At 72.6% G+C, this 57,671-nt stretch carries 49 protein-coding genes, 1 pseudogene and 1 riboswitch (1 of these 51 running past the window's edge); of the genes and pseudogenes, 25 read left to right on the forward strand and 25 right to left on the reverse strand.

Features of this window, described 5'->3' with window-relative positions; all coding sequences use genetic code 11:
• Positions 1–323: 323 nt before the first annotated feature.
• Together FHS29_RS29350 and FHS29_RS29355 are read right to left on the reverse strand one after the other, a co-directional pair.
• Positions 324–872: a hemerythrin domain-containing protein gene (locus FHS29_RS29350; protein WP_184696183.1), complete on the reverse strand. Its 549-nt coding sequence runs from the start codon at positions 870–872 to the stop codon at positions 324–326.
• A 33-nt stretch (positions 873–905) separates the two neighbouring features.
• On the reverse strand, positions 906–2,291 hold the full coding sequence (locus tag FHS29_RS29355) for an FGGY family carbohydrate kinase (RefSeq protein ID WP_312865153.1): 1,386 nt from the start codon (positions 2,289–2,291) through the stop codon (positions 906–908).
• A gap of 304 nt (positions 2,292–2,595) precedes the next feature.
• On the opposite strand from FHS29_RS29355, the gene FHS29_RS29360 reads away from it, so the two are divergent.
• From FHS29_RS29360 to FHS29_RS29370, 3 genes are all read left to right on the forward strand, one after another.
• The gene (locus FHS29_RS29360; RefSeq protein WP_184696185.1) at positions 2,596–5,832 is read left to right on the forward strand and encodes an AfsR/SARP family transcriptional regulator; all 3,237 of its coding nucleotides are present in this window, start codon (positions 2,596–2,598) and stop codon (positions 5,830–5,832) included.
• Between the two features lie 82 nt (positions 5,833–5,914).
• Positions 5,915–8,611: an nSTAND1 domain-containing NTPase gene (locus tag FHS29_RS29365; protein WP_246440990.1), complete on the forward strand. Its 2,697-nt coding sequence runs from the start codon at positions 5,915–5,917 to the stop codon at positions 8,609–8,611.
• Positions 8,612–8,696: 85 nt separating this feature from the next.
• On the forward strand, positions 8,697–9,116 hold the full coding sequence (locus FHS29_RS29370) for a LapA family protein (protein ID WP_376774482.1): 420 nt from the start codon (positions 8,697–8,699) through the stop codon (positions 9,114–9,116).
• Between the two features lie 106 nt (positions 9,117–9,222).
• On the opposite strand, the gene FHS29_RS29375 is transcribed toward FHS29_RS29370, so the two are convergent.
• Both FHS29_RS29375 and cobN read right to left on the reverse strand, forming a co-directional pair.
• Positions 9,223–10,254 (reverse strand): LacI family DNA-binding transcriptional regulator, encoded by a 1,032-nt coding sequence (locus tag FHS29_RS29375; RefSeq protein ID WP_184696190.1) that lies wholly within the window; start codon positions 10,252–10,254, stop codon positions 9,223–9,225.
• Between the two features lie 240 nt (positions 10,255–10,494).
• A complete protein-coding gene (gene cobN / locus FHS29_RS29380) occupies positions 10,495–14,073 on the reverse strand; it encodes a cobaltochelatase subunit CobN (protein ID WP_184696192.1) in 3,579 nt (1,192 codons plus the stop codon).
• 55 nt (positions 14,074–14,128) lie between these two features.
• Positions 14,129–14,198, reverse strand: a riboswitch (cobalamin riboswitch).
• A gap of 52 nt (positions 14,199–14,250) precedes the next feature.
• On the opposite strand from cobN, the gene FHS29_RS29385 reads away from it, so the two are divergent.
• Genes FHS29_RS29385 through FHS29_RS29395 form a run of 3 tightly spaced genes read left to right on the forward strand, consistent with a single transcriptional unit; the run spans position 14,251 to position 17,347 of the window.
• Entirely contained in the window at positions 14,251–15,261 is a 1,011-nt protein-coding gene (locus FHS29_RS29385; protein ID WP_184696194.1) for a ferredoxin-like domain-containing protein, read from the forward strand.
• The gene (locus tag FHS29_RS29390) at positions 15,258–15,884 is read left to right on the forward strand and encodes a precorrin-8X methylmutase (RefSeq protein ID WP_184696196.1); all 627 of its coding nucleotides are present in this window, start codon (positions 15,258–15,260) and stop codon (positions 15,882–15,884) included. Before FHS29_RS29385 ends, FHS29_RS29390 begins: the two co-directional genes overlap by 4 nt.
• A complete protein-coding gene (locus FHS29_RS29395) occupies positions 15,881–17,347 on the forward strand; it encodes a precorrin-2 C(20)-methyltransferase (RefSeq protein WP_184696198.1) in 1,467 nt (488 codons plus the stop codon). Before FHS29_RS29390 ends, FHS29_RS29395 begins: the two co-directional genes overlap by 4 nt.
• Here the strand turns inward: FHS29_RS29395 and FHS29_RS29400 are convergent.
• Positions 17,322–18,035, reverse strand: a complete 714-nt coding sequence (locus FHS29_RS29400) for a cobalt-precorrin-6A reductase (protein WP_184696200.1) — start codon at positions 18,033–18,035, stop codon at positions 17,322–17,324. The two genes, FHS29_RS29395 and FHS29_RS29400, sit on opposite strands and share 26 nt — an antisense overlap.
• 26 nt (positions 18,036–18,061) lie before the next feature.
• Here FHS29_RS29400 and FHS29_RS29405 point away from each other — a divergent pair, with 26 nt between their 5' ends.
• Positions 18,062–19,108: a cobalt-precorrin-5B (C(1))-methyltransferase gene (locus FHS29_RS29405; protein ID WP_221456869.1), complete on the forward strand. Its 1,047-nt coding sequence runs from the start codon at positions 18,062–18,064 to the stop codon at positions 19,106–19,108.
• Positions 19,109–19,110: 2 nt separating this feature from the next.
• Here FHS29_RS29405 and cobM read toward each other — a convergent pair whose 3' ends face one another.
• Genes cobM through FHS29_RS29420 form a run of 3 tightly spaced genes read right to left on the reverse strand, consistent with a single transcriptional unit; the run spans position 19,111 to position 21,565 of the window.
• On the reverse strand, positions 19,111–19,854 hold the full coding sequence (gene cobM, locus FHS29_RS29410; protein WP_184696204.1) for a precorrin-4 C(11)-methyltransferase: 744 nt from the start codon (positions 19,852–19,854) through the stop codon (positions 19,111–19,113).
• Positions 19,851–21,176: a precorrin-6y C5,15-methyltransferase (decarboxylating) subunit CbiE gene (gene cbiE, locus FHS29_RS29415; protein ID WP_184696206.1), complete on the reverse strand. Its 1,326-nt coding sequence runs from the start codon at positions 21,174–21,176 to the stop codon at positions 19,851–19,853. The genes cobM and cbiE overlap by 4 nt, the downstream gene beginning before the upstream one ends.
• Positions 21,173–21,565, reverse strand: a complete 393-nt coding sequence (locus tag FHS29_RS29420) for a pyridoxamine 5'-phosphate oxidase family protein (protein ID WP_184696208.1) — start codon at positions 21,563–21,565, stop codon at positions 21,173–21,175. The genes cbiE and FHS29_RS29420 overlap by 4 nt, the downstream gene beginning before the upstream one ends.
• Before the next feature lie 168 nt (positions 21,566–21,733).
• On the opposite strand from FHS29_RS29420, the gene FHS29_RS29425 reads away from it, so the two are divergent.
• On the forward strand, positions 21,734–22,549 hold the full coding sequence (locus FHS29_RS29425; protein ID WP_184696210.1) for a tRNA ligase subunit PheS family protein: 816 nt from the start codon (positions 21,734–21,736) through the stop codon (positions 22,547–22,549).
• On the opposite strand, the gene FHS29_RS29430 is transcribed toward FHS29_RS29425, so the two are convergent.
• Positions 22,543–22,971, reverse strand: coding sequence for a TIGR03667 family PPOX class F420-dependent oxidoreductase (locus FHS29_RS29430; protein WP_184696212.1), 429 nt, complete (start codon positions 22,969–22,971; stop codon positions 22,543–22,545). The two genes, FHS29_RS29425 and FHS29_RS29430, sit on opposite strands and share 7 nt — an antisense overlap.
• A gap of 190 nt (positions 22,972–23,161) precedes the next feature.
• A pseudogene (locus tag FHS29_RS29435) lies at positions 23,162–24,325 on the reverse strand (aminotransferase class V-fold PLP-dependent enzyme); the annotation flags it as partial.
• Between the two features lie 148 nt (positions 24,326–24,473).
• On the opposite strand from FHS29_RS29435, the gene trxA reads away from it, so the two are divergent.
• Positions 24,474–24,848, forward strand: coding sequence for a thioredoxin (gene trxA / locus FHS29_RS29440; protein WP_184696215.1), 375 nt, complete (start codon positions 24,474–24,476; stop codon positions 24,846–24,848).
• 102 nt (positions 24,849–24,950) lie between these two features.
• Here the strand turns inward: trxA and FHS29_RS29445 are convergent, their stop codons facing one another.
• From FHS29_RS29445 to FHS29_RS29455, 3 genes are all read right to left on the reverse strand, one after another.
• On the reverse strand, positions 24,951–25,367 hold the full coding sequence (locus FHS29_RS29445; RefSeq protein WP_184696217.1) for a VOC family protein: 417 nt from the start codon (positions 25,365–25,367) through the stop codon (positions 24,951–24,953).
• Positions 25,368–25,377: 10 nt separating this feature from the next.
• Entirely contained in the window at positions 25,378–25,797 is a 420-nt protein-coding gene (locus tag FHS29_RS29450) for a helix-turn-helix transcriptional regulator (protein WP_184696219.1), read from the reverse strand.
• Positions 25,798–26,005: 208 nt separating this feature from the next.
• On the reverse strand, positions 26,006–27,037 hold the full coding sequence (locus tag FHS29_RS29455) for a sigma-70 family RNA polymerase sigma factor (protein WP_184696221.1): 1,032 nt from the start codon (positions 27,035–27,037) through the stop codon (positions 26,006–26,008).
• A gap of 71 nt (positions 27,038–27,108) precedes the next feature.
• On the opposite strand from FHS29_RS29455, the gene FHS29_RS29460 reads away from it, so the two are divergent.
• From FHS29_RS29460 to FHS29_RS29475, 4 genes are all read left to right on the forward strand, one after another.
• The gene (locus FHS29_RS29460; protein ID WP_184696223.1) at positions 27,109–27,948 is read left to right on the forward strand and encodes an alpha/beta fold hydrolase; all 840 of its coding nucleotides are present in this window, start codon (positions 27,109–27,111) and stop codon (positions 27,946–27,948) included.
• Between the two features lie 289 nt (positions 27,949–28,237).
• The gene (locus FHS29_RS29465; protein WP_184696225.1) at positions 28,238–28,630 is read left to right on the forward strand and encodes a phage holin family protein; all 393 of its coding nucleotides are present in this window, start codon (positions 28,238–28,240) and stop codon (positions 28,628–28,630) included.
• Positions 28,627–29,040: a DUF3618 domain-containing protein gene (locus FHS29_RS29470; RefSeq protein ID WP_184696227.1), complete on the forward strand. Its 414-nt coding sequence runs from the start codon at positions 28,627–28,629 to the stop codon at positions 29,038–29,040. Before FHS29_RS29465 ends, FHS29_RS29470 begins: the two co-directional genes overlap by 4 nt.
• Positions 29,037–29,318 carry a DUF4235 domain-containing protein gene (locus FHS29_RS29475; RefSeq protein ID WP_312865154.1) on the forward strand — a complete coding sequence of 94 codons (282 nt, stop codon included), beginning with the start codon at positions 29,037–29,039 and terminating at the stop codon, positions 29,316–29,318. Before FHS29_RS29470 ends, FHS29_RS29475 begins: the two co-directional genes overlap by 4 nt.
• Positions 29,319–29,420: 102 nt before the next feature.
• Here FHS29_RS29475 and FHS29_RS29480 read toward each other — a convergent pair whose 3' ends face one another.
• The 5 genes from FHS29_RS29480 to FHS29_RS29500 all read right to left on the reverse strand — a co-directional run bounded on the left by FHS29_RS29480 (position 29,421) and on the right by FHS29_RS29500 (position 33,877).
• A complete protein-coding gene (locus FHS29_RS29480; RefSeq protein ID WP_184696229.1) occupies positions 29,421–30,176 on the reverse strand; it encodes an enoyl-CoA hydratase/isomerase family protein in 756 nt (251 codons plus the stop codon).
• Positions 30,177–30,222: 46 nt separating this feature from the next.
• Positions 30,223–30,840 (reverse strand): phosphatase PAP2 family protein, encoded by a 618-nt coding sequence (locus FHS29_RS29485; protein ID WP_184696231.1) that lies wholly within the window; start codon positions 30,838–30,840, stop codon positions 30,223–30,225.
• An 89-nt stretch (positions 30,841–30,929) separates the two neighbouring features.
• Entirely contained in the window at positions 30,930–31,865 is a 936-nt protein-coding gene (locus FHS29_RS29490) for a hypothetical protein (RefSeq protein ID WP_184696233.1), read from the reverse strand.
• 224 nt (positions 31,866–32,089) lie between these two features.
• Positions 32,090–32,890, reverse strand: a complete 801-nt coding sequence (locus tag FHS29_RS29495) for an esterase/lipase family protein (protein ID WP_184696235.1) — start codon at positions 32,888–32,890, stop codon at positions 32,090–32,092.
• Between the two features lie 156 nt (positions 32,891–33,046).
• Entirely contained in the window at positions 33,047–33,877 is an 831-nt protein-coding gene (locus tag FHS29_RS29500) for an alpha/beta fold hydrolase (protein WP_184696237.1), read from the reverse strand.
• A 59-nt stretch (positions 33,878–33,936) separates the two neighbouring features.
• Between FHS29_RS29500 and FHS29_RS29505 the strand changes: the two genes are divergently transcribed.
• Entirely contained in the window at positions 33,937–34,710 is a 774-nt protein-coding gene (locus FHS29_RS29505; RefSeq protein WP_184696239.1) for a helix-turn-helix transcriptional regulator, read from the forward strand.
• 199 nt (positions 34,711–34,909) lie between these two features.
• On the opposite strand, the gene FHS29_RS29510 is transcribed toward FHS29_RS29505, so the two are convergent.
• Positions 34,910–35,710 (reverse strand): LLM class flavin-dependent oxidoreductase, encoded by an 801-nt coding sequence (locus FHS29_RS29510; RefSeq protein WP_184696241.1) that lies wholly within the window; start codon positions 35,708–35,710, stop codon positions 34,910–34,912.
• Between the two features lie 195 nt (positions 35,711–35,905).
• Between FHS29_RS29510 and FHS29_RS29515 the strand changes: the two genes are divergently transcribed.
• The 6 genes from FHS29_RS29515 (at position 35,906) to FHS29_RS29540 (ending at position 42,323) form a co-directional block, all read left to right on the forward strand.
• Positions 35,906–37,048 (forward strand): ROK family transcriptional regulator, encoded by a 1,143-nt coding sequence (locus tag FHS29_RS29515; protein ID WP_184696243.1) that lies wholly within the window; start codon positions 35,906–35,908, stop codon positions 37,046–37,048.
• 156 nt (positions 37,049–37,204) lie between these two features.
• A complete protein-coding gene (locus tag FHS29_RS29520; protein ID WP_184696245.1) occupies positions 37,205–38,128 on the forward strand; it encodes a TauD/TfdA dioxygenase family protein in 924 nt (307 codons plus the stop codon).
• Between the two features lie 259 nt (positions 38,129–38,387).
• Positions 38,388–39,446 carry an ABC transporter substrate-binding protein gene (locus tag FHS29_RS29525; protein ID WP_184696247.1) on the forward strand — a complete coding sequence of 353 codons (1,059 nt, stop codon included), beginning with the start codon at positions 38,388–38,390 and terminating at the stop codon, positions 39,444–39,446.
• The gene (locus FHS29_RS29530; RefSeq protein ID WP_184696249.1) at positions 39,443–40,291 is read left to right on the forward strand and encodes an ABC transporter permease; all 849 of its coding nucleotides are present in this window, start codon (positions 39,443–39,445) and stop codon (positions 40,289–40,291) included. Before FHS29_RS29525 ends, FHS29_RS29530 begins: the two co-directional genes overlap by 4 nt.
• Positions 40,267–40,995, forward strand: coding sequence for an ABC transporter ATP-binding protein (locus FHS29_RS29535; protein ID WP_184696250.1), 729 nt, complete (start codon positions 40,267–40,269; stop codon positions 40,993–40,995). The genes FHS29_RS29530 and FHS29_RS29535 overlap by 25 nt, the downstream gene beginning before the upstream one ends.
• Positions 40,992–42,323 (forward strand): LLM class flavin-dependent oxidoreductase, encoded by a 1,332-nt coding sequence (locus FHS29_RS29540; RefSeq protein WP_184696252.1) that lies wholly within the window; start codon positions 40,992–40,994, stop codon positions 42,321–42,323. Before FHS29_RS29535 ends, FHS29_RS29540 begins: the two co-directional genes overlap by 4 nt.
• Positions 42,324–42,372: 49 nt before the next feature.
• Here FHS29_RS29540 and FHS29_RS29545 read toward each other — a convergent pair whose 3' ends face one another.
• Entirely contained in the window at positions 42,373–44,451 is a 2,079-nt protein-coding gene (locus tag FHS29_RS29545; protein WP_184696254.1) for a hypothetical protein, read from the reverse strand.
• Between the two features lie 155 nt (positions 44,452–44,606).
• On the opposite strand from FHS29_RS29545, the gene FHS29_RS29550 reads away from it, so the two are divergent.
• Genes FHS29_RS29550 through FHS29_RS29560 form a run of 3 tightly spaced genes read left to right on the forward strand, consistent with a single transcriptional unit; the run spans position 44,607 to position 49,718 of the window.
• On the forward strand, positions 44,607–46,928 hold the full coding sequence (locus FHS29_RS29550; protein ID WP_184696256.1) for a Tex family protein: 2,322 nt from the start codon (positions 44,607–44,609) through the stop codon (positions 46,926–46,928).
• 15 nt (positions 46,929–46,943) lie between these two features.
• On the forward strand, positions 46,944–48,137 hold the full coding sequence (locus tag FHS29_RS29555) for an NAD-dependent epimerase/dehydratase family protein (RefSeq protein ID WP_184696257.1): 1,194 nt from the start codon (positions 46,944–46,946) through the stop codon (positions 48,135–48,137).
• Entirely contained in the window at positions 48,138–49,718 is a 1,581-nt protein-coding gene (locus FHS29_RS29560) for a phytoene desaturase family protein (protein WP_184696259.1), read from the forward strand.
• 207 nt (positions 49,719–49,925) lie between these two features.
• Here the strand turns inward: FHS29_RS29560 and FHS29_RS29565 are convergent, their stop codons facing one another.
• On the reverse strand, positions 49,926–50,369 hold the full coding sequence (locus FHS29_RS29565) for an SRPBCC family protein (protein WP_184696261.1): 444 nt from the start codon (positions 50,367–50,369) through the stop codon (positions 49,926–49,928).
• 321 nt (positions 50,370–50,690) lie between these two features.
• On the opposite strand from FHS29_RS29565, the gene FHS29_RS29570 reads away from it, so the two are divergent.
• Entirely contained in the window at positions 50,691–53,507 is a 2,817-nt protein-coding gene (locus FHS29_RS29570; protein WP_184696263.1) for an ATP-binding protein, read from the forward strand.
• A 96-nt stretch (positions 53,508–53,603) separates the two neighbouring features.
• Here the strand turns inward: FHS29_RS29570 and FHS29_RS29575 are convergent, their stop codons facing one another.
• Together FHS29_RS29575 and FHS29_RS38300 are read right to left on the reverse strand one after the other, a co-directional pair.
• A complete protein-coding gene (locus FHS29_RS29575) occupies positions 53,604–54,119 on the reverse strand; it encodes a LuxR C-terminal-related transcriptional regulator (protein ID WP_246440993.1) in 516 nt (171 codons plus the stop codon).
• A 354-nt stretch (positions 54,120–54,473) separates the two neighbouring features.
• A complete protein-coding gene (locus FHS29_RS38300) occupies positions 54,474–54,716 on the reverse strand; it encodes a hypothetical protein (protein ID WP_312865155.1) in 243 nt (80 codons plus the stop codon).
• 76 nt (positions 54,717–54,792) lie between these two features.
• Here FHS29_RS38300 and FHS29_RS29585 point away from each other — a divergent pair, with 76 nt between their 5' ends.
• Positions 54,793–55,578 carry an enoyl-CoA hydratase/isomerase family protein gene (locus FHS29_RS29585; RefSeq protein ID WP_184696267.1) on the forward strand — a complete coding sequence of 262 codons (786 nt, stop codon included), beginning with the start codon at positions 54,793–54,795 and terminating at the stop codon, positions 55,576–55,578.
• Positions 55,579–55,671: 93 nt separating this feature from the next.
• Here FHS29_RS29585 and FHS29_RS29590 read toward each other — a convergent pair whose 3' ends face one another.
• Both FHS29_RS29590 and FHS29_RS38305 read right to left on the reverse strand, forming a co-directional pair.
• On the reverse strand, positions 55,672–57,204 hold the full coding sequence (locus FHS29_RS29590) for a serine/threonine-protein kinase (RefSeq protein WP_312865156.1): 1,533 nt from the start codon (positions 57,202–57,204) through the stop codon (positions 55,672–55,674).
• A gap of 244 nt (positions 57,205–57,448) precedes the next feature.
• Positions 57,449–57,671, reverse strand: the final stretch of a protein-coding gene (locus FHS29_RS38305; RefSeq protein WP_376774483.1) for a glycosyltransferase. Its footprint extends 1,796 nt past the window's final position; the window shows 223 of its 2,019 coding nt (coding positions 1,797–2,019); its start codon lies off the right edge, out of view; its stop codon occupies positions 57,449–57,451.

Here is a 57,671-nt window from a genome sequence, read left to right on the forward strand (position 1 = left end):
AACGCCACGCCCTCAACTACTGCGGCTTCCTCACCCTCGCTGCGGCGCTGACCTGCTTCAAGCGACTCGCCAACTCACCACGTGAGACACCGTCTTAGGACCGGAGTGGTGTGGTCCGTTTTCGTAGTGTTCCCGGCTTGAGCCCAGACCTGCGAGCGCAAAGAGCGCTTTGAGTCCGTGGGCACTCTTCTGCCGTCAAGCTGCGTAGACCATGTTCAAAAGCATTCAAGCATTCAGATCATGGCGGCTTGGCGGTCCTGGTGGCTTGGCGGTCTTGGAGGCCAGGGCCAACGTGCAGTTCAGCACCACCGCGCGCAAGGCGGTTACCTCCCCAGGGCCGAACGGATCAGGTCGCGTGCCCGGTCCATGATCGCCACGGGCGGCCCCAGCAGCATGTTCGCGGCGGGTGACTCGATGCCCGGGTGGGGACGGGTCGGGGCGATGGCCTCCGCCGCTCGGACCGCCTTCGCCAGCACCCGCAGGCGGTCGCCGTCGTACTCGGCCCGCAGGCGGGGGAACTCCTCCTGCTCCTCGTGGCGGGCATGGGCGAGGACGTCGTCCCGGAGCTGGCGCAGCAGCGTGTCGAAGCCCTCCGCGTCGGGACCGATCTGGTCGAGCGTGGACAACAGCTCCTTGGCCCGGCGTTCCTCGGCCACCCGCGCGTCCACGATCGCGTCACCGCCCTCGCCGTGCCGCGCGGCCGGGTGGACCACTTCCTCCTCGGCGGTCTCGTGCACCGCGAGGAGTCGTACGAGACGCCGGAACGCGTTGGTCCGCTCCGCCCCGTGGGCGGTCTCCACCTCGTCGAACAGTTCGCGGATCTCCCCGTGCTGGCGCACCAGCAGCGCAATCACGTCCTCTTCGTCAACCATGCGCCGTGGGTTACCCGCACCCGGCCGGCTGAATCACCCTTCCCGGGTGACGGTCAACTCCCGCGCGGCGGCGTAGCGCTCGCGCACCCACGGCGTCGGGTCGGCCTCGAACGAGGTGGAAGCCAGCTCGGACCAGTGTGGCGGCGCGTCGGATCCTCCGGCCGCCCACGCTGCCTGCCGCGCCGCGCCGTCCGCCACGTATTCGCTGGTCGCGGGCACCACGACCGGGCAGCCGAACACGGCCGGCGCCAGTTCCCGGACGGCCGCCGACCGCGCGCCGCCACCGATGAGCAGCACGCGCCGCACGGGGGTGCCCAGGGCGGCCAGTGCGTCGATCGCGTCGGCCAGGCTGCACAGCAGACCCTCGACCGCCGCACGGGCCAGGTGGGCTGGGGTCGCGGTGTCCAGGCGCAGGCCGTGCAGCGCACCGGTCGAGTCCGGCTTGTTCGGCGTGCGCTCCCCCTCCAGGTACGGGACCAGCACCAGGCCGTCCGCACCGGCCGGGGCGCTCAGGGCCAACCGGGACAGTTCTGCCAGGTCGACGCCCAGCATCGCCGCCGTCGCGTCGAGCACGCGGGACGCGTTCAGCGTGCACACCAGCGGCAGGTGGCCGCCTTCCGCGTCGGCGAAGCCGTTCACGGTGCCGGTGCGGTCCGCGACGGGCCGTGCCGAGCGGGCGAACGCCGTGCCGGACGTGCCGATCGACACCACCACGTCCCCGGGTCGCGCCTGCACGCCCAGCGCAGCGGCGGCGTTGTCCCCGGCGCCCGCACCGAACCGGCCGGTCAGGTCGGCCGGCCCGAGCACCGACGGCAGCACCGGAACGCGACCCATCGCGAGCTCCACCAGGTCCGGCCGGTAACCCCCGGTGGACGGCGACCAGTAGCCGGTGCCGCTGGCATCGCTGCGGTCCGTGGTCAGCTGGTCCGGACCCGTCGCGCCGGACAGCCGCCACGTCAGCCAGTCGTGCGGCAGGCACACGGCGGCCGTCCGGCGGGCGTTGTCCGGCTCGTGGCGCGCCAACCAGCGCAGTTTGGCGACGGTGAGCGCGGCGACCGGCACGCTGCCGACCGCCTCCGCCCACTTCGCCGGTCCGCCGAGTTCACCGACGAGGTCCGCCGCGGCGCCCGCCGACCGGGTGTCGTTCCACAGCAGCGCAGGGCGGACCACGGAACCCCCGGCATCCAGGCACACCATGCCGTGTTGTTGCGCAGCAACGGACACCGCCGCCACGTCGGCCAACCCGCCCGCGTCGGCGATCGCCGTCCGGAGAGCGCTCCACCACGCCTCCGGGTCGACCTCCGTGCCCGCCGGGTGCGCCGCCCGGCCTTCCCGCACCAGGGCGCCGGAGTCGGCGTCACGCACCACGACCTTGCAGGACTGGGTGGACGAGTCGACGCCCGCGACCAGGATCGTCACCGGGAGCTCGCCAGGTGTTCCAGCGCCGGCCGCACGTGGCCGCAACCTCGTTCCGCGGCAACCGGAACGCCCGGCTCGTCATGCCCCATGACGTCCACGGTAGACCCCGCTCCCGGACGCCGTACCCGCGAACCGGAGCCGATCAGAGCAGGTTCGCGGCGGCACGATCAGGCGCGACACACCCGGACGTCCACAGCCGAGGGGGCGGTGCCCCCTGGTCACCGCCCCCACGACCCAGCATCCTGATCACCGGTACACAGGCCGGTACACACCGCCGTGTACCGACTTCACTACGCTGGGTTCCGTGCGTTTCGGGGTCTTAGGTCCGTTGGAGGTCCGCGACCGGCAAGGCCGGTTGTTGCTGCCGGCACGCCGGAAGGAACGGGTCCTGCTCGCGGTGCTCCTCCTCCGCGACGCGCCCACCTCCACCGACGCCCTGACCGACGCGCTGTGGGACGAACTGCCCCGCTCCGCCGCCGCCAACCTCAAGACCTACCTGTCCGACCTGCGCCGTCTGCTCCGCCCAGACGTCGCCGTCGAGACCCGGCCGGACGGCTACGCGATCGACGTCGCCCGTGCCGACCTGGACGCCACGCACTTCGAGGACCTGGTCGCCGAAGGCCGGGAAGCGTTGCGGGACAAGCGGTTCGACGTGGCCACCGAACGGTTCACCAGGGCGCTCGGGCTGTGGCGCGGACCGGTGCTGGACGGGTTGCCGGTGCCCGCGATCGTCCGCCCGAGGGTGACCGTGCTGGAGGAGCTGCGGCTGGCGGTGCTGGAGGACAACATCGACGCCCGCCTCGCGCTCGGCCAGGAGGTCGCGGGCGAGTTGCAGGGTCTTACCGGCGAGTACCCGTTGCGGGAACGCCTGTGGGGTCAGCTGATGCTCGCGCTCTACCGCGGCGGGCGCCAGGCCGAGGCCCTGGCCGCCTACCAGCGGCTGCGCGAGGCGCTGGACACCCAGCTGGGCATCGAGCCGTCCCCCGGCATCCGCCGGCTGCACGTGGAGATCCTGCGCGCCGACCAGGCCCTGGACCGCACGCCCACCGCACCCGTCGCCGTCGTCCCGCGCCAACTCCCGGCCGTGGTCCGGTCGTTCACCGGGCGGCAGCGAACCCTGGCCGTACTGGACCGGCACGCCGCGAAGGCCCGAGCCGACCGCTCCGGCACGACCGTCGTCGTCTCCGGCACGGCGGGCGTGGGCAAGACCGCGCTGGTCGTGCGCTGGGCCGACGGGGCGCGGGACCGCTTCCCCGACGGCCAGCTCTACGCCGACCTGCGCGGCTACGACGCCCTGCCGCCCCGCCGTCCGCTGGAGGTGCTGTCCCGCTTCCTGCACGCCCTGGGCATCGCCCCCGAGCGCGTCCCGCCGGACCTGGAGGAGGCGGTCGCCCTCTACCGCAGCACGCTGGCCGACCGGACCGCGCTGGTGGTGCTGGACAACGCCGCCACCGCCGACCAGGTCCGCCCGCTGCTGCCCGGCGGCTCGGGCTGCCTGGTCGTGGTCACCAGCCGCGACCGCCTGATCGGCCTGGTGGCCAAGGACGGCGCGGCCCGGATCGCGCTCGACGTGCTCACGCCGGCCGAGTCGGCGCAGCTGCTGGCCACGCTGCTGGGCGAGGACCGGGTCTCCGCCGAGCCCGAGGCGACCGCCGAACTGGCCGCGCTCTGCGCACACCTGCCGCTGGCCATCCGGATCACCGCCGCGCGGTTCGGCGAGTCGGGCATCGCCGACCACGTGGCGGAACTGCGCCGAGGCAACCGGCTCACCGCCCTGCAGGCCGACGAGGACACCGCCGTCCGGGCCGCGTTCGCCCTGTCGTACTCGGCGCTGCCCGCACCCGCCCGCCGGCTGTTCCGCCTGCTGGGCTGCGTCCCCGGCCAGGACTTCACCGCCGACGCGGCGGCCGCGCTGTCGGCCGGCACCCTCCCGGGCACCACGGAACTGCTCACCACCCTCACCGACGCCCATCTGCTGCACCGCGACGGCGACCGCTACACGACCCACGACCTGCTCCGCCTCTACGCCCGCGAACGCGCCCAGGCCGAGGACACCGAAGACCGCCGCAACGAGGCGAGCCGTCGCCTGTACGACTGGTACACCGCCCACGCCGAAGCGGCGGCGGCCGTCCTCTACCCGGACATGGCCCGCCTGCCCCGGCCGGCACCGCGACCGCTGTTCGAGAACGAGGCGCAGGCGTCGGCCTGGCTGGACGCCGAACGCGCGAACCTGGTGGCCGCCGTGCTGCACGCCGCCGCCACCACCGCGACCACCGAAGCCCCCGTCCGCACCACCGGGGACGCCGCCGAACGCACCACCGCGAACACCACCGGGAGCACCACCGAGGTCCCCGCCGAAGATCCCGGCATCGGACCGCACGCCTGGCTGCTGGCCGACGCGCTGCGCGGCTACTTCTGGCTGCGCATGGCCACCGTCGACTGGCTGACCGTCGCCCGAGCCGCCCGCCGTGCCGCCGCGGGCGACCCGGCCGCGGCGGCGTCCGCCGAACTGAGCCTGGCCAACCTGCACTTCCTGCGCAGCGAGCACGCCAAGGCCATCGAGCACTCGACCGACGCGCTGCACCTGGCCGAACAGGGCGGCTGGCCCGCGGGCCAGGCTTCCGCGCACAACAACCTGGGCGGCATCCACCGCCAGTCCGGCCACCTCGCCGAGGCCGCCGAGCACTTCGCCCGGTCCCTGGAGATCGACCGCCGGCACGGCCTGCCCGCCGGTCAGATGGCGAGCCTGAACAACCTCGCCATCGTCGCGTGGCAGCTGGGCCGGCTGGCCGACTCCACCGAGTACTTCACCCAGGCCCTCCAGCTCCGCCGGGAAGCCCAAGCGCCGCAAGGCATCGCGCTCGCGCTGGGCAACCTCGGCGAGCTGTGGCACACCCGCGGCGAACCGGACAGGGCGCTGGAGCACCTCACCGAAGCCCTGGTCATCCACCGCGAGATCGGCGCGCGGGTGGCCGAAGCGGGCAACCTCACCACGCTGGCCGCCGTGCACAACGACCTGGGCGACCTGCCGACCGCCTACGAGCACGCCCGCACGTCGCTGATGCTGGCCAGGGACACCGGCGAACGCCGCATCGAGGCCGGCGCGCTGCACGTGCTGGGCGACATCCACCGCCGCGCGGGCCAGCCGGCCGACGCCCGGGACTGCTACCGCCAGGCCGTGGCGCTGGCCAGGGAAGCCGAGGACGACTTCCTGGAGGCCGAGGCGCTGATCGGCTACGGCGAGCCGGCGGAAGCCCTGGCCATCGCCCGCGGGGCGGGCTACCGGGTGGTGGAGGGCAGGGCGCTGACCGCGCTGGCCCGGGCCGCGCTCGCCGCGGGCCGCACCGCCGAGGCCGTGGCGCACGCCCGTGCGGCGCTGGAGATCCACCGGGCGACCGGGCACCGACCGGGTGAGGCGCACACCCTGCTCCTGCTCGGTCGGGCGGAACCCGAGCGGGCCGGGGCACACTGGCGGATGGCCCTGGACCTGTTCACCCGGATGCGCGCACCCGAAGCCGACACGGTTCGGGGTCGGGTCTGAAAGCCTGGACGACGCCCCGGACGCTGCGGAGAATCGGGGAAACTGGTCAGGGGGTGAGCCGGTGCCGCGTGGAGAGCGACCGTTGGACGTCGGTGACAGTCCGCTGCTGAAGTTCGCGGCCGACCTGAGGTCGTTGCGGGACAAGGCGGGCGGCTACAGCTACCGGCAGCTCGGAGCCCGTGCGCACTACTCGGCGACCACGCTGTCGGACGCGGCGGGCGGGCGGAAGCTGCCCAGCCTCGCCGTGACGCTGGCCTACGTGCGCGCCTGCGACGGCGACGTGGGCGAGTGGGAGGACCGCTGGCACCAGGTCGCCGCCGAGGTGCTGCCCCCGCCCGCGCCGAACCCGGCCGAGGGCCACCCGCCCTACGCGGGGCTGGCCCCGTACGGCACCGAGGACGCCGAGTGGTTCTTCGGCCGTGACCGCATCCTGGAGGACCTGGAGGCCCGGATCGCCGACCGCCGGTTCGTGGCCGTGTTCGGCGCGTCCGGCGCGGGCAAGTCGTCCCTGCTGCGCGCCGGGCTGGTGCCCCGCCTGCCGGGCCCGACGGTGCTCACCACGCCCGGCGAGCTGGACGTGCTGCCGGACAAGCTCGACCTCGGCCAGGACCTGATCATCGTCGACCAGTTCGAGGAGGTCTTCACCCTCTGCCCGGACCCCGACCGGCGCGCCGAGTTCGTGGACGCCCTGCTCACCGCCCGCTGCCGGGTCGTGCTGGGCGTCCGCGCCGACTTCTACGGCCACTGCGCGCAGTACCCGAAGCTGGTCGACGCGCTCACCGACGGCCAGCTGCTGCTCGGTCCGATGGGGCCCGAGGAACTCCGCCAGGTGATCATGCAGCCCGCCGTCAAGGCGTCCTGCACGGTGGAGACGGCACTGGTCAGCCGGCTGATCGCGGACGCGACCGGCCAGGCGGGGGTGCTGCCGCTGATGTCGCACGCGCTGCTGGAGACCTGGCGCCGGCGGCGCGGCACCACCCTCACGCTCGCGGGCTACGAGGCCGCCGGCGGCATCCAGCACGCCATCGCGCAGACCGCCGAACGCACCTTCACGTCCCTGGAGAAGCACCAGCGGGCGCTGGCCCGCCAGGTGTTCCTGCGCCTCACCGCCCTGGGCGACGGCACCGAGGACACCAAGCGCCGGCTGCCCAGGGCCGAGCTGGACGCCGACGTGGACGTGGACGTCGTGCTGGACCGGCTGGCGCACGCCCGGCTGCTCACGCTCGACCGCGACACGGTGGAGATCGCCCACGAGGCGCTGATCCGGTCGTGGCCGAGGCTGCGCAACTGGCTGGCCACCGACCGGGACGGCCTGCGCACCATGCGCCAGCTGGCCGAGGCCGCCACCACCTGGGACTCGCTGGGGCGCGACCCGGACACCCTGTACCGGGGCACCCGGCTGGACACGGCCGTCGAGTGGACCCAGCGCGACTGCGTGAGCCCGAGCGCCATGGAACGCGAGTTCCTGGCCGACAGCCTCGCCGCGCGGGACCGGGAACGCCGGCTGGCCCACCGCCACACCCGCCGGCTGCGCCAACTCGTCGCGCTGCTGATGGTGCTCCTCATCCTCGCGGTGGGCGCGGTCGTGCTGGCCATCGGGGCGCAGAAGCAGGCGGCCTGGGAGCGCAACCTGTCGGCGGCCAGGTACGCGGTCAACGAGGCGGAGAACGTCCGCGACGACAACCCGAACCTGGCCAACCAGATGCTGATCGCGGCCTACCGCCTCAGCGGCGCCGACGACCTGCGCGACCGGGTGCTCAGCGCCCACGCGGCCACCAGCCTGGACATGGTCAGCCTCTCGGTGCTGCCGTCCGGCCCGGCGCTGAGCCCGGACGGCACCCAGCTGCCCATCGGCCGCGTCCGGGACATCGCCGACGACCGGGTCAACAAACGGCTCGGCGGCATCCTCACCCCGCGCAACACCGTGACGTCGTTCGTCGTGACGCCGTCCGAACGCGCCTACGCGACCACGGCGGAGAGCCCGGACGCCCGGATCTGGGACGTGACGAACGTGCGGAAGCCGGTGGTCGCGCACACCTTCACCGGTCCGGTCACCCGGGTGGCGTTCGCCCCGAACGGCGGCCGGCTCCTGGTGACCGTCGAAGGCGCGTCGGAGCTCAAGCTCTGGGACACGACCAACCCCTACGAGCCGGTGCTGCTCGGCGTGCTGACCGGCCACCCGCGCTGGATCGCCGACATCGCGTTCAGCCCGGACGGCAAGGTGCTGGCCACCATCGACAACCAGAGCACGGTCCGCCTGTGGAGCCTGGAGAACCCGGCGAAACCCCGGTACACCGGCGAGCTGGACGACGGCGAGGACGTCTCGACCGTCGCCCTGCACTCCGACGGCCGCACCATCGCGGTGGCCGGCGCGAAGGGCTCGATCCGCCTCTGGGACCTCTCCGACCGGAAGGCACCGGTCAGGCTCGCCACGGTGGAAGGCCACTCGGACAAGGTGCGGGCCCTGGGCTTCAGCGCCGACGGCAAGGCCCTGGCGAGCGCGGGCATGGACGACACCGTCCGGATGTGGGACCTGGCCGACCAGCGCCGCCCGGTGCAGCGCGCCCGGATCAGCGGGCCCACCGACGGCGTCTACGGCATCGGCTTCGGCGACCAGCGGAACCTGGTGACCTCGAACAGCGACGGCACCACGCGCTCCTGGGAGTTCGACGTGGAGACCGCGATAGCCTCGATGTGCAAGCACGTGGACGAGCCGATGTCCCGGGACGAGTGGCGCCGCAACTTCGAGGGCATCGACTACCGCCCGCCGTGCGGTTGACATCCGCCGGGCGTCGGCGATTTCGCTCCCGATCCGGTACGTCACCAGAGTGGCGGGTTCACCCTGGCGGGCTGATAATCACGGCGTGACCACTCCCCGTGACGAGGACCGCACCGACGCGATCCCGGCCGCCCCGATCCCGGACGGTCCGCCCCCGGTCGGCAACCTGCCGACCACCCCCGAGCCCACCCCGGCCACCAGGCCCGCCGACACCCCCGTGCCCACCGGGACCGGGCGGTCCACCCACACCCGCAAGCCGCGGCCCACCCGGATCAGCGGCACGTGGGTGGCGGTGCTGGCCTCGATCGTGGTGCTGATCATCCTGCTGGTCTTCATCCTGCAGAACCTCACCGGCGCGACGATCCACTTCCTCGGCATCGCCACCACGCTGCCGCTGGGCGTGGCGATGCTGTTCGCCGCGATCGGCGGTGCGGTGGTGGTGGCGCTGGTGGGCGCGGCCAGGATCCTCCAGCTCCGCCGCCAGGCCAAGCGCGGGCAGCACTGACTCCGGTGCACCGAACGCGGTGCACCGACCGGCCCGCACCGACCGCAGTGCACCTACCGGCCAGCGCCGTCCCGTACCGCGCGCGGTACCGGGTGGCGGGACCGGGTCAGGCGCTGGCGCGGGTGACCATCGCGGTGGGCAGCAGGAGGAACGGCGGGAGGTCCTCCTCGCCGGCCAGTTCCGCCATCAGCCGCCAGGTCATGGTGCGGCCCAACTGCTCCACGTCCTGGCGGACCGTGGTCAGCGGCGGCACGGCCGTGGAGGCGATCACCAGGTCGTCGAACCCGACCACCGCCACGTCCTCGGGCACCCGCTTCCCGCGCGCGTGCAGGGTTTGCAGCGCCCCCATGGCCATGATGTCGGCGCCGACGAACACCGCGTCCAACGACGGGTCGCGGGTCAGCAGCTCCTCCATCGCCACCGCGCCGCTCTCCGGCGTGAAGTCGCCGTAGGCCACCAGGTCCATGTCCATCCGGGCTTGGCTCAGAACCCGTTTCCAGCCGGACAAGCGGTCCATGCCCACCGCCATGTCGCGCGGGCCGGCGATGGTGGCGATCCGCTTGCGGCCCCGGGAGACCAGGTAGCGGGCGGCTTCCATGGCCCCGTCGAAGTTGTCCGAGTCCACATAGGGCACGCCGCCCGCGCCCAGCGGCCGGCCGCCCACGACCGTCGGCAGACCCGCGTCGGCCAGCGTCCGGGGCAGCGGGTCCTGTCCGTGCAGGCTGATCACCAGGACGCCGTCCACGTGGCCGCCGCACAGGTAGTTCACCAGGTCCTGCTCGTCGCCGTCCTTGCTCATCATGAGCACCAGCTGGACCCGCTTGCCGGCCAGCTCCGCGTGCACACCGCGCAGGACGCCCGCGAAGAACGGGTCCGCGAGCACCCGGCTGCCCGGCTCGGAGACCACCAGGGCGATGCAGTTCGCCCGGCTGCCCGCCAGCGTCCGGGCGGCCTGGTTGGGGCTGTAGCCGAGGCGCGCGATGGCCTGGTGGACCGCCGCACGAGCCTTCGAGCTGACGTACGGCTCGCCGTTGACCACCCTGGACACCGTCGACTTGGACACCCCGGCGGCGCGGGCGACCTCCTCCAGCCGGGCGTTCGGTCGGCGCGACCGGGGCGGGTCGACGGCATCGGTCACGGGACGACCGCCGCTGCGCGCGCGTTGCCGCAGGCAACCCCGGAGTACCACATGGCACTCATCCTAGGTGTCCTCACCTGCGTGTTGTAGTCGCCATGCACGATCCCGAACCGGGCGCGGACAGTCTCCCGGCACGCGGCGCGGGACCTGGTCCGGCACTCCGGCTCCCGGTCCATGTCGGTGCGGGGCAGGCCCCCGGCCCGGGAGCGTCAGGTGCTCCGCACCGACCACGGCGCGACGTCAGCGACCGTCCTCCAGGTCGCCTTCGGTCTGCAGGTACACCGCGCGCAACGCCTCCAGCGTCTCGGCCTCCGGGTGCTCCCAGAGCCCCCGGTCCGCCGCCTCCAGCAGCCGCTCCGAGATCCCGTGCAGCGCCCACGGGTTCGACTCGGCCAGGAACTTCCGGTTCTCCGGGTCCAGCACGTAGCTCGCGGTCAGCTGCTCGTACATCCAGTCGGCGACCACACCGGTCGTCGCGTCGTAGCCGAACAGGTAGTCGACCGTCGCGGCCAGCTCGAAAGCGCCCTTGTAGCCGTGCTTCCGCATGGCGGCCAGCCACCGGGGGTTCACCACCCGAGCCCGGAAGATCCGGTTGGTCTCCTCGTGCAGCGTCCGCGTCCGCACCGCGTCCGGCCGCGTGCTGTCGCCGACGTAGGCCGCGGGCGCCTTGCCGGTCAACGCCCGGACGGTCGCCACCATCCCGCCGTGGTACTGGAAGTAGTCGTCGGAGTCGGCGATGTCGTGCTCGCGCGTGTCGATGTTCTTCGCCGCGACGGCGATCCGCTTGTACGCGCTCTCCATGTCCGGCCGTGCCTCGACACCGTCCAGCTCCCGCCCGTAGGCGTAGCCGCCCCACACCGCGTACACCTCGGCGAGGTCCGCGTCGTCGCGCCAGTTCCGGCTGTCGATCAGCGGCAGCAGCCCCGCCCCGTAGGCACCGGGCTTGGAACCGAAGATCCGCATGGTCGCGCGGCGCCGGTCACCGTGCTCTGCCACCGCGTTCTCCGCGTGGGCGCGGACGAAGTTGTCCTCCGCCGCCTCGTCCAGCCCGGCGACGAGCTGCACGGCGTCGTCCAGGAGTGCCACCACGTGCGGGAAGGCGTCCCGGAAGAAGCCGCTGATCCGGACCGTCACGTCGATGCGCGGCCGGCCCAGCTCCGCCAGCGGCACGGCTTCCAGCCCGGTCACCCGGCGGGACTGGTCGTCCCACACCGGCCGCACGCCCATCAGGGCGAGGACCTCGGCGATGTCGTCGCCGGAGGTCCGCATCGCGCTGGTGCCCCACACCGACAGCCCCACCGACGGGGGCCACTCGCCGGTGTCGGCGCGGTAGCGGTCGAGCAGCGAGTCGGCCATCGCCTGGCCGGTCTCCCAGGCCAGCTTCGACGGCACGGCCTTCGGGTCGACGGAGTAGAAGTTGCGGCCGGTCGGCAGCACGTTCACCAAGCCCCGCAACGGGGAACCGCTCGGCCCCGACGGCACGTAGCCGCCGTTCAACGCGTGCAGGACGTTGGTCATCTCGTCCGTGGTGCTCGCCAGCCTGGGCACGACCTCGCGTGCGCCGAACTCCAGGATCCGCGCCACGTCTTCGGAGTCGGTCAACGTCCGGGCGACCGCCGGATCCCAGTCGGCGTCCTCCATGGCCTGCACCAGGGCCCGCGCCCGCGCCTCGACGGCGTCCGTCGACGCGCGGGTGTTGTCGTTGAGCCCCAACGCTTCCCGCAGCCCCGGCAGGGCGGCGACCTGGCCCGCCCACATCTGCTTCGCCTGCAGGATCGCCAGGACCAGGTTGACGCGTGCCTCGCCGGTCGGCGCTTCGCCGAGGATGTGCAGGCCGTCCCGGATCTGGACGTCCTTCACCTCGCACAGCCAGCCGTCGACGTGCAGGATCAGCTCGTCGAACTCGGCGTCGTGCGGCCGGTCGTCCAGGCCGAGGTCGTGGTCCAGCTTCGCGGCCTGGATCAGCGTCCAGATCTGCGCCCGGATCGCGGGCAGCTTGGCCGGGTCCATCGCGGCGATGTTGCCGTGCTCGTCCAGCAGCTGTTCCAGGCGCGCGATGTCGCCGTAGCTGTCGGCACGGGCCATCGGCGGCACCAGGTGGTCCACCAGGGTGGCGTGCGCGCGGCGCTTGGCCTGCGTGCCCTCGCCGGGGTCGTTGACCAGGAACGGGTAGATCAGCGGCAGGTCGCCCAGCGCGGCGTCCGGGCCGCAGCCCGCCGACATGCCGACCGTCTTGCCCGGCAACCACTCCAGGTTGCCGTGCTTGCCGACGTGCACCACCGCGTCCGCGCCGAACTCGGTCTCCAGCCAGCGGTAGGCGGCCAGGTAGTGGTGGCTCGGCGGCAGGTCCGGGTCGTGGTAGATGGCGATCGGGTTCTCGCCGAAGCCGCGCGGCGGCTGCACCATCACGACGACGTTGCCGGACCTCAGCGCGGCCAGCACGATCTCGCCCTCGCGGTCCTTCGAGCGGTCCACGAAGAGCTCGCCCGGGGCCTCGCCCCAGTGCTTCTCCATGTCCTCCCGGGTGTCCTCGGGCAGCGTCCGGTACCACTCGCGGTAGCGGGCGGCGGGCAGCCGGACCGGGTTGCCCTGGATCTGCTCCTCGGTCAACCAGTCGGCGTCCTGGCCGCCGGCCGCGATCAGCGCGTGGATCAGCGCGTCGCCGTCCAGGTTGGCCACGCCCGGCAGGTGGTCACCGATGTCGTAGCCGTTGTCCCGCAACGCCTGGAGCAGCCGCACGACGCTGGCGGGGGTGTCCAGGCCCACCGCGTTGCCGATGCGCGAGTGCTTCGTCGGGTAGGCCGAGAGCATCACCGCGATCCTGCGCTCGGCGGGCGGGATGTGCCGCAGCTTCCCGTGCCGCACCGCGATCCCGGCGACCCGCAGCGCGCGTTCCTCGTCCGCCACGTAGACGGTCAGGCCGTCCTCGTCGATCTCCTTGAACGAGAACGGGACCGTGATGATCCGGCCGTCGAACTCCGGGATCGCGACCTGCGTCGCGGTGTCCAGGGGGGACAGCCCGTCGTCGTTCCCGTCCCACGCGGCACGGCTGCTGGTGAGGCAGAGCCCTTGCAGGACGGGGATGTCGAGCGCGGCCAGCGCACCCACGTCCCACGCGTCGTCGTCACCGCCGGCCGACGCGGTGGCGGGCTTCGTGCCGCCGGCGGCCAGCACCGTGACGACCAGCGCGTCGGCCTTGCCCAGCTCTGCCAGCAGTGCGGGTTCCGCCGTGCGCAGCGACGCGCAGTACACCGGCAGCGGACGACCGCCCTTGGCCTCGATCGCGTCGCACAGGGCGTGCACGAACGCGGTGTTCCCGGCCACGTGGTGGGCACGGTAGTACAGGACGGCGACGACCGGTCCACCGCCGGCGTGGCCGTCGCCCTCGGGCGTGGCGCGTTCCAGGACGCCCCAGGTCGGCGCGGCCTGCGGCGGGGCGAAGCCGAAACCGGTCAGCAGGACCGTGTCGGACAGGAAGCCGTGCAGCTCGGCGAGGTTGGCCGGGCCGCCGTGCGCCAGGTAGGCGTGCGCCTCGGCGCAGACGCCGCCGGGCACCGTGGACAGCTCCATCAGCGGCGCGTCGGGGTTCTGCTCACCGCCCAGCACCACCACCGGACGGGGGCCGGCCAGTAGCCAGTCCAGCCCTTCCTCCCACATCCGCCGGCCGCCCAGGATGCGCACGACCACCAGGTCGACGCCTTCCACCAGGTCCGGCAGGTCGTCCACGGTCAGTCGGGCCGGGTTGCCCAGGCGGAAGTCGGCGCCACTGGAACGGGCGGACAGCAGGTCTGTGTCGGAGGTCGACAGCAGCAGGATCACGTGCGGGCTCCATCCCTAGGGGGTCCTCGCCCCAGGTCGTAGGGGACGGCGGGCGGAGTTCCTGACTCCCGGGCTCGCGCCCGGTCACAGTGGCGGGACCGCGCCGGATTCGCACCGGCTTCCTCCTGTTGCTTCGCCGTTCGGACCTCACCCTAATGGGCGGTTAGCATCCAGCCCATGCCCCAGGACCGTGAACGCCCCGACGCCTGCCCCGGCGCGGTCGACGTGCACCGGGCGGCGGACGGCGGGCTGGCGCGCATCCGGGTGCCCGGCGGCACCCTCTCGGCGGCGCAGTTCGACGCCGTGCGCGCCGCCGCGCTGGACCTGGGCGACGGCACGATCGAGCTGACGTCACGGGCGAACCTCCAGGTCAGGGGCTTGGCTCCGGGTGCGGAGCACGTGCTGGGCGCGCTCCTGCGGGACGTCGGCCTGCTGCCCTCGCCGACCCACGAGCGGATCCGCAACATCGTCGCCGCACCACTGGAGGACAACCAGGACCTGGTCGACGAGATCGACCGGGAGCTGTGCCGGACTCCCGAGCTCGCCGACCTGCCGGGCCGGTTCCTGGTCACGGTGGGTGCGGCGGTGAGCGGCCTGGGTGGCGACGTCGGCCTGGTCGGCGACGCGCTGTTCCTGGCCGGCCGGGACTCCGGGCTGCGGGTGACCGATCCGGTGGCCGCGGTCGTCCGGGCCTCGCGGGTGTTCCAGGAGCTGCGCGGCACCGCCTGGCGGCTGTCCGAAGTGGACTCCGGTGTGCCGAAGATCACGGCGGCCCTGGGTGTCCCGGGCCCGCAAGCCCTTGCCGGCGCTGTGATTCCGGTCGCACCCGGCCCGGTCGGCGACCGGGTGGTGGCGGGCGTGCCGCTGGGCCGGTTGGACGCACGGCTGCTGGCCGGTGTACCGGTGCGGGTCACGCCCTGGCGCAGCGTCGTGGTGCCGGCGGGCACGGACACGTCCGGCCTGTTCACCGACCCCGGCTCGCCGTGGCACGGGGTGAGCGCCTGCACCGGGCGACCGGGTTGCGCCAAGTCGCTGTCGGACGTGCGCGCGGACGTGACGCGGTGGGTCGGCACGCCGCACGCGGGCGGCCGGGTGCACTGGTCGGGCTGCGCTCGGCGGTGTGGGCGCCCGGCGGGTGACGTGGTGGAGTTCGTCGCGACCGGCGACGGGTACGAGGAGATCAGGTGACCAGCTACATCAAGGACGGCGCGGAGATCTACCGCCGCTCCTTCGCCACCATCCGCGCCGAGGCGGACCTGACCGGGCTGCCGGCGGACGTCGCGCGGGTCGCGGTGCGGATGATCCACGCCTGCGGCATGGTCGACCTGGTCCGCGACATCGCCTACTCCCCCGGCGTGGTGTCCGCCGCGCGGGAGGCGCTGCTGGCGGGCGCGCCGATCCTGTGCGACGCGCAGATGGTCGCCTCCGGTGTGACGCGGCGCAGGCTGCCGGCGGACAACGAGGTGCTCTGCGCGCTGAGCGACCCGCGTGTCCCGGGACTGGCCGAGGAGTTGGGCAACACCCGCAGCGCGGCGGCGCTGGAGCTGTGGGGCGACCGGCTGGACGGCGCGGTGGTCGCCGTCGGCAACGCCCCGACCGCGCTGTTCCACCTGCTCGACCTGATCGCGGCCGGCGCGCCGCGACCGGCCGCCGTGCTGGGCATCCCGGTCGGCTTCATCGGCGCGGCCGAGTCCAAGCAGGCGCTCGCGGAGAACACCCTCGGGCTGGAGTACCTGGTCGTGCGCGGGCGGCGGGGCGGCAGCGCCATGACCGCGGCGGCCGTCAACGCGATCGCGAGCGAGGACGAATGACGGGCAGGCTGTACGGCGTCGGCGTGGGGCCGGGCGACCCGGAACTGGTGACGGTGAAGGCGGCCCGCCTGATCGGCGAGGCCGACGTCGTCGTGTTCCACAGCGCGCGGCACGGCCGGAGCGTGGCGCGCCGGATCGCCGAACCGTACCTGCGCGGCGACCAGATCGAGGAGCAGCTCGTCTACCCGGTCACGACCGAGGACTCCGACGACTACCAGGGCGAGATCGACGCGTTCTACGCGGAGTGCGCCACCCGCTTGGCCGCGCACCTGGACGCGGGCCGGACCGTGGTGGTGCTGGCCGCCGGCGACCCGTTCTTCTACGGCTCGTACATGCACCTGCACAAGCGCCTCGCCGACCGGTACCCGGCCGAGGTCGTGCCCGGTGTGACGTCGGTGAGCGCCGGTGCGGCGGTGATCGGGAAACCGCTGGTGGAACGGGACGAGGTGCTGACCGTGCTGCCCGGCACGCTGCCGGTGCGGACCCTGGTCGAGCACCTGGCGGCGGGCGACCCGGTCGCGATCATGAAGCTGGGCCGGACCTTCCCGCACGTGCGGGAGGCGCTGGAGCGGTCCGGGCGGCTGGACGAGGCCTGGTACGTGGAACGCGCCACGACCGGCAAGCAGCGCACCGCGCCACTGTCCGAAGTGGACGCCGACAGTGTGCCGTACTTCTCGCTGGCCTTGCTGCCGAGCAGAGCCGCGGCCGCTGACGTGCCCCAGGCCGGCACAGGCGAAGTGGTCGTCGTGGGACTCGGGCCCGCGGGACCGGAGTGGCTCACCCCCGAGGCGCGTGAGGCGCTTGCCCGCGCCGACGACCTGGTCGGGTACATCACCTACCTGAACCGGGTCACCACCGACCCGCGGCAGCGCAAGCACGCCTCGGACAACAAGGTCGAGTCCGAACGGGCGGCGTTCGCCCTGGACCTGGCCAGGCGCGGCCGGCGGGTCGCGGTCGTGTCGTCGGGCGACCCCGGGGTGTTCGCGATGGCCAGTGCGGTGCTGGAAGTGGCCGCCGAGGAGCAGTTCGCGGACGTCCCGGTGCGCGTGCTGCCCGGTCTGACCGCCGCGCACGCCGTCGCGAGCCGGGCGGGCGCGCCGCTCGGGCACGACTACTGCGTGGTGTCGCTGTCGGACCGGCTCAAGCCGTGGGACGTGATCGCCGAACGGCTGGAGGCCGCCGGCCGGGCCGACCTGGTGCTGGCGATCTACAACCCGGCCTCGCGCAGCCGCACGTGGCAGGTAGCCGCCGCGCGGGACCTGCTGCTCGGCCACCGCTCCCCGGACACGCCCGTGGTGATCGGCCGCGACGTCGGCGGCCCGGAGGAGACCGTCCGGGTGGTGCGGCTGGCGGACCTCGACCCGGCCGACGTCGACATGCGGTGCCTGCTGCTGATCGGCTCGTCGCAGACCCGGGTCACCGGGCGGGGCACGGTGTTCACGCCTCGGCGCTACCCCTCGTGAGCCACTCCAGCGCCGCGCCCACGGTCTCGACGGTCGGTGCGTCCGGCGCGGGCGGGCGGCGCACGATGACGACCGGCAGGCCGAGGTGACGGGCCGCGACGAGCTTCGCGGCGGTCATCCCGCCGCCGCTGTCCTTGGTGACCAGGACCTCGACGCGGTGCCGGCGCAGCAACGCCAGCTCACCGTCCACTGTGTACGGTCCGCGATCGAGGACGATTTCCAGCGCGGTGTCGTCCGACGGCGGGTCGACGGTCCGCGCCACGCCACGGGCGAACGCGCCCAGCCCTTGCCGCCCGGTGGTGACGAACGCCCGCCGCCCACCGACCGCGTCCGCGGCCTCGGCGATCGAGTCGACCCACGTCCAGCGGTCGCCGTCCTGCTCGGTCCAGCCCGGTCGGCGCAGCACCAGGAACGGCACGCCGGCCTCGGCGGTGGCGGCGAGGGCGTTGGCCGTGATGCGGTCGGCGAACGGGTGCGTCGCGTCGACCACGGCGTCCACCCGTTCGGCCCGCAGGTAGCCGACCAGGCCGGCCACCCCGCCGAACCCGCCGATCCGCACCTCGCCCTCGGGCAGCCTCGGCGACGTCACGCGCCCCGCGAGGGACGACACCACGCGCAGCCCCGGAACCGCTCTGCCGGCCAGCTCCCGCGCCTCGCCCGTGCCACCCAGCACCAGCACCGTCCTCATCGCTGTTGCATCCTGACGTCGTGAACCTGCGCTACGGGTGGACGACCGGGGCCTGCGCCACCGCCGCGACCACTGCGGCGTACACCGCGCTGCTCACCGGCGAGTTCCCCGACCCGGTGCGGATCCTGCTGCCCAAGGGCCAGACCCCGAGCTTCGCGCTGGCCTCCGAGCAGCTCGCCGCCGACCACGCCCGTGCGGCGGTGGTGAAGGACGCGGGCGACGACCCGGACGTCACGCACGGCGCGCTCGTCCAGGTGACCGTCCACCACGGCGAGCCGGGCACGGGCGTGGTGTTCCGCGCCGGCCGGGGCGTCGGCACCGTGACCAAGCCGGGCCTGCCGCTGCCGGTGGGCGAACCGGCGATCAACCCGGTGCCCCGCCAGATGATGCGCGAGCACGTGCAGCGCGTGGCCCGGGAGCACGGCGGCACCGGCGACGTCGTCGTCGAGGTCTCCGTCGAGCACGGGGAGGAGCTGGCGCGGAAGACCTGGAACCCGCGCCTGGGCATCCTCGGCGGCCTGTCCATCCTCGGCACGACGGGCGTCGTGGTGCCGTACTCGTGCTCGGCGTGGATCGACAGCATCCGGCGCGGCATCGACGTGGCCCGCGCCGAAGGGCTCCGGCACGTGGCCGGGTGCACCGGCAGCACCTCGGAGAAGGTCGCCGCGACCGTGCACGGGCTGCCGGAGAGCGCCCTGCTGGACATGGGCGACTTCGCGGGCGCGGTGCTCAAGTACCTGAAACGGCACCCGGTCGACCGGCTGACCGTCGCGGGCGGCATCGGCAAGCTGTCCAAGCTCGCCGACGGGCACCTGGACCTGCACTCGGGCCGGTCGCAGGTGAACCTCGACTTCCTGGCGTCGCTGATCGAGGACCCGGACCTCGCCGAGGCCGTCCGCCACGCCAACACCGCGCTCGGCGCGCTCCAGCTGTGCCAGGCGGCGGGCGTCCCGCTGGGCGACCTGATCGCGGTGAAGGCCAAGGCGACCGCCGAGGACGTGCTCAAGGGCGCTCCGGTCGCGGTCGACGTGATCGTCATCGACCGGGCGGGCACGATCGTCGGCCGCGCGTAGCGTCACGAGCGGCAGCGGGCGGTCGAGTAGAGGTGGCTGTCGGTGAAGTCCTCGGCGGCGAGGACGTCCCCGACGATGATCACCGCGGTCCGCTTGACCCCGGCCTCGGCCACCTGCGCGGCGATCGTGGCGAGCGTCCCCCGCAGCACGAGTTCGTCGGCCCGGCTCGCGTACGCCACCACCGCCGCCGGGCAGTCCGACCCGTAGTTGGGCACCAGCTCGGCCACCACCTCGGCGATCCGCTGCACGGCCAGGTGCAGCACCAGCGTGGAGCGGGACCGTCCGAGGGTCTCCAGGTCCTCGCCGGGCGGCATGGGGGTCGCGCGGGCCGAGGTCCGGGTGAGGACCACGGTCTGCCCGACACCGGGGACGGTGAGTTCCCGCCGCAGCGACGCCGCCGCGGCGGCGAACGCGGGCACACCGGGCGTCACGTCGTAGGGGATCCCCAGCGCGTCCAGCCGGCGCATCTGCTCGGCCATCGCGCTGAACACCGACGGATCACCGGAGTGCAGCCGCGCCACGTCGGCACCCGCCGCGTGGGCCGCCGCGAGTTCGGCGGTGATCCGGTCCAGGTCGAGGTTCGCGGTGTCGACGAGCCGGGCGTCCGGCGGGCAGTGCGACAGCACCTCGGTCGGCACCAGCGCACCCGCGTACAGGCACACCGGGGACGTCTCCAGCAGCCGCACGGCCCGCAGGGTCAGCAGGTCGGCCGCACCGGGCCCGGCGCCGATGAAGTGGACGGTCACTGATTCTCCTCCGGCACGGCTTCATCCTTCGCCACGGCGTGTCGCTCGCTCGCGACGGGTTCCCCAGTCACGGCGGGTTCTCCGGTCACGGCAGGTTCTTCGGTCACGGCAGGTTCTTTGCTCACAGCGGGTTCCCCACTCCCGGCAGGCTCCTCATTCCCGGCGGGCCCCTCGGTCACGGCGAACTCCTTGGTCACGGCCCACGTCGTCACCGGCATGTGGGGCCGCCAGCCGGTGAAGCCGCCCACGGGCGTGTCCCGGCTGACCGAGAGCCTGGTCAGCGACCCGCCCAGCACCCCGTGCCACCGCGCCAGCACGGCCTCGGACTCCAGGGTGACCGCGTTCGCCACCAACCGCCCACCGGGCCGCAGCGCGTCCCAACACCGTTCGACCACGCCGGGCGCGGTCAGCCCACCGCCGATGAACACCGCGTCCGGCGGCGGGAAGTCCAGCACCGCGGGGCTCTCCCCCACGACCACGTCGATCCCCGGCACACCCAGCGCCGTGGCGTTCCGGCTCATCCGGTCGGCGCGCACGGGGTCGCGTTCGACGGCGATCGCCCGGCACGACGGGTGCGTGCGCGACCACTCGACCGCGATGCTGCCGGAACCCGCGCCCACGTCCCACAGCAGCTCACCGGGACGCGGCGCGAGCAGGGCCAGCGCCACGGCCCGCACCTCGCGCTTGGTGAGCTGCCCGTCGTGCTCGTAGGCGTCGTCCGGCAGGCCCGGCACCAGCGAGTACCCACCCGACGAGCACTCCACGGCCAGCACGTGCAGCGGGTCGGCGGCGGCCAGGTCGTGGTGGACGCGCTCGTCCGGCCCGCCCAGCCGTTCCAGCACGGTCAAGCGCGCGTCACCGGTCAGCGCGGCGACCTCCGGCGGCGACCCGCCCAGGACCAGCACCCGCCGCCCGGGGTGCAGGTGGGGCACCAGCAGCGACGCGGGCCTGCCGACCAGGCTGACGACGTCCACGGAGTCCACCGGCCACCCCAGCCGGGCACAGGCCAGCGACACCGACGACGGGTGCGGCACCACGCGCACGGCGTCCGCCCCGAGCAGCCGGACCAGGGTCGAGCCGATGCCGTGGAACATCGGGTCGCCGCTGGCCAGCACGCACACCCGACGTCCGGCGTGTGCACCAAGGATCCCCGGCAACGCCGGGAGCAGCGGTGACGGCCACGGCACCCGCTCGAACGAGCCGGGTACCAACGCCAACTGGCGGGCGCTGCCCAGCAGGACCTCGGCGGCGGCGACCTCCCGCCGGGACGCGTCCGGCAGGCCTTCCCACCCGTCCGCGCCGATGCCGACGACGGTGATCACACCGTGCCCAGCACGCGGGTCACCGCGATCTCGATCACGACCCGCTCCGGGTTGGCACGGGGCTGCCGGTAGCGCTCGGCATACCGGCGCTCCGCGTCCGCCACCTCGTCCGCCGACTGCCGGATCACCGCGCGTCCCTCCAGGGTCGACCACCGCCTACCGTCCACTTGGCACACCGCGACCAACGCCCCGGCGGGTCCGGCGGCGAGCACCTGGCGCACCTTGTGCGAGCCCCGGGAGGCGATGACCCGTGCGGTCGCGGCTTCCACATCCAGCGTGACGCCGACCGGCACGACGTGCGGTGTGCCGTCCTTGCGCAGGGTGGTCAGCGTGCACAGGTGGCGTTCGGTCCAGAACGCCCGGAAGGCCTCGCCCTTGGCAGACAACATGGGTGCATCATGCGGCACGGAACCAGTATGGTCGAAAACGTGACGCGTCGATTCAACCGCCCCTGGCCGGCAGAACCGGCCATTCGGGGCGTGCGCTAGACGCGGTCCCGGTGGCGGACCGGCTCAGGGGACGACCCCGCAAGCCCGCCACCGAAGGGACATCCCGCGATGCCTCGCGACCTCACCGACCCCGCACGGGGTCCGCACGCCATGCAGCTCCTGCTCGAACGGATCCTCGCCGGCGCACCGGCTCCCGCCGAGCTGCGGATCATCCGGGACCACCCGGAGGTCGGCGTGGAGGACAACTACACCAACCTCGGCTACCCGCCGGACGCCGTCACCCGTGACGCCCGTTACACCCGCTACACCACCGACGGCCGGATGCTGCGCAGCCACACGTCCGCCATGGTCCCGCCCGCGTTGCGGGTGCTGGGCACCGAGGAGTGGGACGACGTGCTGGTCGAGGGCGAGTGGCTGGAGGTCGCCGAGTGCGGCCTGGCCGCCCGGCACGTGCTCAAGCGCGCTTGGCTGCCCGACGACGTGCACGGCCTCGCGCTCGGCCTCGGCCTGGACCGATTGTTGATGCTGCGCAAGGGAATCCCGGACATCCGGCTGCTGTCGTCGGACGACCCGCGGGTGGCGGCGCAGATGCTGGACCTGTCGCCGTACCGGCCGGTGTCGAAGCACCCGCCGATCTCGCGGGACATTTCCGTGGCGGTGGGGCCGGTCCAGGACGCGGAGACGATCGGCGACACCGTGCGCGGGGTCGTCGGCGATCTGGTGGAGGAGATCGAAGTGCTCGGCGAGACACCGGTCGACGGCCTGCCGCCGGCCGCCGTCGAACGGCTGGGTGCGCGTGCCGGGCAGAAGAACGTGTTGCTGCGCCTGGTGTTGCGGCACGTGACGCGGACGCTCACCGACGAGGAGGCCAACGCGGCCCGCGACGCCGTGTACGCCGCGGTCCACGAAGGTCGTGCTCAGTGACCGCGCAGGCGCTCCGGGTGGAGCACCAGCGGCACGCTGTACAGCTCGGAGAACTTCTCCGTGGTGCCGAAGGTCGCGGTCGCGAGTTCCCCGTACTTCTCGACGAACGCGGCGTGCTCGTGCGCCGGTCGGACACCCGGCTCCTCGGTGAGCGTCCCGGTCAGCACGATGACGTCCTTGCCGAGGCCTTCGTCGTTGAGGTTCAACGACGTGCGCGGGTTCGCCCGCAGCCGTTCCAGCCGCTTCGCGTTCGGTCGGCTGTAGAACAGCACGGCGTCGTCGTCCCACAGGAACCACACCGGAGCGGGCTGAGGTGTGCCCGCGTGGTCCACCGACGTGACCCAGGCGATCATGTCCTCCCGCAGCCGGCGTGCGACTCGGGCGCCGAACTCCGTGGCGGGGTCGGGCAGAGCGAACGTCATGGACTTCTCCCCTGGTCGTGTGATCGACAGGTGACAACACCGTGGCCTGGGCCACTATTCCGCCCTAGCGGCCTGGGCCACTATTCCGCCCCAGCGGCGCGGGCCCCTGTTCCGACGCAGGGGCGTGGGCCACTTGTTCCGATGCAGCGGCGCGGGCCCCTGTATCGGCTCAGATCCGATCTCGTCGAGGTAGTTCGGGTACGACCGGACCGACGGTCGTGCCCGGCACGGCGGGCGTCTTGGCGGATCGCGGGCCGCCGGCGGGCTTGCGCAGCGCTCGGAGCGCCGACGCGAACCGTTCGACGCTCTCGGCGGTGGTGGAGGCGTGCGGCGACAGGCGGACGTGTTCCGGCCGCACGGTCGCCGTCACACCCGCCTCGGCCAGCGCGTCACCAACCACCGTCGCGGGCAGGTCCGGCAGCGTGAAAGCCAGGATGCCCGCCCGCCTGACCTGCTCGGACACCACCGTGCCACCGGCCGAGCGCACCACTTCGGCCAGGTCGTCGCATCGTTCAACAATCTGCTCGCCGATCGCTCGCACAGTGGCCGGCTCGACCAACTCCAACGCCGTGGCGAAGGCACCGGCCGCGATCGGGCTCAGGTTGGTGATCGACCAGCCCGCCGCACCGTCCGTCACCGGGTGGAGGGAGTTGTCGAACAACCCGGCGTCCGCCGCGCCCGTCCACCCGGAGAGCACCGGCTCGATCCGTTCCAGCGCACGGTCCGACATGGCCATGAACCCGGTCGACCAGCCGGCACGCAGCCACTTCTGGCCGCCCACCACCAGCACGTCGGCAACGGACCACGGCTCGTCCACCACGCCGAAGCCCTGGATGCCGTCGACGATGAGCAGGCGGTCACCGATCACCTCGCGCAACGCCGCCAAGTCGGCGCGATAGCCGGTCCGGAAGTCCACCGCGCTCACCGACAGTGCCGTCACGTCGTCGGAGAGCACCCTCCCGACCACCTCCGGGGTGACCGGCCCGGGCTCCAGCCAGCGCACCCGCGCACGACCGGCCCGCACCCACGGGTAGGTGTTCGCCGGGAACTCGGCGGGCGACACGGCGACCTCCCCGACCACTCCGAACGCCACCTGGAACAGCCCCGTCCCGGTGTTCGGCAGCAACGTCACGTGGTCGGTGTCCGAGCCGCACAGCCGCGCGGCAACGGCCCTCGCCCGAAGCTCCTGCCGCATGAGTTCGTCCACGGTGCCCGGACCGGCGAACGACGAGCGCTCCAGCAGCCGGGTCGACTCCGCCACCACGGCGTGTGACGGTGGCCCGAACCGGGCGAAGTCCAGGTAGCCCGGCGGCTCCTGGAACTGCACCAGGTAGGAGGAGGGGAGGCGGGGCACGGGCGCACCTCCGGACGGTCGAAGGAACCCGGGAAGCTACAACGTACTGTTGAAGGCATCCACGGGCTGTTGGATGGAATGTCCGAGGTGTCCCGTTCGTTGTGCGGGGTATCCGGGGTGCAAACCCCCAGTAGAGCGAGGAGAACCTATGGCCACGGTGGAGCTGACCGCGGAGAACTTCGACGAGGTGGTCGGCGGCTCCGACATGGTCCTGGTCGACTTCTGGGCGGGCTGGTGCGGCCCGTGCCGCCAGTTCGCCCCGGTCTACGAGAAGTCCGCCGAGAAGCACGACGACATCGTGTTCGGCAAGGTCGACACCGAGGACCAGCAGCAACTCGCGGCCGCGTTCCAGGTGCGGTCGATCCCGACCCTGATGATCGTGCGCGACGGCGTGGTGCTGTACGCCCAGCCCGGCGCGCTGCCCGAAGCCGCCCTGGAGGACCTGATCGACCAGGCCCGCAAGGTGGACATGGACGAGGTGCGCAAGCAGGTGGCCGAGCAGCAGCAGGAGCAGCAGGCCTGATCACCGGCTGTGCGGAAGGGGCCGGGGTCGTGGCGACGCCACCCCTTCCGCGCGCCTGGCGTGGGACCTGCGGGTGTTACCGCTGTGCCCGTTCATGAGAACTCACTGCTTGCGCGGCTGGTTGAAGCGCAGCATGTTGCCGGAGGGATCGCGGAAGGCACAGTCGCGGACGCCGTACGGCTGGTCGATCGGCTCCTGGAGCACCTCGCCACCCGCGTCGCGGATGCGCTCGAAGGTGGCGTCGCAGTCGTCGGTCCTGAAGATGACACCGCGCAGCAGGCCCTTGGCCAGCAGCTCCGCCATGGTCTCCTGGTCGGCCGCCGAGGCGTTCGGGTGCGCGAGGGGTGGTTCCAGGACGATGTCCACATCGGGCTGCGACGGCGAGCCGACGGTCACCCAGCGCATCCCCTCGAACCCGACGTCGTTGCGCACCTCCATGCCGAGGACGTCGCGGTAGAAGGCGAGCGCCTTGTCGTGGTCGTCGACGGCGATGAAGCACTGCGAGAGCTTGATTTCCATGCGCCGAAATCTACGTGCGGGGTGCGGGTCTCGCTTCTCCGTTCCTGACCGGTCGCGTGTGGATCTTGGCGATGCAGGCCGGGATGGCGGCGCCCTCGTCGTGGGGGCGGGCCCGGTACGCGCTCGGGCTCTCGCCGACCAGTTCGGTGAACCGCGAGCTGAACGAGCCCAGCGAGGTGCAGCCGACCGCGAAGCAGACCTCCGTCACGGACAGGTCGCCCCGCCGCAGCAGCGCCTTGGCCCGCTCGATCCGGCGCGTCATCAGGTAGCTGTACGGCGTCTCGCCGAAGGCGGCGCGGAAGCTGCGGGAGAAGTGACCCGGCGACATGAGGGCAACCCGTGCCAGCGCCGAAACGTCGAGCGGGTTGGCGTAGTCGCGGTCCATGGTGTCGCGGGCCCGACGCAGCCTGACGAGGTCCTCCAACGTCACGCGACCACCATCCCACAGCGCCAGGCGCCCGAACCGGGACGCTCGATCACCGCAGCTTAGAACATTCGCCCTGCTCATGGAGTACCCGTCGACGCCGAACGGCCCAGCGGCCAACCTGTCGGTACCGAACGGTCGGAACAGGACGGGACAGCACCGGACAGGGCAGCACCGGCCAGATCGGGGCTCGACGGCTCAGGGGCTCGACGAATCAGGGCAGCTCCACGGGCAGGCCGAACGGCGGGAAGTGCTCCGGTCCCACGAACGACGTGACCCCGGCGATCAGCCCGTCCCGCAGCGTCAGCACGTTCACCGACCACGCGCGGTGCGTACCGGCCGCGTCGTCCCACAGGTAGCAGGCGACCGCGGGCTGCCCGTTCGCGCTCGTCGGCAGGTGTCGCCACGCCCCGCACGTGGACATGGGCACGTTCACCGCGAAGTCCATCACCGCCGCACGCCCCGCGTACCAGCTCGGCATCGGCGGCATCGACCAGGTCACATCCTCGGTGAGCAGCGCGACCATGGTGTCGGCGTCCCCGCGCTCCAGCGCGGTGGCGAACCCGGTGACGACCTGCCGCAGCCGCACGTCGTCGATCTTGCGCAACGTCTGCTGCTGGGTCGCCGCCGGCACCTTCTCCGCGACGATCCGCCGCGCCCGCGCCAGCGCCGAGTTCACCGACGTGGTGGACGTGCGCATGATCGCGGCGATCTCCGCGACCGTGAAGCCCAGCACCTCGAACAGCACCAACGCCGCCCGCTGGTTGCCCGGCAGGTGTTGCAGCGCGGCGACGAACGCGAGTTCCACCGCCTCGCGCTGCTCGTACCGCGCCCCCGGCCCGGCGGGCGCGTCGACCAGCCCCGCGTCCGGGTACGGCCCCAGCCAGGCCACGTCCTGCCGCGCACCGGCCACCGAGACCCGTTCGCTGGACGGCCCGAGGTCCACCGGCAGCGCCCGCCTGCCCCGGTGCGCCACCGCGTCCAGGCAGGTGCGCGTGGCCACCGTGTACAGCCACGACCGCAGCGAGCTGCGGCCCTCGAACCGCGCCAATCCCCGCCAGGCCCGCACCAGGGCGTCCTGCAACGCGTCGTCGGCGTCGTGCGTCGACCCCAGCATCCGGTAGCAGTGCGCATGCAACTCACGGCGCAGCGGTTCCACCAGACGGGTGAACGCAGCGTCGTCACCGGCGCGCGCCCGGTCCAGTTCGGGGTCCGCGCCGGCCGGCGTGGAAGAAACTTCGCTCACGAGCGACGATTCTGCCTCGCGGCGGGAGTCACCTACCTCCGAACGGGCGCAACCCACACTTGGAGGACCCGATGAGCACACAACCGACGAGCACCACGTCCACCGCCACGGTCGGCACCCTGCGGGTGGACGACGCGTCCCTGCACTACGAGGTGCGCGGCCACGGCCCCCTGGTGGTGCTGGCCGCCGCGCCGATGGATGCCCGGTCGTTCGAGCCGCTGGCCGACCTGCTCGCCACCGACCACACGGTGCTCACCACCGACCCGCGCGGCATCCACCGCAGCCCGGTGGACGACCTCGAACGCGACTCGACCCCCGAGCGGCGCGCCGACGACCTGTACCGGCTGATCACCCACCTGGACGCCGGCCCGGCCGCGGTGCTCGGCTCCAGCGGCGGCGCGGTCAGCGTGCTGGCCCTCGCCCAGGCACACCCCGAGGTGGCGCACACCGTCATCGCGCACGAGCCTCCGTTGAACGAGCTGCTGGACGACCGCGAGGAGCTGCGCGAGCGGACCGAGGAGATCATCACCACCTACCGGTCGGGCGACCCGGTCGGTGCGTTCCGCAAGTTCCTGGAGATGGCGAACATCCAGCTGCCCGAAGAGGTGTTGCAGCACATGGCCGGCGGGGAACGCGACCCCCAGTCCATCGCGGACGACGACTACCAGTACACGCGGATGCTGCGCGCGACCACGCGGTGGGTGCCCGACCTGGAGAAGCTGCGCTCGTCGGCGTCGCGGATCCTGGTCGGTATCGGCGAGGAGTCCACCGGGCAGCTCTGCGACCGCACCTCGCGGGCGCTCGCCGCCGGGCTCGGCACCGAACCGACGATGTTCCCCGGCGACCACGTCGGGTTCGCGCACGACCCCGAGGCGTTCGCGACCCGGCTGCGGATCGTGCTGAAGGGGTGACCCACCGGTCTCACGGGGCTCGACGCGCCGGATCACCGGAGAAAAGGCGGGCGGGGCGCCGATCTCCGGCGCCCCGGCCCCCGTGCGGACCTCTCGGCGGCAGGCGGGTCCACCCGTCCTCTGCTTCCGGCGTCACGACGCCACGGCGGGTGCCGTGCCGGTGAAACCCGGTGCGACCTGCTCTCACCTACGGGTTGGCCGTCGGTCCTCGGCCCCTGGGTTCCCCGAACGGCCGTGCGTACACACCGCACCCAGTGGGTAGTCCTGGGCCGATGAGAGGAGACGGCCCATGAACCCCACCGACCCGTCCACCGCGGAACTGGTCGGCCGACTGTCCGAACAGGTCAGCAGGCTCGCCCGGGAGGAGATCCGGCTCGCCGTCGCCGAGGTCAAGACCAAGGGCAGGCACGTCGGCGTGGGCGCCGGGCTGCTGGGCGGCGCGGGAGTGCTCGCGTGGTTCGGCGTCATGGCGCTGATCGCGGGCCTGATCCTGGTGCTGGCGCTGGTGATGCCCGCGTGGCTGGCGGCGTTCGTCGTCGCGGTCGCCGTGTTCGCGGTCGCGGGCGTGCTCGCGCTGTTCGGCCGCAAGCAGATCGACCAGGGCACGCCACCCATCCCCGAGCAGGCGGTGGACAGCGTGAAGCGGGACATCACCCAGGTCAAGGAGAGGGCGCACCGATGAGCAAGGACGTTCCGCAGGACCCGGCCGCTCTGCGCGCGGACATCGCGAAGACCCGCAACGAGCTTGGCGACACCGTGGAGGCGCTGGTGCACAAGGCAGACGTGCCCGCCCGCGTGAAGGAAACCGCGCACGAGGGCGTGGAGCAGGTGAAGGAACAAGCGGCGGCCGTCGCCGAACGGGTCAACACGGCCGCCCTGGTGGCCGCCGAGAAGGCCCAGGAGACCGCCGCCAAGGCGCAGCAGACCGCGGCGAAGGTCTCGTCGCAGGTGTCGGACAGGGCGTCGCACGCGGTGGACGCGCTGCCGCCGCCGGTCGCCGACCAGGTCCGCAGGCACCCGGCCGCGATCGCCGTCGGCGCGGCGGCCCTCGTCGTGCTGTTGTGGAAGCTGCTGCGGGGAGGCAGGTCGTGAACAAGGTCCTGTACCGGCCGCTCGGGATGCTGTTCGGCGTGCTCGGCGGTATCGCCGCGAGCCGGCTGTTCGCCCAGGTGTGGAAGATGATCAGCGGGGACCGGGTCGCCCCCACCGCCACCCAGCGGGACCGCGGCTGGGGTGAGGTGCTGCTCGCGGCCACCATCCAGGGCGCGATCTTCGGCCTGGTGAAGGCCGCGATCGACCGGGGTGGTGCCACCGGCTACGACAAGCTCACCGGCGAGTGGCCGGGCGACACCGAGGACGTCGACAAGTAGCGGCGTCCTTCCGAGGACGGCCCGTTCGCTCCCGACCGGCCCGCGTCGACCGCTGTGACGAGTCGGTCGACGCGGGCCGGTGTGCGTCGAGCCGGCGGTGCCTCAGAAGCGGGGTGCGCGCTTTTCGAGGAAGGCCTGTACGCCCTCGGCGTACTCGGGGCTGTGCACGGCCTCGTCGTACAGCGCCCGCACCACGGCGTCCTCCTCGTGCTGTCCGTCGGTGATCAGGTCGACGATGGTCTTCGCGCCGCGCACGCTCACCCGCGCCCGTGACGCGATCACCTCGGACAGCTCCTCCACCCGCGTGTCCAGGTCCTCGTGGACCTCGTTCACCAGACCGATCCGCAGAGCGGTCGCCGAGTCGATGAGTTCGCCGCTGAACAGGATCTGCTTGGCCCAGGCCGGGCCCACCGCGTCCACCAGCCGCTTGGTCGACGTCAGGTCGTAGACGATCCCGAGCTTCGCCGGTGTGATGCCGAACTTCGCGCCGGTGGAGGCGATCCGGAGGTCGCACGCCAAGGCGATCTCGCACCCTCCGCCGACGCAGAAGCCGTTCACCGCCGCGACGGTCGGCTTGCCCAGGGTCGCGATGGCGCGTCCCCCGTCGTGCACGGCCTCGCCGTACCTGGCCGCGCCGTCCGCCCCCTTGCGCAACGTCGAGAACTCGCTGATGTCGGCTCCCGCCGAGAAGTGCTCGCCACCGCGAACCACCAGCACCCGGACGTCCGGGTCGTCCCGGACGCGCGCCAGCAGGCCCGGCAGCGACGACCACATCCGGTAGCTCATCGCGTTGCGCTTGGCGGGCCGGTCGATCGTCAGCGTCGCGACCGGGCCGGCCGCGTCCAGTCTCAACGTCACCACCGCAGGTTAGAGCGGCTGTGGCGGCTCCGGGCAGTGAGCGGTCTCACGCCAGCCACCAGAACGTCAGGCCGCCGACCACGAGGCCCAGCGCCACACCGCCGACGACCTGGGCCACCGTGTGGTCTCCCAACGCGACCCGTGACCACCCGACCAGTGCGACGGCGGGCGAGAACACCAGGGTCCACAGCCCGAACGTCACCACCAGCACCGCCAACGCGCCCGCCGCCACGGCCGTGTGGACCGAGATCTTCCAGCCCCGGCCGCCACCCGGCACGGGCGCGGCGAACGTGATCGCGATGCTCACCACCAGGCTCAGGAACATCGACAACGACAGCGCCAGCATCCGGTGTGGCGCGTTGCCCAGCAGCAGCACCGCGATACCGGTGCCCAACGACGCGGCGCAGGTGAACAGCGGCACCAGCCGGCCTTCGCGGTTGGTCACGTGGTGGCCGTCCCACTGCCCGCGCCGCGCGCCGTGCACCACCACGGCCATCGGGATCACCGAGCCGGTCACGCCGACCACGAGGCCCCAGACCAGGGTTTGCAGCGGGTTCCCGGTGGCGTGCCAGGCCACCAGCATGGGCAGGCTCAGCACGAGCACCCACGGGGCGAGGATCTCCGTCACCATGCGGGCGAGCAGTGGCGGTGTGGACATGGCCATGGGCGGAGCCTAAGCCGCGGTGGTCGCGGGCGAAATGATGTTCGCCCGCGACCACCGGTTGGGGTGATCCACAGGCCGCCGCCGCCGGCCTACCGGTACGCGTTGCGGGTGTACGTCAGGCTGAACTCGCCCCGGTTCGCGAAGTACACCGACACCAGGTGGGCCGGGTCGGTGGCGGGCAGGCCGCGCGGCAGGTCGCTGCCGTCGTTGCCGTCGTCCCAGCCCCACGCGGTGTTCGCGGCGTTGTTCTTCCCGTTGTCACCCCGCAAAGTGCCCCAGCCCGCGAACGTCGTCGAGTCCGACCGCCGCGCCCACAGCCCGCCGGCCGCGAACGTGTCGACCAGCCGGTACCCCACCGAGCGGTCGTTGCCACCGGACGGCACCTCGCCGGTCCCGCTGGGCACGTAGACCACGCCGTCACCGCCGGGGAACTCCGCGCCGTTCCACGCGTAGATCCCGTGCCCCTTGGCTTCCTGCCGCGTGACCGGCCGCCCGCCCTGCACCGGCAACGTCCCGTCGAGGTTCTCCCGACCGCCGGTGAACGTGCTGCCGGCGGGCACGTAGGAGTAGAAGTCGCTGTGCGCCACGGTGACCACGGCTTCCAGCCTGCCGAACGCCGAACCGTCCCTGCGCACGGTCGCCAGCACGCCCTCCATGTCGTTCTCGTGCGTGAACTGCTCGAACGGGTCGGGGAAGTCCTCCCAGTCACGCGGGTGGTAGAAGCTGTAGGTGATGAACCAGTGGGTCGACGTCTCCACCACCGAGTAGTACGCCGCACCGGTCAGCCGGGACAGCGAGTCGTCCTGGCTCTCCCAGTTGTTCAGCGTGTTCCACTCGCCGTCGAAGTCCACAGTGGACAGGTAGTCGGCGTCGTAGTCCGAGGAGTCCGTGTCCTGGTAGTGGATCGGTGCCCAATGGAACGCCAGCTCGGCGTCCGTGGCCGCTTTCGCGGGAGTGGCGACCAGTACCGTGAGAGCGACCGCGGCGATTAGGGACGCGGCGGCTTTGCGTGCGGGGAACACCATGCTCCACCTTCCGTCAGGGATGTGGCCCGTCGGCAGAGCCAACGGGCCTCGCGAAACCCTGCGGTGAAGAGGCGGCCAACACAAGGCGTTGTTCAGGTGATCATTCCTCCGGGACATCGCCCATTTGGCCGCATGTATCCACTTAGGACAGACCGATGCTCGGCAGCAGTCGCTCGAGATGCGGACACGTACTGCCGGAGCCTGAAGCCAGGCGGCAAGGGTGATCAGGCGTCCGGGAACATCCGCGCCATGCCGGGCGGCGGCGTGAACGGGGCCCAGTGGCCTTCGCGTTGCGCCAACCTGTCGGCGACGACCCACCAGACGGTCGGGTTGTAGCCGTAGCCCAGGTGGCTGGACGCGACGGCGACGTTCTCACGGCGCGCGGCGGGCTCCTCGACGCACGTCCGCCACGACACGATCCCGTCGGACTTCGAGTACACCGACGTCGCGGGGACCGGGATCGGCGGCCGGGTGTGCTCGGGCGGCGGCATGTCCAGGCCCGCCACGTAGAACCGGGCCAGCAGCCGGTAGACCGGGTTGATCCTGGTCTGCCGCGGGTCGGTCATCGCGTACGGGCTGCCGAGGGTGATGACCTGCCGCACCGAGCCGGGGTGCTCGCGGGCCAGTTCACGGGCGAAGATGCCGCCCAGGCTCCAGCCGACGAGGCTCACCGGCGCTTCCTCGCCGAGTTCGCGCAGCAACGCGCGCATACCGTTCACCGCATCCACGGACGGCCCGATGTTGCGTCCCAGCCCCCACCCGCGCACGTCGTAGCCGAGGCCGGCCAGGAACTTCCGCAGCATCCCCGTCGACCCGTCCGCGGCCCCGAGACCGGGCAGGACGAGCACGGTGTGCCCGTCGCCGCTGGGCGCGGCACGCAGCAGGGACCGGGTGGCGGCGAACTGCCCGATGTCCACCACCGCGCGGGTCGGCTCGGTCAGGTACCACAGCAGGCCGGGTGCCGAACGCGGCACGGCGTGCGGCTCAGGACGCTCCGACGGTGGGATGTCCGGTAGTGCCGTCATGGCCCCTCCCCCGGCTGGTCCGTGAGCGCCCCCGCGTAACCATGATGTTTCCAAAGAACCGGATGCACCAGTCCCGGATACATCTCGACGACCACGAACCCGAGTGGTGCCCCTGTTCCTCGGGCGACCGCGAAGCCGGCCTCGCGCCCGCCGGGCTCATCGGCGCACGAATGCCAGGACGTGCTCGGTGGCGTCCAGCCGGTGACCGCTCTCCGGCCACAGCTCCACCTCGGCGTGCGGCACCAGTTCCCGCATCCGGTCGGCCGCCTTCACGCCGTCGTGCACGACGTTGCGTCCGCCGAACAGCGCCAACGTCGGCACCCGGACCTCGCGCAACGCCTCGCCGAACGGCAGTTGCGGTGGCAGGTGGGCGCGGTACTCGCGGATGCCGGCCAGCACCAGCCGCACGTCGGGTCGTTCCGGATCCAGCCCGCCCGCCCATCTCAGGAACCACCGCCAGGCCCGGTCACGCCTGATCAGCGACGCCAGAGCGGCCCGCCACACCACGCCGAAGCCGAACCCGACCGTCACCCCGGTGGGGTCGATGAGGCTGATCGAGGCGATCCGCTCCGGTGCGTGGACCGCCGCCGCGCACACGTGCCACCCGCCCGAGGACGCGCCGACCAGGTGGGCGAGGTCCAGCCCGAGGCCGGCGAGCACCTCGTCCAGCCATCGGCCCCGGTCGACAGCGTTCCGGATGGGCGCGGTCTGCACGCTGTGGCCGGGTTCGCCCAAGGTGTCCACCGCGTACACGGCGTTGTCGCGGGCGTAGCGGCCCAGTTCGGCGCCCCAGCCGGCGGAGGTCGCGGACAGTCCGGGCAGCAGCACCAGCGGCACGCCGTGACCGAACCGGTAGACCCTGGTGGTGCCGAAGGACGTCGGCACGTCCGACACCTCGTCCGGAGCCGGGCACAGGGCCATGGCCAGGCGGTAGGCGGCGAAGTACCGTTCCCGGGCTTCCGGGCTCGCGAAGGTTCCCGTCTTCATGCCCGGCGAACGTACGGATCCACCGCTTTCCGGTATTGGACGGAAGTAAGCCGGCGGACGTGGCCGACTGGTCGATCGTCCTACCTCGGCGGGAAGTCGAACGCGCCGGTCCGTTGATCTTCGGCAGCCCGAAGGCTCCCGGCGTGCTGTCGTACAGCGTCCACGACATGTCCACCGGGCTGGAGCACTGGACCGTCGCCCCGCTGGCCGCCGTCATGCTGACCATCGACCTCGAAGCCCCCGACCGGTGCAGCCTGCCGTGGTCCCCCGTGAACGGCCTTCGCGACCGCCCGTTGACCATCGAACAGTCGGGTCGCTCGGTCGGCGTGACGGTCGGGCTGTCACCGCACGCCGCACACGCCCTCTTCGGCCCGATGAGAGAGCTGGCCAACACCACCGTCGGGCTGACCGACCTCCTGGGCCACGACGCACAGCTGCTGGCCGAGCAGCTGGCCGGCCTCCCCACCTGGCCCGCCCGCTTCGGCCTGCTGGACGGCTACCTGACCCGGCGCTGCCTCGCCGGACCGCAGCCGGCCGATCCGGTGCGGGCCGCGTGGCACCTCCTGGCCCGGACCGGCGGCCGGGTGCGGATAGCCGATCTCGCCGACCGGATCGGGTGGATCCGACAGCACCTCGTCACCAGGTTCCGCGACCAGTTCGGCCTCGGCCCGAAGTCCGCGGCACGGGTGCTGCGCCTGCACCGGGCGGTGTCCCTGATGCCGGGCTCACCGCCGGCGACGATCGCGGCCGAGTGCGGCTACGCCGACCAGTCCCACCTCAACCGCGACTTCCGCGCCCTCACCGGCACCACGCCGACCGGCTACACCCGTTGAGCCAACCCCTTCGAGCAGGCCCCTTCGAGTCAGCCCCTTGAGGCCGGACCTCCGAGTCGGACCCGGCTGACCCGGAGCCGCTGAGCAGGCCTGTCGAGCGGCGACACCGAGTCGGTCGCGACCACCTCCGACCCACCGCCCACCGCGGCCGGAACGGCGGTGCCGTCCCGGCTTGAGCGGTCCCGGATGCCGGAGGCGATCACCTCGGCGGTCCGGCGGCGATGCGGTCGCGGACCGCGTCCGGCGTGGTCTCCCAGTCCGACTCGATCCACCAGGTCGCCCCGGCCGCCGCCCACTCCCCCACGTCGACCGGGCCCACGCCCTCGGCGATCACGTCGTAGCCCTCCCAGGGCAGGCCTTCGGCCTCGCGCAGCCGGCGCACCTCCGCCACGACCTCCGCCAGCTCGGCCGGGCTCGCCGGGCCGCGCGCCTCGCCGTCGCCGACGATGTTCGGCAGCAGCCCGTCCCACCGCGCCGCCCGCCGCAGCGACACCTCGCGGGGGTACGCGCCCACCACCCACACCGGCACCCTCGGCTGCTGCACGGTGGGCGGTGGCGGGTAGAAGTCGGTCGCCCGGACCTGGTAGCGCCTGCCCTCGAAGGAGAACGGCTGACCGCGCATCAACCCGTCGTAGACCGCCAGGCCTTCGTCCAGCAACAGGGCGCGTTCCGCCCGGCCCTGGTCCGGCTCGAACGCGGTCCACCCGGGGTGCAGCGCGCCGAGCCCCACGCCCAACCGCACCCGGCCGCCGGACAACCGGTCCAGGGTGCCCACCTTGGACGCGACGTCCCACGGCTTGAACCGGGGCAGCGGCGTCAACATCGTCCCCACGAGCAACGACGAGGTGCGCATCGCGGCGGCGGTGAGCGCCACCCACGCGTCCACACCCCACACCGACTCGGCCAGGAACACCCCGTCCCACCCGCTCGACTCGGCCAGTTCCGCGCAGGACGCCACATCCGGGGCGTCGAAGAAGGGCAACACGATTCCGCAACGCATACCTTCGACCTTCCCACATCCTGAGCCCCCTTGGCCGGAGTTCCGCCCGGGTGCCAGCATCGGCTCATGTCCCAGGCCTCCGTGCTGTGCACGCGCCGTCACGTCGACTTCCGTCGGCAGGCGAGCGCGATGTGTGCCGCGCCCGCCTGATCGGTCCACAGTGGACACGGCAACCCCTACCGGGGAGGGACAGGTATGCAACCACGCCGCAGAACGACGACCGCCGCGACCATCCTGCGGTCCGTGCTGGACAACGGCCCGGTGGCGCGCAGCACCATCGCGCGGCTGACCGGGCTGTCCGCCGCCGCGGTCACCAAGCAGTACGCCGAACTCGCCGACCTCGGGCTGCTGCGCGAGGTGGAGGAGGCACGGGTGCCGAGGGTGACGGTGGGGCGCCCGCACGTGCCGGTGGACATCGACGTGGAGCGGTACGCGGTGTGCGGTGTGCACATCGCGCTGACGCACACCACCCTCTCCGTGGTCGACCTGCGCGGACGGGTGCTGCACCAGGACCGCGAGCCGCATCCCGGACGAAGCCCCGAAGCGGTGTTCCAAGGGATTTTGTGCTTGTTGCCCGACTTCCTCCGCGACCACCTCGGCGACCGCTCGCCGCTGGGCATCGGCCTGGCCACCGGCGGCTGGGTGGACCCGGAGCGCGGCGTGATCGTCCGGCACAGCCAGTTGGGCTGGCGGGACGTCCAGGCGCGCGAGGCGCTGCGGCAGTTCGGCCTGCCGGTGCACGTGGAGAGCCACAGCCGCGCGCTGGCCCGGGCCGAGCAACTGTTCGGCGACCAGCGCAGCCGCAACAGCATGGTGCACCTGTTCGTGGGCAACGTGGTCGACGCCGCGATCGCCACCGCCGGCACCGTGCACCACGGCCCGCGTTCGGCGTCCGGCGATGTCGCGCACCTGCGCCTGGAGGGCAGTTCGGTCGAGTGCCCGTGCGGACGTCGGGGCTGCTTCCAGGCCACGGTGTCCGACCGGGCCGTCGCCGAACGGGCGGCGCGCGAAGGCGTCATCGCCGAGCCGTCCCTGCCGTTGCTGCTGGACCGGGCACGGGCGGGCGACGGCCGGGCCAAGGGCCTGCTGCGGGAACGCGCCCGGCACGTCGGCCGGGCGGTCGGACTGCTGCTCGACGTGATCAACCCCGACGTGCTGGTGCTCACCGAGGCGGGTGTGGTGCACCTGCCGGAGTGCCTGGACGTGGTGCGCGCACAGGTCGGCGACCGCGCCGGCTCGGTGGTGCCGACCAGCTTCGGGCGGGATGTGCTCAGTGTCGCGGCGGGTTCCGTGGTGCTCGACGCCATTTACGGCAGCCCACTCGACCGGTGCGCCTGAGTTAATTTACCGAATCGCAAAATTGACTCCCGCGCAGTGCCGGGCGAGACTATTCGTGTAAGCATTGCACACACCGCTGACCTGCGAAGGTCTATTTTCGCACGGCTTGGAGGGATTCCAGTGACGAGCACGCTCAACAAAGTTTCGGTGCGCCCTGTGACCGGGCACATCGGGGCGGATGTATCGGGTGTCGACATTTCTCGACCATTGGACGCGGAAAGCGTCGGATTGATCAGGGAAGCGCTCTTCGAGTACAAGGTGGTGTTCTTCCGGGACCAGCGGCTGGACCACGCGAGCCAGATCGCGTTCGGCCGGCAGTTCGGCGAGCTGACCTACGCGCACCCGCACGACGACACGCCTCCCGGCGGCTTCCCGGAGATTTTCACCATCGACCCGCGGCGCTACGAGGAGCGCTACGGTCCCGGGTTCGAGCAGCAGGTGCGCCGCCGCCAGTACAGCTACTTCTCCGGCTGGCACACCGACGTGACCGCCGCGGTGAACCCGCCGGCCGGCTCGATCCTGCGCGCGGAGGTCGTGCCCGAGCGCGGCGGCGACACGACGTGGACCAACCTCGTCGCCCGCCTACCAGGGCCTGTCCGCGCCGCTGAAGTCCTTCGTGGACGGTCTGCGGGCGGAGCACCGCTACGGCGGCGCGGACAAGCCCACCGGCGACGACGCCTACGCCAAGCGGGTCAACGACAACCTGCTGGTCGCCGTGCACCCGGTGGTCCGCGTGCACCGGTGACCGGCGAACGGGCGCTGTTCGTGAACCCCGGCTTCACCAGCCACGTCGTGGACGTGTCGCCGCGGGAGTCCAAAGCGGTGCTGGACCTGCTCTACGCCGAGATCACCCGCCCCGAGTACACCGTGCGGTTCCGCTGGGAGCCGGGCAGCGTGGCGTTCTGGGACAACCGCGCCACCGCCCACCTCGCCCCGCGCGACCTGGCACACCTGGACGTGGAGCGCCGCCTGCACCGCGTGACGTTGATCGGTGACGTGCCGGTGGGTCCGGACGGCCGCCACTCGGAACTGGTCGCGGGCAAGCCCTTCACCTCCGAGCACACGGTCAAGGTCGACTGAGGGCCACTTCGTCGCCGTGAGCAGCCACCGGATCGCGTGGCCGGCAGCCGACGACACGACCGAACGCGTGCCCGGATCCCGGACCGACCACCTGCCGACCCGGCCTGATCCCGGCGGGAAGGCGCCACCACGGCGCCGGCCCACTCACCACGGCCTCGGCTACCCACCACGGTCGGCGCTCGTCGGCCACGGCGGCCGTGTCCGCTTGCCACCACAGCCGACGCCACGGCCGCTACCCACTCGATTGAGGAATCCGCGAATGACACTGCCATCCACGCCGGCCCTCGGCCGGCGCTCGTTCCTGGCCGGACTGGCGGGCGTGGGGACGCTCGGCCTCGTCGGGTGCGCCGCGGCCGGCGGCGTGAGCGGTCCGGCCCCGGCCGGGCCGCTGCCCACCGCCGTGCCGCCCGGCACGAAGCTCACCGTCTCCGTCCGCACCACGCTGAAGCAACTGGAGGCGTCCGGGGAACTGGCCGGCCTGCCGTTCGAGGTGCCCGACTGGCCGAACGTGACCGCCGGGCCGGACGTCATCCAGGCGTTCCGCGCCGGGTCGGTGGACCTCGCGACCAACGCGGGCATCCCGCCCATCCAGGCCGCCGCGATCGGCTTCGACGCCAAGATCGTCGCGGTGGCCCACCGGGAGACGCCCACCTACAGGTTCGCGACCGCGCCGGGCGCGGACATCAGGTCGTTGCAGGACCTGAAGGGCCGCAGGATCGCGTTCTCGCAGGGGCAGGCGCAGGGCGTGCTCGTGCTGCGCACCATCAAGGAACTGGGGCTGCGCAACGAGGACGTGCAGCTCGTCGCGCTGAACAGCCCGCAGTTCCTCACCGCGTTGCAGTCCAGGCAGGTGGACGTGGCGGTGCTCGCCGAGCCCAGCACCACGAAGTACCTGAGCCAGTACGGCAAGGACGGTGCGCGCACCATCGACATGAACGCCGTGGACCTGCTCACCATCCTGTGGGCGCCGACCTCCGTGCTCCGCGACGAGGCCAAGACCGCCGCGATCCGGGCGTTCATCCCGTTCTGGGCGCGGGGCCAGGTGTGGGCCTGGGAGCACCCCGGGCCTTGGATCGAGCACTACTACGTGAAGGACCAGAACGTCGGCACCGCCGACGGTGAGCGGATCGTCGAGTCCCTCCCCCGGCCCTACTTCCCGGCCGGCTGGGACCGGGCGATCGCCTGGGAGCAGGAGACGGCCGATCTGCTCGCCCAGGGCGGGTTCACCCCGCCGGTCGAGGCCGCCGACCTGTTCGACCGGCGGTTCGAAGGCATCGCCGCGGAATCCGTCCCCGCCACGTACCGGAGCAAGCCATGACGCACACGCTGGCACCGCCCGCCCGCAGCACCCTCGGAACACCGGTCGTGGCCACGACCGCGGCCCGCAAGCGCAGGCTCGGGCCGGGCAGACCCATCCCGTACGGCCGTGCCCTCGGGCCGCTGCTGGTGATCGCGGTCTGGAGCACCGCGTCCGCCACCGGCTGGCTCGACCCGCGGATCCTGTCCGCGCCGTGGACGGTGGTCGCGACCGGCGTCGAGTTGGTGGACAACGGGAAGCTGCCCGACAGCGTGCTGACCTCGTTGCGGCGCGCGGGACTGGGCTTCCTGTTCGGCGGTGTGATCGGCACGGCGCTCGCCATCGCGGCCGGGCTGAGCCGGGTCGGCGAGTCGCTGATCGACGGCACGGTGCAGGTCAAGCGGGCGATCCCGTCGCTGGGCCTGATCCCGCTGCTGATCCTGTGGCTGGGCATCGGCGAGGGCTTCAAGGTGGTGGTGATCGCGATCGGCGTGGCCGTGACGATCTACATCCAGACCCACGCCTCGCTGACCGGCATCGACAACCGGTACGTGGAACTCGCGGAGGTGGTCGGGCTCAACCGGTGGCAGTTCGTGCGCAAGGTGGTGTTCCCCGGTGCGCTGCCCGGCTTCTTCGTGGGCCTGCGGCTGGGCGTGACCGGCTCGTGGCTGTTCCTGATCGTGCTGGAGCAGATCAACGCCACCAGCGGCATCGGCTACCTGATGTTCCAGGCGCAGAACTACGGCCAGAGCGACGTGATCGTGGTCGGGCTGGTGGTGTACGGGCTGTTCGGGTTCGTGTCCGACGCACTGCTGCGGCTCGCCGAGCGGAGGGTGCTGGCATGGCGTCGCACGATGGGCGGGTGACCGCGGTCCGCGTCCGGGACCTGGTGCGGCGCTTCGGGGAGCGGACCGTGCTCGACGGGCTGGACCTGGACATCGCGCCCGGCGAGTTCGTGGCCCTGTTGGGGCGCAGCGGTTCCGGCAAGTCGACCCTGCTGCGGGCCATCGCGGGTCTGGACTACGACGTGACCGGCAGCGGTGATCTCCGGGTGCCGCGGGAGATCTCGGTGGCGTTCCAGGACTCGCGGCTGCTGCCGTGGCTGCGCGTGCTGGACAACGTGGTCCTCGGGATTCCCGGTGACGCGAGGGAGCGCGGCCGGCGCGCGTTGGCCGAAGTCGGGCTGGCGGGCCGGGAACGGGCGTGGCCCAACCAGCTCTCCGGTGGCGAGCAGCAACGCGTCGCGCTGGCCCGCTGCCTGGTCCGCGAACCCGCCGTGCTGCTGGCGGACGAGCCGTTCGGCTCGCTGGACGCGTTGACCCGCATCAAGATGCACGACCTGCTGCGCGAACTGTGCGCGCGGCACCGCCCCGCGGTCCTGCTCGTCACGCACGACGTGGACGAGGCCGTGGAGCTCGCCGACCGGATCGTGCTGCTGGAGGAGGGCCGGATCGGGCTGGACGTCCCGATCGACCTGCCCGCACCCCGCTCGCACCGCGACCCGCTGTTCCAGTCCCACCGCGACCGGCTGCTGCTCGCGTTGGGGATCACCGAAGGGGCGACACCGTGACCCAGCTGCACCTCAACCTGTTCCTGCACGACACCGGGCACCACGAGGCGTCGTGGCGGCTGCCGGAGAGCGACCCGCACGCCCACCTCGGCATCGAGTACCACGAGCGGCTGGCGCGCATCGCGGAGGCGGCGAAGTTCGATTCGGTGTTCCTCGCCGACTCGCCCGTGCTGTGGGGCCAGGTCGGCCGCCGTCCGTCGGGCAAGTTGGAACCGACCCTGCTGCTCGCCGCACTGGCCCGGGCCACCTCCCGGATCGGTTTGATCGCGACGGCTTCCACCACCTACAACGACCCGTTCAACCTGTCCCGCCGGTTCTCCTCGCTGGACCACATCAGCGGCGGCCGGGCCGGGTGGAACGTCGTGACCACGGCGGGCGACGACGCGGCGCGCAACTTCGGCCTGGACGGGCAGCCCGCGCACTTCGACCGGTACGAGCGGGCCGACGAGTTCCTGCACGTGGCGAAGAAGCTGTGGGACTCGTGGGACGACGACGCGATCGTGGCCGACAAGGAGCGCGGCGTGCACGCCGAGGCCGATCGCGTGCACACGGTCGACCACGAGGGCAGGTACTTCCGGGTGCGGGGTCCGCTGAACGTCCCGCGCTCGCCGCAGGGCCACCCGGTGCTGGTGCAGGCCGGTTCGTCCGAGGACGGCAAGGGCTTCGCCGCCCGACATGCCGAGGCGGTGTTCACCGCGCAGCAGACCTTGGCCGAGGCCAAGGCCTTCTACGCGGACATCAAGGACCGCGCCCGGACCGCGGGCCGCGACCCCGACCACGTCAAGGTCCTACCCGGCCTGGTGCCGGTGATCGGCGCCACGGAGGCGGAAGCGCTCGCCGCCGACGCCGAGCTGGACCGGCTGATCGTCGCCGAGTACGCGCGCGGCCAGTTGGCGAAGCTGCTGCGGGTCGACCCGGAGTCGCTGGAGCTGGACCGGCCGTTGCCCGCCGACCTGCCGTCGGAGGACGAGATCGAGGGCGCGAAGTCCCGTTACACCCTGGTCGTGGAGCTGGCACGGCGGGAGGAGCTGACCGTGCGGGAGCTGATCGGGCGGCTCGGCGGCGGGCGCGGGCACAAGACGTTCGCGGGCACGCCGGAGCAGGTGGCCGACACCATCGAGCACTGGTTCCGGGAGGGCGCGGCGGACGGTTTCAACATCATGCCCGCCGTGCTGCCGTCCGGGCTGGAGCTGTTCGCCACCGAGGTCGTCCCGATCCTGCGGCAACGGGGCCTGTTCCGCACCGAGTACACCGGCACCACGCTGAGGGACCACTACGGCCTGCCGCGCCCGGCGAACCCGTTCAGCCGCTCGCTCGCGGTGGTGTGAGAGGGATTTCCGCAAGCCGGGCGCTGCCGACCGGTGCCTGGTGACGGGGTCACAGCTCCCGCTTGAACGCCTTGCCGAGCCCCGTCACCAGGCAGATCGCCAACACCCAGCCGACTATCGTCAGACCGGTCGACACGCCGAGCGCCAACCCCTCCGGCACCCAGAAGTCCCGCTGCTTGAGGGTCACCACCGGGAGCAGCAGGTCGAGCGTGTAGACGAAGGGCTGGAACTCCAGGCACGCGTCAGGTCTCACCGGCTTGAAGCCTTCCTTCCCGATGAACGAGAACACCCCCCAACCGAGCAGCCACAGCACAGCGATCCAGATCAGCACGAGGAACGGCCGGTACCCGTATCCGACCGTGTACTTCAGTGCCAGGTCCGAAACCCTGGACAAGCGACCTGTCATCCCTTTGCGCGCAGCGCGCCGGGCGTCCTCCCCTGCGACCAACACGTCCTTCGCGTAGTTGTGCAGTCCCTGGGCTTCGTACAACGACGCCAACTGGAGGTAGACCTGCGGCGTGTACTCCCAGTTGCGCTTCAGCCAGTCGATGCGCTTCCCGACGTCGGGTCCGCCCTCGGCCAAGGCACCGTAGACGAACCCGTTCAACCTCATCCGATCCGGCCACTTGGTCTCCCGGTCGTCCAAGTGCGCCGCCCTGACCTGGTAGAGATCGACGCCGCCCTTCGGCTTGTCGGCGAACTTGAGGCGCAACGGCCCGCCGATCACCGCTCCCTTCAACACCAGGGCCCAGTCGTCGTCGCCGATCACCGCGTCCGCGAAGGACAGCTGCCCGCCGATCCGAGCGCCGCACAGGTCGATCCGGCCGCGGGCGAGGACTCTCTCGAAGTCGGCGGACTGCCGGACTTCCACCTGGACGCACTCGAGCGCGTTCGGGCGGTTGGTGAACTTCCCGCCGGCGCAGGAGAAGTTGCCACCGATCGTCGAGCCGCTCAACACCACACGCCCCTCGGCGTAGAACCCGTCGGTGCCGGTTCCGGTTCCGGTGCCGTGCCGGGTCGGACGTTCGCCGAGCACCAGGTCGCGGTGGACGGTCAGGCCGACCGCGTCCAGTGCGGTGTCCGTGCTGTTCTCGAACCGCCCGCCCTCGCACCACAGGTTGCCCCGGATCTCGGCACCGACCAGCAGGACCGTGCCCTTGGCGACGAACCCGCTGCGGCACAACACGTTCTGCGCCACTCGGGCGCGGGCGAGGTCCAGTGCGGTCCGACCGGGGTTGCCGAAGGTGCCACCGGTGAGGATCAACTGGCCGCGGATGTCACAACCCGTGAGATCGACCTCGCCCTTCACCGAGCACCCCTCCCCCAACAGGACATCGCTGCCCGCCCGGAGCCCCTCGGCGCTCAGGGCGACCTCGTGGGGATTGCGGAATTCGGCTTTCGCGCAGTCGATCCGGCCTTTCACCCGCGCACCGCGCAGGCGTGCCTCGCCCTCGACGCGGAAGCCGTTGCGCCAGAACATCTTCTCCTTCACGACGAGCCCGCTGAGCTCGAGCGCGATGCCACCGGGGTTGCGGAACGTCGCGTTCTCGCAGTCGAACTGCCCGCCGATACGGGCACCGATCATGCGGACCGCACCGTCGGCCACGAAGCCGTCCGAGCAGGCGGCGTCCTGCCCTACCACGATGCCGTCCGCGGACAGCGCCACGCCCCCGGCGTTGACCAGGTGGATGCCGGTCAACCGCCACTGACCGCCGACCCGGGCGCCCCGGAAGTCGACCGTTCCGGTACTGGCGCCTCCGGTCAGCTCGACGTTGGACGAAACGGTCACCTGCCCGCAGTCCAGACCGGGAAGAGCGCAGTCGGTGAAGTAGACCGCCGGGATGGCCGCCTGTTCCAGGTTGGGCGGCTCGTCGAAACGGCAGTTCCGGAAGTGCACCGGGTACGCCACAGCGCCTGCCTCCAGATCCAGCCGCCCGGTCAGGTGCGCGTCGTAGAGCTTCAAGATCCTCGGATGCGGCTGCCCATCCCACAACAGGTGGCTCCCCAGGAACGAACCTCGGATCCGCTCACCGGACGCGGAGTGCTCCACGACTTCGTCGCCGCCTCGTATGGCGTCGGCCAGCCGCTGTTCCGCTTCGTTCGGCTCGTCGTCCATCGGTTGGGTCATCGCGCCACACCTCCTGACTAACAGGGGTGTTGGTTACGTCGTATGGCGTAACCACGCGTTACCAACGGCGTAGCTACTTCACCCAAATGGGTGGACAAGGGGCCGACCCGCCCATTGCCGCCCCTGCACCCCCGCACGGGGAGCGTGCGGGCACAATGCCTGGTGTGACGACAGCCATCCACCAGAGGATCGCCGACGAGTTGGGCGTGCGTGACGGGCAGGTCAGCGCTGCCGTCGAGCTGCTCGACGGGGGCTCGACCGTGCCGTTCATCGCCCGCTACCGCAAGGAGGCGACCGGTGCGCTGGACGACGCCCAGCTGCGCACGCTGGAAGAGCGGCTGGGCTACCTGCGGGAGTTGGAGGAGCGGCGGGCGGCCGTGCTCGACTCGATCCGGTCGCAGGGCAAGCTCGACGACGCGCTGGAAGCCTCGATCCTCGCCGCCGACTCCAAGGCCCGGCTCGAAGACCTCTACCTGCCCTACAAGCCCAAGCGGCGGACCAAGGCGCAGATCGCGCGCGAGCAGGGGCTCGAACCGCTCGCCGACGGGTTGTTGAACGATCCGACGCTCGACCCGCAGCAGACCGCCCAGGCCTACCTGACCGAGGAGGTCGCGGACGTGGCCGCCGCGCTGCAGGGTGCGCGGGCGATCCTCGTGGAGCGGTTCGGCGAGGACGGCGACCTCATCGGCGAGCTGCGGGAACGGATGTGGGCGCAGGGGCGGGTGGCGTCCAAGGTCCGGGAGGGCAAGGAGGAGGACGGGGCCAAGTTCTCCGACTACTTCGACTTCTCCGAGCCGTTCACCAAGCTGCCGTCGCACCGCATCCTCGCCCTGTTCCGGGGTGAGAAGGAGGAGGTCCTCGACCTCCAGCTGGAGGCGGGCGACGACGACGAGCCGACCGGCTACGAGGTGCGGATCGCCTCCAGGTTCGGCGTCGACGACCGGGGCCGGCCGGCGGACCGCTGGCTCACCGACACCGTGCGCTGGGCGTGGCGCACCCGCATCCTCGTGCACCTGGGCATCGACCTGCGCACGCGGCTGCGCCAGTTCGCCGAGGACGAAGCCGTGAAGGTGTTCGCGTCGAACCTGCGCGACCTGCTGCTCGCCGCGCCCGCCGGCACCCGCGCCACGATGGGCCTGGACCCCGGTTTCCGCACCGGTGTCAAGGTGGCCGTGGTGGACGCGACCGGCAAGGTGGTCGACACCGACGTGATCCACCCGCACGTGCCCGCGAACCGCTGGGACGAGTCGATCGCCAAGCTCGCCGCCCTCGCACGCGAGCACGATGTCGAGCTGATCGCCATCGGCAACGGCACCGCGTCCCGCGAGACCGACAAGCTGGCCGGCGACCTGCTCAAGCGGCACGCCGACCTCAAGCTCACCAAGGTCGTGGTGTCCGAGGCGGGCGCATCGGTGTACTCCGCGTCGGCGTTCGCGTCCGCCGAACTGCCCGACATGGACGTGTCGCTGCGCGGCGCGGTCAGCATCGCCCGCCGGTTGCAGGACCCCTTGGCCGAACTGGTCAAGATCGACCCCAAGTCCATCGGCGTCGGCCAGTACCAGCACGACCTGTCCGAGTCGAAGCTGTCCCGCTCGCTCGACGCCGTGGTGGAGGACTGCGTGAACGCGGTCGGCGTGGACCTGAACACGGCGTCCGCGCCGCTGCTCACCCGCGTCTCCGGCATCACCGCCGGGCTCGCGGAGAACATCGTGCAGCACCGCGACCAGAACGGCCCGTTCCGGTCCCGCACGGCGCTGAAGAACGTGCCGCGGCTGGGCCCGAAGGCGTTCGAGCAGTGCGCGGGCTTCCTGCGCATCCCGAACGGCGAGGACCCGCTGGACGGGTCCGCCGTGCACCCCGAGGCGTACCCGGTGGTGCGGCGCATCCAGCAGCACGCCAAGGCCGAGCTGATCGGCAACACGACGGTGCTCAAGTCGTTGCGGCCGCAGGACTTCGTGGACGACAAGTTCGGTCTGCCGACCATCACCGACATCCTGCGCGAGCTGGAGAAGCCGGGCCGCGACCCGCGCCCGGCGTTCAAGACCGCGACCTTCGCCGACGGCGTGGAGAAGATCGTCGACCTCAAGCCCGGCATGGTGCTGGAGGGCGTCGTGACGAACGTGGCCGCGTTCGGCGCGTTCGTCGACATCGGCGTGCACCAGGACGGCTTGGTGCACATCTCGGCACTGTCCGACACCTACGTCAAGGACCCCCGGGACGTGGTCAAGTCCGGTGACGTGGTGCGGGTGAAGGTGCTGGAGGTCGACATCCCGCGCAAGCGGATCGGGCTGACCCTGCGGTTGCAGGACGAGCCAGGCCGGAAGACACCGCAGAAGGACCAGCAGCGCGGCGGCAGGGACCAGCAGCGCGGCGGCGGACGGCCTCGTCAGCAGCAGCAGCAACGCCAGGAACGGCCGCCCGCGAACGGGGCCATGGCGGAAGCACTGCGGCGCGCGGGGCTTGGCGGGGCCAAGTAGGGGTACCCGCTCGGCATGAGGGTCGTCGTCACGGGTGCCAGCGGCAACATCGGGACGGCCCTGTGCCGTGTCCTGCCCGCCGAACTGCCGGACGCCGACGTGCTGGGCATCGCCCGACGCGTTCCGGCCGATGAGGACCGCGCCGCCGGAGCACGGCACGGCGGCGCGGGGTCCGGTGGGACGCAGAGAGTTGCGGCGCAGAGAGGTGCGGCGCAGAGGAGCGAGACGCGGACCGGTGAGACGCGCCTCCACGAGTCGCGGGCAGGCGAGACGCGATCGGACGGGACGCGGGCCGGGCCGGGCGGTGTCTCCTGGTTGAGCTGCGACATCGGCGCGCCCTCGGCGGAAGCTCGGTTGACCAGGGCTTTCGCCGGGGCTGACGCCGTGGTCCACCTGGCCTGGGCGATCCAGCCCGGGATGGACGAGCCCGCGATGCGGCGCACCAACCTGGACGGCAGCGCGCACGTGCTCGCCGCCGCCGAACGGGCTGGCGTGCCGCACGTCGTGGTGGCCTCGTCGGTCGCCGCGTACACGCCCGCCGATCACCCCGTGGACGAGGACTGGCCGTGCGCCGGCGTGCCGGGCAGCACGTACAGCCTGCAGAAGGCGCAGCTGGAACGGATGCTGGACGGTCACGACGTGGCCCGCGTCCGACCGTGCGCGGTGGTCCAGCCGGACGCCGGGGCGGAACTCGACCGCTGGGTGCTCAGCCCGCTCATCCCGCCGTTCCTGATCGGACGGCGGTGGCTGCCGGTTCCCCTGTGGAACGGGCTGCGGGCACAGGTCGTGCACGCCGAGGACGTCGCGCGGGCCATCACGCTGATCCTGCGCCGGCGGGTGACCGGCGCGTTCAACGTGGCGTCCGGATCCGTGCTGCACGCCGACGAGCTGGCGGGCGTGCTCGGTGGTTTCCGGCTGCCGGTCCCGTTGCGGTTGCTGGAAGGCGTCGCGTGGCCCACGTGGCGGGTGGGTCTGCAGCCGATGCACCCGGGCTGGCTGCGACTCGCCGATCAGGCGTCCATTGTGGACACTTCCCGGCTGCGGGCGCTCGGTTGGCGGCCACGGCACGACGCGCGCGAGGCGCTGGCCGAGTTCGTCGCCGCCGTCTCGGAGGGCCGCGGGTCCTGGGGGCCCCTGGCGCCACGTGCCGGCGCGCGGTGGCGCAGACTGGGTCTGGCACGTCCGGTGCGGCAGAGCCAAGGGGGCTGAGTGAGCGACGACGTGGACGCCGTGGTCATCGGATCCGGTCCGAACGGCCTGGTGGCGGCGAACCTGCTGGCCGACGCCGGGTGGGACGTGCTGGTGCTGGAGGCGGCCGACGAGCCGGGCGGCGCGGTGCGCACCGCCGAGCTGACCGCGCCGGGGTTCCGCAACGACCTGTTCAGCGCGTTCTACCCGCTCGGTGCCGCTTCGCCGGTGATCGCCGGGCTGGGGCTGGAGCGGCACGGGCTGCGGTGGCGGCGGGCGCCCGAGGTGTTGGCGCACGTGCTGCCGGACGACCGGGCCGTGCTGCTGTCCACCGACGTCGAGCGGACCGCCGCGTCGGTGGACGCGTTCGGCGCGGGCGACGGGGACGCGTGGCGGGAGGAGTTCGTTCGCTGGCAACGGGTCCGGGACGAGCTGGTGGAGGCGTTGATGCGGCCGTTCCCGCCGGTGCGGGCGGGCGCGGGCCTGCTGGGCGCGTTGGGGCCGGCGGAGTCGCTGCGGTTCGCGCGGATGTTCGTGCAGTCCGTGCGGGCGTTCGGGAACGAGCGGTTCACCGGGCAGGGCGCGCCGTTGTTGTTGGCGGGCAACGCGATGCACACCGACCTGGGGCCGGATCAGGCCTGCAGCACGGCTTTCGGGTGGCTGCTGTCGATGCTCGGGCAGGACGTCGGCTACCCCGTGCCCGAGGGTGGCGCGGGGAAGCTGTCCGAGGCGTTGGTGAAGCGGTTCGGCGGACGGGTCGAGTGCGGTCGCGCGGTGACGCAGGTCGTGGTGTCGCAAGGACGCGCGCTCGGTGTGCGTGACGCCTCGGGCGGACTGGTGCGGGCGCGGAAGGCGGTGCTGGCGGACGTCGCCGCGCCGAGCCTGTACCTGGGTCTGGTCGGTGCGGAGCACCTGCCCGCTCGGCTGGTGGACGACCTGTCCAACTTCGAGTGGGACGACGCCACGGTGAAGGTGGACTGGGCGCTGTCCGGGCCCGTCCCGTGGACGGCGACCGAGGCCAAGGGCGCCGGCACCGTGCACCTGGGTGGCGACCTGAACGGGTTGTCGATCAGCAGCACGGAGATCGCGACCGGGCGACTGCCGCGCACGCCGTTCGTCATCATGGGGCAGATGACCACCACCGATCCGAGCCGGTCACCGGCGGGGACCGAGGCGGCCTGGGCGTACACGCACGTGCCGCGCGGCGAGAGCTGGTCGGCGGACCGGTTGCGACGGCGGGCGGACCGGGTGGAGCAGCTGATCGAGCAGCACGCGCCGGGGTTCCGCGACCTGATCGTCGCACGTGCGGTCCTGGGGCCGGCGGACCTGGAGGAGCGCAACGCGAGCCTGGTCGGCGGGTCGATCAACGCGGGCACGGCGGCGATCCACCAGCAGTTGGTCTTCCGGCCGGTGCCGGGGACGGGGCGGTCGGACACCCCGGTGGACCGGCTGTTCCTGGCGGGGGCGTCGGCGCACCCGGGCGGCGGTGTGCACGGTGCGCCCGGGGCGAACGCGGCACGGGCGGCGTTGGCGCGCAACGGTCTGGCGGGCGACGGCTACCGGCTGGTGATGCGCGGCCTGCACCGGGCCCTCTACCGCTGAACGACACAGCCGGACGACACCGGCTGGACGACCCGGCTTGGATCACGCCCGGCACAGGGTCATCGCCGCCCCGGCACAGAGTCATCGCCGCCCCGGCACAGAGTCATCGCCGCCCCGGCACAGGGTCATCGCCGCACCGGGTCATTCGCGGCGTTCGCCCGGCGGCTCCGCTCGGCGAGCCGTCAGGCGATCGCAGACGTCAAACGATCACTGCTTCGCTTCCCGCCGCACCGCCAGGTCGGCGAGCCGGTGCAGCGACTCGCGGTTGCGCGGTGCCAGCATGACCGCCTGAACGGGCGCGGGCAGCAGGGAGAGCGGTCCCTTCGACACTTCCTCGCTCATCCGCACGGTCGTCGCCCCGCCGGACTCGGACAGCTCGAACCGGATGTGCGCCTGGCCCAGCGGCCACAGGCCCGCGTCCAGTTCCAGCGCCCGCCGGTCCTCCACGGCACGGACCCTGGTCGTGTCCTTCACCTGGAGCGGCCACGGACCGATGCTGTGGTGCATCCGGGAGCCGGGCGCGGGCCAGTCCCCGTCGACCTCCCGGATGTGGGCCGCGCCCACCACCCAGCTCGCGTACGACCAGCCGTCCGCCAGCACCGCGAAGACCTGGTCCGCCGGTGCCGCAATCCGCAGGCTCACCTCTACCATGTCCTGCGGATTCCCCGGTCGGGCAGCCGGAAACTACCGGCTCGGGTGCCGTTGACGGATCTTTGTTACCGACCGGTAGGAGTGTTCGGCGAGAGCCGCTGGATGGCCTAGTCTCGTGACATGACCCACGTTCCACGAGCGGTCCACGACTGATCCGCACAGCGCGCCGGGACAGCTCTCGGAATGCATTCCGAAGGGTTCCGGCCTCGATCGGGCCGAACGGACCGACGGTCGACGATCTCCGCCGTGCACGCGAGGGGTGCTGCCCGTGAACGATCCGGGTTCTACCGCCGGGGCCCGCCGATCTCCGGGAGGGTCCGCATGACGCCACCGCGCACCAGCTCTCCCGTCCTGGTCGGCCGGGGCGACGAGCTGGCCGCGCTGCTCGGCGCGGTCGCCGACCAGCCGGCGGTCGCCCTCGTGGAGGGCGAGGCGGGCGTGGGCAAGAGCCGGCTGGTGCGGGAGCTGCTGCGCCGCCCGGAGGTGACGCCGCTGCGCGTGCTGACCGGGTTCTGCCAGCCGCTGCGGGAGCCGTTCCCGTACGGGGCGGTGCTGGACGCCCTGCGCACCGTCGCCGGACTGCTCGGCCGGGTGCCGCTGAGCCCCGTCACCGGCGTGCTGCGCCCGCTGCTGCCCGAGATCGCCGACCGGCTGCCCGACCCTCCGCCGCGCCCGGAGGACCCCCGGCACGAGCGGCACCACCTGTTCCGCGCGGTGCGGGAGGTGGTCGCCGCGCTCGGACCGGTGCTGCTGGTGGTGGAGGACCTGCACTGGGCCGACGACGGGTGCCGGCACCTGCTGCGGTTCCTGATGGCCGACCCGCCGCCGGACCTGACCGTGCTGGTGACCTACCGCCGTGAGGACTCGCCCGGCGGGATGCCGCTGGGCAGGGCCTACCGCCCGCCCGCCGGGGTGACCGGGGTGGTGGTCGGGCTGTCCCCGCTGGACGCGGCGCAGGTGCACGACCTGGCCGCGGCGATCCTGGACGTCGACGGGGTGTCCGCCGAGTTCGCCGCCCGGCTGCACGAACGCACCGCCGGCATCCCGTTCGTGGTGGAGGAGGTGCTGCGCGCGTTGCGCGACCCGGACTGGCGGCTGCTGGACGAGGTGGCGGTGCCCGCGCTGCTGCGGGACGCCATGGCCGAGCGGCTGGACCGGCTGACCACCACCGGGCGGCGGATCGCGCAGGCCGCCGCGGTGCTGGGCGTACCCGCCGAGGAGGAGCTGCTGGCCGAGGTCGGCGCGGTGGAGCCGGACCGGGCGCGGGCCGCGTTGACGCACGCCCTGCGCAGCGGGGTCCTCCACGAGGCCGCGGACATGCGGTACGGGTTCCGGCACATCTTGGCGCAGCAGGCGGTCTACGACACGCTGACCGGGCCGGAACGGCAGCGGCTGCACCTGCGGGCGTCGAGCGCGCTGGCGAACGTGACGCCGCGGCCGTTCATACAACTGGCCGAGCACAGCCTCAAGGCCGGCAGGCACACCGAGTGGCTGCGCAACTGCGAGGCCGCCGCCGACCGGGCGCTGGAGGTCGGCGACCCCTCCACCGCGACCCGGCTCTACCAGCGGCTGCTGGACGAAGCGTCGCCGGCACCGTCCGACGTCGACAGACTGGCGGTGAAGCTGGGCCTGGTGGCGCGCGGCGGCATCGACCAGCACGACCCGCGCGCCACCCTGGAACGCCTGCTCGACGACCGCCGGCTGTCCCGCTCCGCGCGCGGCCAGGTGCGGATGAACCTCGGGTTCCTGCTGATCCGGCAGTTCGAGGGCACGGTGCAGGCGCGCTCGCACCTCGAACAGGCCGTGACGGAGCTGGCCGACCAGCCGGAGCTGGCGATGCGCGCACGGGCCGTGCTCGGCCAGCCGTTCATCGGGGCGACGCCGCTGCACGAGCACCTGGGGTGGATGCGGGTGGTCGACTCGTACATCGAGTCCTGCGAGAACCCGGAGGTCCGGTACTCCCTGCTGGCCAACGAGCTCGGCTCCCGGCTGTCGATCGGCGACCACAGCGTGGTGTCCGAGCTGGACCGGCTGCCCGCCTCGTCGGCCGACGTGGAGATCCGGCGGCACCTGGCACGGGCCAACTGCAACCTCGCGGACGCCTGCGCGCTGGTCGGGCACTTCGACCTGGCCCACGACTTCCTTGACAAAGGGCTGCGGCTGACCGTCGGCGCGGGCGTGCCGTTCACCGCGAGCACCGGACAGTCGACGCGGATCCACCTGGACTGGTACTCGGGGAACTGGGGATCGCTGGTGGCGCGGGCCGGGCGGCTGCTGGACGAGTACCGCGAACTGCTGCCGGTGGCCAGTGAGATCTCGCTGGTGCTGGGCTGCCTGGCGGTGGCACGGGGCGACTGGGACGAGGCCGAGCGGTACCTCGCGGAGAGCGGCGTCCGGTCGGTGGAGAACTCGATCACGCCCGTGGCGCTGGGCGGTTTCGCCCCGCTGGCCCGGCTGTGGTTCGAACGCGGTGACCTGACGCGCGCTTGCGCCGAGGCCGACCTGGGGCTGGACCTGGTGCGGCGCAAGGGGGTGTGGGCGTGGACGGGCGAGCTGGCACCGGCCGCCGTGGACGCCTACTGCGCGGCGGGGCGGCTGGAGGACGCGGTGGAGCTGGTGGAGGAGCTGACCGCGGGTGTCGCCGACCGCGACGCGCCGCTGGCGCACGTGGCGCTGAAGGTGTGCCGGGCGCTGGTGGCGATGGGGCGGGACGACGACGCGGTGTTCCTGTTGCGGGACGCGAGGCGTGCCGCCGACGCGTTGGGGCTCGCGTACTACTCGGCGACGCTGTCGGAGCGGATCGCGTTGTGCGGGTTGGAGAGCGGGGACGCCTCGGCGGTGTCCGCGCTCGGCGAGGTGGCCGACCGGTTCGAGGCGCTGGGCGCCGGCCGTGACGCGGCCAGGTGCCGGCACCTGGTGCGCGGGACCGGGGTGGCGATGCCTTCGCGGCGGGGGCGGCGCGGGTACGGCAACGCGCTGTCGCCGCGGGAGCAGGACGTGGCGCGGTTGCTGGCACAGGGGCGGACCAACCGCGAGATCGCCGACGTGCTGTTCCTGTCGCCGCGGACCGTCGAGCAGCACGTGGCACGGGTGCTGCGCAAGCTCGGTGTGGCGTCACGGGCGGAGCTGCTGGCCTAGGCGCGGCCGGGTGCACGCCCGGCCTCCACCGCGAACGGGGCCGGGGAGAGCGTTCTCCCCGGCCCCGGCCCCGGACGCGCGAAGCACTGCGAAGTACTACAGGTACGACCGCTGGCCCCACGGCATCGCGGCGGCGAGCTGCGCTCGGCGGCCGATGTCGAGCTTGCGGTAGATGCGGGTGATGTGGAGTTCGACCGCCCGGGTGGACACCGAGAAGTGCTCGGCGATCTGCCGGTTGGTCATGCCCTCCAGCATCATCAGCGCGATGCGGTGCTCGTGCGGCGTCAACGGCTCGCGCGCACGGGCCTCCGCGCTCTGCCCGTCCCGCGGTCGGACGATGCCCGGCACCCGTTCGCCCTCCGGCACGCCCAGCAGCACGTGCCACTGCCGGATGCGCACCTCGGCGATGGACTGCGACCGGACGTACGGGTCGCCCCGGACGAGGTCGCGGGCCGCCGCCTCGTCGGGCACCTGGCAGATCAGCAGCACCCCCGAGCCGTCCGCCCACGGTCCGGTGCCCACCAGCACGCCCTGCTCGGCGAGCGGACGCCAGTATTCGCGATGGGCGAGGTGAATGGATCTACGTACCTGGCGCGCATCACGAAATGTCAACTCGACGGCGAAAGCCACTGGACTGATCCCCATTTCATATCCGCGGCCGACTTCGCCACATACTCAACTGGGGGCCCTATTCACTGTCAAGTGAGACACCTCACATGGGGGATTCCAAAACCTGATAGGCCCTATAGCCGCTTTTCGAACCAGTGCTCCGCACAGCGGTCGCTGTTGAACGGTGCTACCTCACGGTAACCGTGCCGCGCGTACAGCTTCCGGGCTTCGACCAGGTCAGCGCGGGTGTCCAGGCGGACGGCGGCGGCACCAATCGAGACGGCGGCGTCCTCGACCGCGCCCAGCAGGCTGCTCCCCCGCCCAGCCCACGCGCCGCCGGATGGACGAACAGCCGTTTCAACTCGGCGGTTTCCGGGCTGACCACCCGGACCCGGCACAGCCCAGCGGCCGGCCGTGGTGGCGGGCCACGAAGAAGGCGTCGAGGTCGTCGACGGGGTCCTCGACGACCGCCTGGTCCACCTCCGCGTCGGTGGCCGGACGGCCGTGGTGGCGGTCGATGATGTCGGTCAGGTAGGTGCGCATGAGCTCGACGGCCTCCGGGTCGTCGGCGGGCGCGCGCGGAACGGTCCGGTTGTGCACCGCGTAATTGTCCGCGCGATTGGGCCGTTCGGACACCTGCTTTTACTCATTCCGGACGCGTGTAAAGTCCACGCCCGTGGCAGCGCAACAGGTCCGCGTCGAGCGGGACGCGGCGGGTCTGGCCGTGCTCACCTTCGACGCTCCCCCGCTGAACCTCTACACCGCCGAACTCCAAGACCTGCTGGACGGCGCGATCGGCGACCTGGAGGACCGGCCCGCGCGGGCGCTGCTGGTGCGCGCCGAGGGCAAGGTGGTCAGCGGCGGGGTGGACGTCAACCTGTTCGCCGCGCAGCAGAGCCGGACTCGGGCCAAGGCGTTGTTCGACCAGATGCTGGACCTGCCGGACCGGGTGGCCGCGCTGCCGTTCCCGACCGTGTTCGCCGCGCACGGGCTGTGCCTGACGTGGGCGTTCGAGGTCGCGGTGGCGTGCGACGTCCTGCTGGCCGCCGAACGGGCGCAGTTCGGCCTGGTGGAGAAGGTCATCGGGCTGACCCCGACGATGGGCGGCACGCAGCGGCTGGCCGCGCGCGCGGGCGTGGGGCGGGCCAAGGAGTTCGTGATGACCGGCGACCGCTACGACGCGTCGACCCTGGAACGGTGGAACGTGGTCAACCGCGTGCTGCCGGACGAGGGTTTCGACGACGCCGCGCTGCGGTTCGCCCAGTCGCTGGCGGCCGGCCCGACCATGGCGCACGCCGCGACCAAGCAGGTGCTGGCGCACTACGAGCGCGGCGGCGTGGCCGAGGCGAACGAGCACATCACCTCCATCGCGGCCGACCTGTTCGAGACCGAGGACCTCCAGGGCGGCGTCCGGTCGTTCCTCGCCGACGGGCCGGGCAAGGCCACGTTCAGCGGTCGCTGACCGCCACCCGCGCCGGCAGCCTCCGAGTCGGCTCCAGCGCCGTCGGACCCGCCTCACCACCGCCCAGGGCCCGGGTGCGTCCGGACAGGCGCCTCAACGGGCGTCGTAGACCGTGGGCCCGTACCAGGCCAACGCCGACCGCAGCTCGGCCACGTCCCGCTCCCGGCGCTTGCGGTACCGCTCGTGCGAGATCGGGTAGACCCGCAGGCCGCCCTTGTAGGACTGGAAGCTGCCGCGCCCCAGCGTCTCCGGCACCTGCGCCGCGCCGACCAGCCACACCACCACCCACGGCCGCGAGTTCGGCCCCTCCACCTTGACCCGCGAGATCGCGTACCACGGCAGTCGGCGCTTCTGCTCGCCGCTGGACACGGTGATCCCGTCCGGTCCGACGTCGATGGTCAGCGGCGTCCTCACCGTCCCCACCAGCAGCCTGATCGCGACCAGCGCGAAGACCCCGAACGCGAGGAACGCCGCCAACCGCACCCCGCTCTGGGCGCCGGACGCCGAGTCGGCGATCGAGCCGCAGACGACCGCGGCCAACGCGTGCGCGGCCGTCCACCCCAGGCCGACCGCCCGGGACGTCTTGAACTGCACCCCGCTCTTCTTCGACGGCGGCGTGTACGGCCGGATCGGGCCACTCGGCGGCACGACCTTCGGCACGGCCGGCGCCGCGGCGGGCGGCGGGTCCTCCACCAGCAGCCGGGTCGGCGGTTTGCGCTCCTCGGCGAGCACCCTGGTCGGCGGCTTCGCGGGCAGCTCGCGCAGCTCGGTGTGCCGCTGCTCGACCAGCGTCCGGATCTGCGCGGGCAGCCACGACGGCTCGCTGGACGGCGGTCCGATCAGCTCCAGCAGCCGGGCGGGCGAGGGCCGGTGCAGCGGCTCGCGGACCAGGCACGGCACGATCAGCGGCACCAGGCCCGGCGGCACCCGGCTCAGGTCCGGCTCCTGGTGCACGACCCGGTAGACCAGCGCGGACGTGGCGCCCTCGCCGAACGGCCCGGCCCCGGTCGCCGCGTACACCAGCACCGAGCCCAACGCGAAGACGTCGCTCTGCGGCGAGATCTTCGACCCGACGACCTGCTCGGGCGAGAGGTAGCCGGGCGTGCCGAACACGATCCCGGCCTCGGTCAGCGCCGAGTGCTCCATCGCCCGCGCGATGCCGAAGTCGATGACCCGCGGCCCGTCGTTGGCCAGCAGCACGTTCGACGGCTTGAGGTCCCGGTGCACCAGCCCCGCGCCGTGGATCGCGACCAGCGCCTCGGCCAGCCCGCCCGCGAGCCGCCGCACGGCCCGTTCGGGCAGCGGGCCGTAGTCCTGGACGGCCTGGTGGAGGGTCGGGCCGGGCACGTACTCGGTGGCCATCCAGGGCCGGTCGGCGTCGGGGTCCGCGCCGACCACGGTGGCCGTCCAGAACCCGCCGACCGACCGCGCCATCTCGACCTCGCGCCGGAACCGCTCCCGGAACTCCGGGTTGTCCGCGAGCTCGGCGCGCGCCACCTTCACGGCGACCGGCCGCCCGCCGCGCGAGCGGGCGAGGTAGACGGATCCCATCGCGCCTCGGCCCAGGGCGGCGAGCAGCGTGTAGTCGCCGATCCGCGGAGGGGCGTTCGGAGGCAGTGGCTGCACGACACCCACATTAGAGGCGTCCGGGGCCCAGGTCCGCGAAGTCGGGTAGTTCTACGCACCACAGCCCGCAGCCGGCTGCGCTCCGGCGCGCGCCACCGGGCCCGGTCCGCACCCCCGGCCACCACCGGCGAGCCCGGTCCGGAGTCGTCGGCGGTCCGGCCCAGCGCCGGTGCAAGCGGCCCGGCCAGGGGTCGTCGACGAGCCCCGCCCCCGGCCGCCACGCCGCGAGTTCGTCCCGGGGCGGTCAGCGCGCTTCGGCGCGGGCCACCAGCTCGGCCGCCCTGGAGTGCCACGAGAACCGGGTCACCGACGCGCGCAGGGCGTCCGCCGGGCGCGGGCCTCCCTCGGCCAGGCTCCGCCGCACCGCCTCCACGAACTCCGCGTGGCCGCCCGCCACCCGCACCCGGTCGGTGTAGGCCGCCAGCTCGGCGAAGTCCGTGCTCACCACCGGCAGGCCCAGGGCCAGG

It is taken from the genome of Saccharothrix tamanrassetensis, assembly GCF_014203665.1.
In the GTDB taxonomy this organism is placed as follows: Bacteria; Actinomycetota; Actinomycetes; order Mycobacteriales; family Pseudonocardiaceae; genus Actinosynnema; species Actinosynnema tamanrassetense.

Coding starts and splice junctions, on each gene's coding strand:
- FHS29_RS29350 (WP_184696183.1), bottom strand. CDS start 872: ATGGTTGACGAAGAGGACGTGATTGCGCTGCTGGTGCGCCAGCACGGG.
- FHS29_RS29385 (WP_184696194.1), top strand. CDS start 14,251: ATGCCCCAGGACCGTGAACGCCCCGACGCCTGCCCCGGCGCGGTCGAC.
- FHS29_RS29395 (WP_184696198.1), top strand. CDS start 15,881: ATGACGGGCAGGCTGTACGGCGTCGGCGTGGGGCCGGGCGACCCGGAA.
- FHS29_RS29400 (WP_184696200.1), bottom strand. CDS start 18,035: ATGAGGACGGTGCTGGTGCTGGGTGGCACGGGCGAGGCGCGGGAGCTG.
- FHS29_RS29420 (WP_184696208.1), bottom strand. CDS start 21,565: ATGTTGTCTGCCAAGGGCGAGGCCTTCCGGGCGTTCTGGACCGAACGC.
- FHS29_RS29425 (WP_184696210.1), top strand. CDS start 21,734: ATGCCTCGCGACCTCACCGACCCCGCACGGGGTCCGCACGCCATGCAG.
- FHS29_RS29430 (WP_184696212.1), bottom strand. CDS start 22,971: ATGACGTTCGCTCTGCCCGACCCCGCCACGGAGTTCGGCGCCCGAGTC.
- trxA (WP_184696215.1), top strand. CDS start 24,474: ATGGCCACGGTGGAGCTGACCGCGGAGAACTTCGACGAGGTGGTCGGC.
- FHS29_RS29445 (WP_184696217.1), bottom strand. CDS start 25,367: ATGGAAATCAAGCTCTCGCAGTGCTTCATCGCCGTCGACGACCACGAC.
- FHS29_RS29460 (WP_184696223.1), top strand. CDS start 27,109: ATGAGCACACAACCGACGAGCACCACGTCCACCGCCACGGTCGGCACC.
- FHS29_RS29465 (WP_184696225.1), top strand. CDS start 28,238: ATGAACCCCACCGACCCGTCCACCGCGGAACTGGTCGGCCGACTGTCC.
- FHS29_RS29470 (WP_184696227.1), top strand. CDS start 28,627: ATGAGCAAGGACGTTCCGCAGGACCCGGCCGCTCTGCGCGCGGACATC.
- FHS29_RS29485 (WP_184696231.1), bottom strand. CDS start 30,840: ATGGCCATGTCCACACCGCCACTGCTCGCCCGCATGGTGACGGAGATC.
- FHS29_RS29490 (WP_184696233.1), bottom strand. CDS start 31,865: ATGGTGTTCCCCGCACGCAAAGCCGCCGCGTCCCTAATCGCCGCGGTC.
- FHS29_RS29495 (WP_184696235.1), bottom strand. CDS start 32,890: ATGACGGCACTACCGGACATCCCACCGTCGGAGCGTCCTGAGCCGCAC.
- FHS29_RS29500 (WP_184696237.1), bottom strand. CDS start 33,877: ATGAAGACGGGAACCTTCGCGAGCCCGGAAGCCCGGGAACGGTACTTC.
- FHS29_RS29510 (WP_184696241.1), bottom strand. CDS start 35,710: ATGCGTTGCGGAATCGTGTTGCCCTTCTTCGACGCCCCGGATGTGGCG.
- FHS29_RS29515 (WP_184696243.1), top strand. CDS start 35,906: ATGCAACCACGCCGCAGAACGACGACCGCCGCGACCATCCTGCGGTCC.
- FHS29_RS29525 (WP_184696247.1), top strand. CDS start 38,388: ATGACACTGCCATCCACGCCGGCCCTCGGCCGGCGCTCGTTCCTGGCC.
- FHS29_RS29530 (WP_184696249.1), top strand. CDS start 39,443: ATGACGCACACGCTGGCACCGCCCGCCCGCAGCACCCTCGGAACACCG.
- FHS29_RS29535 (WP_184696250.1), top strand. CDS start 40,267: ATGGCGTCGCACGATGGGCGGGTGACCGCGGTCCGCGTCCGGGACCTG.
- FHS29_RS29545 (WP_184696254.1), bottom strand. CDS start 44,451: ATGACCCAACCGATGGACGACGAGCCGAACGAAGCGGAACAGCGGCTG.
- FHS29_RS29550 (WP_184696256.1), top strand. CDS start 44,607: ATGCCTGGTGTGACGACAGCCATCCACCAGAGGATCGCCGACGAGTTG.
- FHS29_RS29555 (WP_184696257.1), top strand. CDS start 46,944: ATGAGGGTCGTCGTCACGGGTGCCAGCGGCAACATCGGGACGGCCCTG.
- FHS29_RS29565 (WP_184696261.1), bottom strand. CDS start 50,369: ATGGTAGAGGTGAGCCTGCGGATTGCGGCACCGGCGGACCAGGTCTTC.
- FHS29_RS29570 (WP_184696263.1), top strand. CDS start 50,691: ATGACGCCACCGCGCACCAGCTCTCCCGTCCTGGTCGGCCGGGGCGAC.